Below are 54,474 nucleotides of genomic sequence, written 5' to 3' on the forward strand. Positions count from 1 at the left end.
CCATGGTCGAGGCGCTGCGCCGCCTCGACGACGCCGGGGTGTGCGTGCTCGACGCGACCGTGCACCGGCCCAGCCTCGACGACGTATTCCTGTCCCTCACCGGCAAATCCGCCGAATCCAGAGCCGACCTGCCCGTCCCCGAGTCCGTCCAAGAGGAGATCCTGTCGTGACGACCCTGCCCGCCGACCCGGAAGCGCCCCCGGCCGACGCGACGGCGGCGCCCGCCGCGGTCCAGCAGGGCCGGCAGCCCACCGACGGGCCCGCCATCCTGTTGCCGCGGGTGGTGCGCGACAGCGCCATCGTCGCCTATCGCAACCTGCTCACCATCCTGCGCGTGCCCACCCTGCTGGTGACCGCGACCATCCAGCCGTTGATGTTCGTGTTCCTGTTCGCCTACATCTTCGGCGCGTCCCTGGGCGGCAGTCAGTACCGGGAGTTCCTGCTGGCCGGAATCTTCACCCAGACAGTCGCTTTCAACGCGGCGTTCACCACCGTCGGACTGGCCAACGACCTGCACAAGGGCATCATCGACCGGATGCGCACGCTGCCCATGTCGCGGCTGGCGGTGCTGATGGGCCGCACCCTGTCGGATCTGGTGGTCAACATTCTGGCGTTGGCGGTCATGGTGGCCTGCGGGTACGTGGTCGGCTGGCGGATCAACGGCGCGATCATGGACGCGGTGCTGGCGTTCGGGGTGATCCTGCTGTTCGCGTTCGCCATGTCGTGGGTCGGGGCGATCACCGGGCTGATGTCGCCCAGTGTCGAGGTGGCCCAGAGTGCCGGGCTCATCTGGCTTTTCCCGCTCACGTTCATCTCCTCGGCGTTCATCTCCGGGGAGACGCTGCCGGGGCCGCTGCGCACGGTCGCCGCTTGGAATCCGATCACCGCGGTGTCGGCGGCCGGGCGCAAACTGTTCGGCAACGGGTCGCCGCCCTCGTTCACCCCGGCCACCGGCTGGCCCGCCGACCACTGCGTCGAGTACTCGATCCTGTGTTCGCTGGGCATCCTCGCGATCTCGGTGCCGATGGCGCTGCTGCAGTATCGCAAGGTCGCCAGTCACTGAACAGGCTGGGCCTCCGGTTCCGGCAGCGCGCCCAGCTGGCCCAGCATGCTGAACACGTCGAAAGATCCACGGAATTCGGTGATCCGGCCGTCGCGGACGCGGTAGAACACGACGCCGGGCACCGCCACCGTGCGGCCGGTCGCGGGGATGCCCTGGAACTCGCCGAGCTGGGTGCCGTGCCCGGTCCAGCGTTCGACCACCCGATCGTCCTCGGCCAGCAGCTCTTCCACGGTCGCGTGCCAATCGGGGAAGGCGGTCCGCACGGCGGTGTTGAACTGTTTCAAGCCCTCGATGCCGCCGACCTCGGGGGCGTGGATGACGACGTCGGCGGCCATCAGTTCATCGGCTGCCGCCAGCCGGCCCCCGCTCCAGAATTCGTTGACGAAGTGCTGTACCAGCGCCTTGTTCGATTCGGACATGATCTCTCCTCGACTCGATGTCGCGGCTCGGGATGAGCCCCATGCATCGACTGTGCGCGGCCGCGGCGGCGGAGAACATTCCAGAAAACTGGTATCCCGCGGGTGGTGGCGCGGTCGTAGCCTGAGGTGATGGGACAGCACCGATCGACCGATCGGGCACGGCGAGACATCGTCCGCCTGTGTCATTCCGGCTTGGATGCCGACACCGTCCTGAGCGAATCCCTCACCGCCCTGCGCGCGGCCGTCCCGATCGCCGCCTACTGGGCTGCCACCACCGACCCGGCCACCGTCCTGTTCACCGGTTCGGTCATCGACGCCATCCCCGAATCGGCGACACCGCTGTTCCTGGCCAACGAGTTCCTCGACCCGGACGTGAACCATTTCCGGGTGCTGGCCACCGCGCCCGACCCGGTCCGCTCCCTGTTCGACGCCACCGAGGGCACGCCCGACGCCAGCGCCCGCTACCGCGACATCCTGACCCCGCTCGGCATGGGTGACGAACTGCGGGCGGCGTTGCGGACCGGGGACGCCTGCTGGGGTGTGCTGTGCCTGCACCGGGAACCGTCTCCGGCCGGCTTCCGGCCCGACGAGATCGTGTTCGTGCGGTCGATGACCGCGCATCTGGCCGAGGGCCTGCGCGCGGCGGTGCTGCTGTCGGAGGTGGATTCCGGCGCCGACGGCCATCCGGCCCCCGGCCTGCTGCTGCTCGACGACGCGGGAACCCTGCTCGCGCGCACCCCCGAGGCGAGTGTCCTGCTCGCCGAGGTCGCCGATCACCCGGCCCGCGCCGCGCTGCCGCAGGCCATCGTGGCGGTGGCGATGCGGCTGCGCAGCCTGGAACAGGACCCGAATTCGCCTGCGGTGCCGCGTATTCGACTGCGCACCCGGTCGGGCCGTTGGCTGGTGGCCCACGCCTCCCGGCTGCACACCGATCCCGGCGCGGATGCGGGCGGCCCGATCGCGGTCATCCTGGAACCTGCCCGCGCCCCGGAGATCGCGCCGCTGAAACTCGCGGCCTACCCGCTGACTCCGCGCGAGCAGCAGATCGCGGCGCTGGTGCTGGCGGGCAATTCGACCCGGCAGATCGCCGACGCCCTGGTGGTGTCGCCGCTGACGGTGCAGCAGCATCTGAAGTCGATCTTCGAGAAGTCCGGCGTCCGCAGCCGCCGCGACCTGGTCGCCAATCTGCTTGCCGCCCACTACGGCTCACCGCACTGATCTCGACCGCGCGCTGCCCGGGTCCCGAGCCGGTGGGGACGGGATCGGCCCGTGCGGTGCCGGGCCGCCGCGCGCCCCCGATACACGACGGATCCCCCGCACCGATCGGTGCGGGGGATCCGTGTGGTTCGTCGCTGGGCGGTCAGCCGCGGCGGCGGGACTTGATCAGGTCCATGCGCTCCTGCAGCAGCTCCTCGAGCTCTTCCTTGCTGCGACGCTCGAGCAGCATGTCCCAGTGGGTGCGCGGCGGCTTGACCTTCTTGGGCTCCTGGGTGGTTCCCTCCATGAGGGTGCCTTCCTGGCCGTTGCGGCACAGCCAGGTGGGCGGGATCTCCGCGTCGTCGGCGAACGGGACGTCGAATTCCTCGCCGTTGTCGGTGCGGTACCGCGCCATCCGACGCGGCGCCAGGTCGTGGTCGCGGTCGGTCTCGTAGCTCACCGCTCCGAGCCGAGACCCCCGGAGTACGCGATCTGCCATGAGTGCGGTCCCTTCTCGCCTGTCGGCAATGTTCTACTTCAGTGTTTCTGCAGCTGCGGTACATGGTGTCAACGCAGCCGTGCACGTTTCGGTTCCCGTGGGGAGAACCCTGCCATCCTACCCGTGCGGGTCGCCCGGTTTGCTGCGGCGTGCCCTTCCACCCGGTCGGGGCCCGGAACCGCTAATGTGTCGGACCATGTCTCGACGCGTGCTGTCCTGCTGCCAGTGGTGCGGGCGGGAGATCGCCGAATCGGAGATCGGACGCCGCCGCCGGTACTGCCGGCAATCGTGTCGCCAGCGGGCGTACGAGCATCGAAACAGCGTGAAGGGCACCGGTATTCCCGAGGATTCGGTGGTCCTGAGCGCCCAGGAGGTGTCGGATCTGTCCGACCGCTGGTTCGCTGCCCGCTGCGCCGCCGAGGACGTGGCCACGGCCGTGTCCGAGGGTGCGGAGATGATCGAACTCGCCGATCTCACCGCGACATTGGTGGCGTTGACCCGTGAGGCCGAGCGGCTGCGCTGACCTCGGTGCGCCGGGCGCGCCCGCTCAGCGCGTACACCAGGGCGATGCCCGCGGCGGTGACGGCGGTGACAAGGCCGAGCGCGGTGAGGGTTTCACCGTCGGGCGCGGTCACCGGCTGTCCGCGCAGTGCCTGCCACAGCAGCACCGCCACCAGTCCGGTGTAGCCGAGCGCGAACACCCCGATCACGCGGGCGCGGGTGCGTTCGGCGCGCAGCCATCCCACCGTGGGGGCCAGCCGGGCGAGCACGATGGCGGCGACGATGAGCAGTTGAATGCCGTGCAGCCCCGCGAAATGGGCGATCCGCACATCGCCGCCGGCGGTGCTCCAGTGCGTGACCGGCATGTCGGCGACCCCGTCGCGGAGCGCGGGCTGCCCGTGCTGCACGGTGTGGCCGGCGGCCAGGGTGACCGGGCGGCCGTAGGCGTCGGTGGTCTGCTGTTTGCCGCTGTAGCCCATCAGGTAGCCCAGCGCCATCCCGAACACCGCGATGCCCAGGCCCGCGCGGATGGCCATCGAGGTGGCCCGGTCGGTGACGCGCTGCCACGAAAGGGTCACCGCGATCACCAGATTCGCCAGGAACAGTCCCGGCACGCCGGTCATGAACACCCACTGGCCGATGGTGTTGACCGCGTCGGTCTGGGTGTTGAAGTGGCTGAAGGTGCCGCGCGCGGCCTGCACCACGACGAACCCGACATCCACGACGGCGGTGGCGGCGAACACGACGCCCATCCACCAGGTCAGGCGTTGCCCGCGATGCGGGAACGCCACCAGCCAGGCCAGGGTGCCGCAGTACAGGACCATGGCGATGGCGAATTTGAGCGGTTTGAGCCACACCGTCTCACCCAGCAGCACACGGTCGTCGAAGACCATGGCGCACAGGCAGAACAGGGCCAGGGCGGCCATGGCGGCGGTGGTGGCGAGCAGGGGCCGGTGCAGCCGGCGCCGGGGTGCGGGGGCGGTGAGCGGCGCGAGCGTCGGACGATCGAGCGTGGTCATGGAGGTGACGGTAGGTTCGCGGCCCGCCGCGCCACGTCCCCCGGCGGTGGGGCTGCGACCCCGTACCCGGGTATGAGATCAGCCCCGGCGGTAGGGGCCGGGGCTGTGCTCGGGTGGTGCGAATGGTGTTGTCGCACGGGTCGATCCGTGCACCCCTCATCGGTGCTCGGAGCGGGCCGGTGCCTAGTCGGCGACGCCGAAGTCGACGCCGCGCGCGGCCAGCCAGCCGATCGGGTCGATGGGCGAGCCGGGGGCGGTGTGCACCTCGTAGTGCAGGTGCGGTCCGGTGGAGTAGCCGCGGCTGCCGACGGTGGCGAGCACGTCGCCGGCCCGCAGCGGCTGGCCGACCTGGACCAGGATGTCCTGCATGTGGCCGTAGACGCCGATGGTGCCGTCGTCCTGCTGCACGCGCACCCACAGGCCGAAGCCCGAGGCGGGGCCGGCCTCGATGACGGTACCGTCGGTGACGGCGCGGATCGGGGCGCCGAAGCCCTCGCCGAAGTCGATGCCGGCGTGCATGGCGCCCCAGCGGATGCCGAAGCCGGAGGTGAGCGGCCCGTCGACGGGGCGCACGGTGGCGGGGTGGCCCGGGGTGGGCAGGCCCGGCAGTGGGGGCAGCTGGATGTTGAGGCTGCTCAGGTAGTCCAGCACCGGCTGCGGCACGATCTGAGGCTCCTGGGCCTCGCGCGGGGTGAACGCGGTGAACTGGGTGTCCGCGGAGGCGGAGGCGATGGCCACGGGGTCGTGGGCGTCGGGGCTGGTGGCAGCGAGGGCGGCCATCGAGGCGCCGACGAGGGCGGTGACGGCGGCGGCACGGGTCGCGGCTGCTCGGTATCGGCTGGTTCCCCGGAAGCGGGATAACGAATCGGTTACGGGCATGTCTCGAAGCTACGAGATCTCAGCTTCGGTTAAGAAACCCTGTTGCGACCGTCACGTTGGTACAAAAGCCCAGTTCGCTAGTTACAGTCCGATAACGACACGCGGGTAATTCCGGGATGACGTTGGCCTGTGATGGTTACGCGTGTATTGACGTCGACCTCGACTCGACGGCACTCTAGGTAAGTGGTCACTAACGGAGTGAAGGTGCTCGGTGCGCTCGCGGACGACACCCGGCGCGCGATCTTCGAGACCCTGCCGCAGGGGCCGAAGTCGGTCGGTGAGATCGCCCAGGCGCTGGGCGTCACCAGCTCGGCGGTCTCCCAGCATCTGAAGATCCTGCGCGAGGCCCGCCTGGTCATGATGCGGCCGGAGGGCAACCGCCGCCTCTACTCCCTGGACCCGCGCGGCCTGGCCGACGCCCGCGACTATCTCGAACAGTTCTGGCCGAGTGCTATCGCCGCCTATTCGGCCGCGCTGTCCACCGCGGAGGCCGAGCCGCCACCCGAGCAGTAGCGGGCCCGGGTGCGCGCCGCAATGGGCTGTCAGCCGACGCGGCGGTAGGCCTGCTGGGCTCGGCGGTCGAGGCCCGTGCCGGGCCAGGGGCGTTTGCGCAGTTGTTTGTCGACGGCGTTGACCACTTCCGGGACGCCGATCTTCAGCAGTCCGGGGTCGATGTCCTCGGCGTCGGGGTCGCCCGCCTGGCCGGCCCACAGCACGGCGTGGCGGCCGAGCAGGTGCGGGGGCGGGCCGCTGCGGCTGGGCGGGTTGGGGCCGAACAACAGCACGGTGCGGGTGCCGAAGGCGGTGGCCAGGTGTGCGACGCCGGTGTCGCCGCACACGACGAGGGCGGCTTCGGCGACGGTAGCGGCCAGTTCGATGAGGTTCTGTTGTCCTGCGAGGACTCGCGCCGGTGAGAGTCCCGCGCGGGAGGCGACGCCGAGTGCGGTCTCGCGTTCGGATTCGTCACCGGTCAGCACGACTTCGCGATCCTGGACCAGCAGGTGGCGGACGACCGCGGCGAAGCGGTCCGCGGGCCAGCGCCGGGCGGCCGCGCCCGCGCCGATGTGCACGACCACGGCGTCGCGGTGGCTGGTGGTGGCCACCGGCGGAACCAGGCCGAGGTTGCGGCGGTCGGCGGCGATGCCGTCGGATTCGAGCAGATGGCACCAGCGATCCACGTCGTGCATGTCGGGTTCCCAGGCGGGGCCGGGCAGGTCGGGGAAGGACGGATTGCGGTAGGTCAGGATGCGGTCGGGCGCGGTGCGCGACAGTTCGACGATGCCGTCGGCGCCGGGGCCGTGCAGGTTGACCGCGAGGGCGGGTGCCGGACCGTCCCAGCGCAGGGCGACGGGGTCGCCGACGGGGACCATCTCGTCGACGCAGGCGATGAGGTCGACGATCGATTTGAGGCGGTGGGGGGCGGCGAGTGCGATGTGATCGCCGGGCCGGGCCCGGCGCAACGCACGCAGGGCGGGGACCGCGGTGAGCAGGTCACCGAGTCCGCGTGCCCGCAGCACTAGTACAACCGCCACTGAACCTCTCCTAGCCGCCACGCTGCCCGCGAACCTTGCGGTCCACCACGTGTGGGGACCATCGGGTGAGGACTACCCGGCCTGTCCTGGGGCGAAACCCGCGGACCGGTTCGCACGAATCGTCCGGTGGACGCCGGTGTGGCGGAACGAGAATCGCAGGTACTACCGGCTGTCGTTGAAGGGGGTCGATCGATTACCGTGTGGTCTCATGACCTTCGTCTACAACCTCATGGTGACGGCTCATCTGCTGGGTATGGCGGCCGTGGTCGGCGGGTATGCCGCCGCGCAGCCGCGGGTGTCGGAACTGATGGTGTGGGGCGCGCGCGTGCAGGTCCTCACCGGCGTGATCCTGGTCGGCATGGCCGAGTCGATCGATTCGCTGCACAAGGACCCGAACATGGCGAAGATCATCACCAAACTGGTGGTGGCCGTGGCGGTCGCCGCGTTCGCCGAGATGGGGCGCGCGGATGCCAAGCGCGGCAAGGAGGTGGCGTGGATGACCCACGCGGCCGGTGGCCTGGCGATCCTGAACGTGCTGATCGCGGCCCTGTGGAAGTGACCCTCGGCGAGAGGGCAAGCGCGACAATCGGTTAGCGAACCACCGATGCCGCATCGAGTGCAATCGTGCACTCGATGCGGCATCGGTCGTTTCCGGGTCAGGGCCGGGCGATGAGCTGTGCCGGGAGGTCGCGGGCGGCGTGGCGGGCGAGGGTCTTGGCGAGTTCGGCGGCGACGACGGCGTGCCCGGCCATGGTGAGGTGGATCAGGTCGGCGGAGAGCCAGTCGGGGCGCAGTCGCGCGGGGTGGTCCCAGAATTCGGTGAGCAGGGCGTCGTGGCGGTGCGCGACCCGGCGCACGATGTCGGCGAATTCGGCGAACCGTGGCTGGAACGGGGCCATGCGCCCGATGAAGCGGTCGGCGAGGGTGAACATCATCGGTTGTGCGCCCGTCGCGGTGGCCCGCTCGCACAGCTCGTCGAGGGCGGTCTCCACGTCGGGCATCTCGGCCCCACGCAGGAACAGGTCGTTGCCGCCGCAGCTGATGATCACCAGGTCCGGGCCGAACGCGTCGAGCGCGCCGAGTTGCTGCTCGCGCACCTCGGCGATGACCGCGCCGGGCACCCCGGAGTTGAGGTAGCCCGCGCCGGGGTGGGCGGCTTGCAGCCAGTGGCCCAATCGGTCTGCCCAGGGCCGGGTTTCGTAGCCGGGCCACGGGTCGCCGGTGCCGGCGGCGGTGGAGTCGCCGATGACGGCGAGCCGCCGGAACGGCACGGTCTGCAGCATGGCGGCGGCCGCGGCGTCGGCGAGTGTGTACGGGTCGGTGGTTTCGGTGCGCTCGGTCATGGGGTGGGCTCCTGGGTGCGGATCGGCAGCGCCGCGAGCACGGCCGTGGCGAGGGCGATGGCGGCGCACAGAGCGAACAGGGTGTGGAATGCCGTCAGCGGTTCTCGGGGATGGGCGGCGAAAACCGCTGCCAGCAAGGCGACTCCGAGCGCGCCGCCGGATTGGCGGGCGGTGATGTTCATGCCGACTCCGGCGGCGAACCGTTGCGGCGGCAGCGAGCGCGCGGCGGCGGTGCCCAGCACGGTGACCAGGATGCCGATCCCGCCGCCGCCGAGGATCCCGGCGGGCACCCACGCCGACCACAGTGCGGGGGTGGCGTCGAATGCCGAAGTGCTCATATAGAAGGTGGAGGCGGCGAACATCAACGCGCCCAGTACGCCCAGCCACCGCTGCCAGGGCACGGGTGCGCGTCCGGCGAGTACCGCGGTGATCATGGACGCGACCGCGCCGACGCTCATCGCCGCGGCCGCGCGCAGCACCGAGTACTGCCACACCGCGTCGAGCCACAGTGGTCCGGCCAGCAGCCACGCGAACATGGTGGCGCCGAAGACGAAGGACACAGCGTTGACGAGGGCGTAGCTGCGGCTGCGCCACAGTCCGATGGCGATGGCCGGGCGGGGATGCCGCCGCGAGCGCCACAGTGCCAGGGCCAGCAGGGCGAGTCCGCCCAGTCCGCTGCCCAGGGTACGTACATCGGTCCAACCCCATTGCTGCCCTTGGGTGACGGCCGCGACGACGGTGCCGATGCCCAGGCCGGTGGCCGCCGCCCCGAGCAGGTCGGGCAGTCCGTGCGGTTGCCGGTGTTCGCCGCGGGCCAGTCGCCATCCGGCGGCGATGAGCGCGACCGCGATGGGCACGTTGATCACGAAAACCGAACGCCACCCGAACCAGTCGACGAGCGCGCCTCCGACGGCCGGGCCGACGGTGGCGGCGAATCCGCCGGCCGCGGTCCAGGCGGCCATGGCCATGCCGACGCGTTCGGGCGGGGTGCTGCCCAGGACGAGTGCGAGTCCGGCGGGGATGAGGAACGCGGCGGCGCCGCCTTGCAGGAAGCGTCCGGCGATGAGCCAGTCCGCGCCGGGCGCGAGCGCGCACAGCAGGGAGGTGAGGGCGAATCCGGCCAGGGCGGTGAGGAAGACCCGGCCGCGGCCCAGGGTGTCGGCGAGTTGTCCGGCGGGGGTGAGCAGGGCGGCGAAGGCGACGGCGTAGCCGCTGACCACCCAGGTGAGGGTGGTGGCCGCGGTGCCGGGGTAGTCGCGGGTGATGGCGGGGAAGGCGATGTTGACCACGGACAGGTCGAGGAAGGACATGAAGGCCGCGCCGGAGGCGACGAGCAGGGCGAGTCGGGCGGGCCGGTCGGTGGCGGGGGTCGGGGGTGCGGCGGCGTCCGGGAGAGGCGGCCGTTGGGTGGTGTCGGTCATGACGGGCTCTCTGCGTAAGGGGTCGGACCGGAATCAAAACTGTACGCACGATCGTTCGTATTGTTGAAAAGTACGACCGATCGTGCGTTTATGCAACAGGTGATGCGAGGATGGATAGATGGACGAACCGGTGCAGCCTCCCGACCAGGAGATTTCCGATCAGCGCCGCCTCAAGGGCGACCGCGCCCGCGCGAGCATCGCCCGCCACGCCGCCGACGTGGCCTCGGTCGAGGGCCTGACCGGGCTGAGTCTCGGGCGCCTGGCCGAGGACCTGGGCGTCAGCAAGTCCGGGGTCGCGACGCTGTTCGGCAACAAGGAGAACCTGCAGCTGGCCGCGGTGGCCGCCGCCCGCGAGGTGTTCATCGACCACGTCATCCGCCCGGCGCGCAGCGCGGAGCCGGGCATCGCGCGGCTGCGCGCGCTGATGGACCGCTGGTTCGAGTACGTGAGTGCGCCGGTGATGCCCGGCGGCTGCTTCCGCGCCGCGTGCGTGCCCGAGTTCGACAGCCGCCCGGGCGCGGTGCGCGACGCGTTGGCCGCCGATCGCGCCGGCTGGTTCGCGGTGCTGGCGAAGGAGATTCGCCGCGCCCAGGAGCAGGGCGCGATGCCCGGCGTGGACCCGCAGGCGATGGCCTTCCAGTTCGACGCGGTGATGGCGGCGGCCAATACCGCCGCGCGCCTGGGTGATCCGACGGCGCTGCCGACCGCGCGCACCATCGTGGACACACTGCTGGGCTCAGCCGCCGAGCAGTGATCGCAGGCCTGACCGGCGCGAATCCGTAATCGATTCCAGCGCTGCAATCGTGCACCCGATGCAGCGACGGCCCGACGCGGCCCGGATGCGTGCGATGCGTGAATGCAGTTCCGGCGCAGCCGGTTTCACGTGGAGCAATGCATCGGCGTGTTTGCTATCCGCGTGGCGCGTACATGATGAGCGCGACCCCGAGCAGGCACACCAGCGCCCCGGCCACATCCCACCGGTCGGGCCGGAAGCCGTCGAACACCATGCCCCACAGCAGCGATCCCGCCACGAACACGCCCCCGTAGGCGGCCAGGATCCGCCCGAAGTGGGCGTCGGGTTGCAGGGTGGCCACGAACCCGTAGCAGCCCAGCGCGAGCACCCCGGCCCCCATCCACGCCCAGCCGCGGTGCTCGCGGACCCCCTGCCAGATCAGCCACGCGCCCCCGATTTCGGCGACGGCGGCCAGCCCGAACAGCACGATCGATCGCAACACGGTCATGGGAGCTCACCCTAGAGTCCGTGCCCGGCCACCGGCCGGACCGCCCCGCGTGCGGTCCGACCGGTCGCGATCATGGTTGCGCCGGGGCGTTCTCGAACAACTGCTGACCCAGATAGCCGCCCGGACCGGGCACCCCTGGCGGGATGGCGAACACCGCCGACCCGACCGGCGTGGTCCATTGGTTGAGGGCGTCGAAATCGGCCAGGCGCTGCTGCACCGGCAGATACTGGGCGTCGACGTCCCGCTGGAACGACGCGAACAGCAGCCCCGAGTTCGACACGTGCCCGGGGGCGGGCGCGTCGTCGTAGTTGTAGCCGCGGCGCAGGAACCGCTCCCCGTCGTGGGCGTGGTGGGCGCGCGCCACATGGGAGGACGGCGGGATCTTGGGGATCCCGTAGCGGTCCACGGCCGCGAAGTCGGGTTCATCGAATTCGCGGGTGCCCGACAGCGGGGCGCCGGTCTCGACGGTGCGTCCGACGGTGATCGCCCGGCCGTCGGAGTCGAGTTCGTCCCAGGTGTCGAGGTTCATCGCGATGCGCCGCAACACCATCGAGGTCCCTCCGGCCAGCCACGGCCGCGTCGCGCCGTCGTCCCACACCAGGCGATCGAAATCCGGTGTGTCCGGGGCGATGTTGACCGTTCCGTCGACCGAGCCCATGAGATTGCGCATGGTCTGGCCCTGGGGCGCGTCCCGGAAGCCGCGCTGCACCCACCGCACCGACACCAGCGACTTCACGTGCTTGGACAGCACCCGCACCGCGTGCGCCACCGTCGTCGCCTCCGCGCCGCACACCTGCAACAGCAGATCACCCCCGCACCAGGCCGGATCGAGCCGGTCGATGGTGAACGGCGGCAACGGTTTCAGCCAGTGCGGGGCCTGCGATTGCAATCCCGCCGCGGTGAACACGCCGGGCCCGAACCCGGCGGTCACGGTGAGCCGGGCCGGCCGCGCGGCCAGTTCCGGTTCGGTGTCGGCGAGCGCCGGCTTGCCCTGGGTCAGGCGGGCGGCGTCGTCGGTCCAGATCTTCAACAGCCCGATGACGTCCTCGCGCCCCAGACCCGGTTTCAGGTCGAAGGCGACGAACGCCGCGTGCCGGGGCGGCTCGGTGGCGATCCCCGCCTGGTGCGGGCCGTAGAAGGCGACCGTGTCCAGCCCGGGATCGCGATCGTGCTCGCGGTGGCCGAGAGTGGCCGCGCCCCAGCCGATCCCGGCGGCCCCGGCCGCTCCCGCCGCGACGGCGCCACCGCCGAGCAGCCGTCGCCGCGACAGCCGGGGCGCCCGCGCTGCCGGGTCAGCCACCGTGGGCGGCGTTGTCGCCGGAGGGCTGGTAGTTCTCCTTGCCGCCGGCGAAGTCGCGCACCTGCGCGTTGACGGTCTTGGTGGAGCCGTCGGAGAAGGTGAGGGTCAGCGTGGCTTCCGAACCGGTGCGCAGCGGGGCCTCGAGGTCGATGAACATGAGATGTTCCGCGCCGGGCTTGAGGATCGCGGTGCCGTGTGCGGGAATGACCAGCCCGCCCGCCTTGGGGCGCATCGCCTTGTCGCCGGAGGCGTCGGCCACGACCTCGTGGATCTCGACCCGCGCCGAGGCCGGGCTGCTGGCCGCGACCAGGTTCACCGGCTGATCGGAGGCGTTGGCGAGGGTGCCGAACGCGGCCGACATCCCGCTGTCGGCGGCCTTGATCCACTGATCGGTCAGGCTGATCGCCGACGCCGCGGTGGCGGGCGACGACGAGGAGGTCTGCGAGGACGAGCAGGCGACGGGCAGCAGCGCCAGCGTCGTCACCGCCGCGGCCGCGCCGACCCGGCGCGCGAACCCGCCGGTGCGGAAGCGGAAGCTGTGGCAGAAGGGCATCTGGGACATGTGAGAACTCCGTATGTCGTAGGAAGGGAAGCCACCCCGGCCCGGGATCCGGCGACACCGGGTCTGCGCGGGACGCACTCGGTCAGCGCCAGGCGCTTCGGGCCACCGTGCGGGGCCGTCAGCGCCGGGTCAGCGTCCGGTGTGCGCTCGGCGCATTCGGTTGCAGTACGGCGTATCCGACGGTCACCGCGTTCGGCGCATCTGGTTGCGGCGCGGCGTATCCCTGGGTCACTGTGCTCGGCATGTTCTGCCGCAGTGTGAGCATCCGTCGGCGCCGTGCCAGGTCTCGGCTCGGGGTGTAATCAGCGTGGGGGTGCATCGGTTACCAGGCGCTGCGCATTCGACGATGGCGCAGCACACGATTCGGGCGTCTGTACCGGAGAAGTGGCGTCAGGCCGGAACGAGGTCGGTGTACCGTGCGGCGGTCGCGGGCGGCCCGCGTCGTCCGATGCCCGGGCTCACCAGCAGCCGTCGCGCCACCGCGCGGTCATCGGCCACCCTCGGCCGCATCCGGTTCGACTGCGGCGCCAGGACCGCGCCCAGTGCGAGCAGGAACCTGCGCACACTGGTGACGGCGCGCCGCATGCCCGCCTCGGCGGCGCGAATCACGATCGCGCCCACCGGAATCGCCACCAGGTGGGCGATCAGCATGGCCGGCGAGGACGAATGATGGTGGTGCCCCGGCGACATCGACAGTGCGGCATGCCCGATGGCCTGCCCGGCCGCCAGCATGCCCATGGTCCCGGCGAGTCCGTGGCGTGGCCGCAGCGAGGCCACCACGACCCCGATCACCGTGCACGCGGCCAGCAGTAGTGCCAGTGCCGAGCCGTCGGCGAGGGTCGCGCCGCCGCCGAGTCCGTGCGCGAGGATCGCGACCGCCCCCGAGGATGCGCCGACGGCAGCGCCGCGCAGGCGCGCGGTGTGATCCGTCGGTGAGCGCACCGCGTCATGCTACGACGTCGCGTCGTGGACGGTGTTTCCAGGTGGTATGACCGGCGTCTCCACAACATCTCCACACGCGGCGCGTCCCATCTCCACGCCGGTTGCCTAGTGTCGGCTGCATGGAAACCAGTGCGCGCCGGATCCTGGTGGTCGAGGACGAGCCGACCATCGCCGAATCGATCGCCGCCCGCCTGCGCGCCGAGGGCTACATCGTCGACATCGCCCACGACGGACCCGCCGGGGTGGCGGCCGAGGCGGCCGGGGACCCGGATCTGGTGGTGCTGGATGTGATGCTGCCCGGTTTCGACGGCCTCGAGGTGTGCCGCCGTATCCAGGCGCGCCGCCCGGTGCCGGTGCTCATGCTGACCGCCCGCACCGATGAGACCGACATGCTCATCGGGCTCGGCGTCGGCGCGGACGACTATCTGACCAAACCGTTCTCCATGCGGGTGCTCGCCGCCCGCGTGCACGCCCTGCTGCGCCGGGTGGAGCGCACCGCCGCACCGGTGGCCACCATCCTGGTCGGCGATCTGCGCATCGACACCGATCAGCGGCGAGTGTGGCGCGCCGACAGCGAAACCCAGCTCACACCACTGGAATTCGAGCTGCTCGTGCATCTGGCGCGGCGGCCGCGCACGGTGCTGGCCCGGGAACGACTACTCAGCGAGGTGTGGGGGTGGGCCGACGCGTCGGGCACCCGCGCGGTCGACAGTCACATCAAGGCGTTGCGCCGCAAGCTGGGCGCGGACCTGATCCGCACCGTGCACGGCGTCGGTTACTCCCTGGAAGCGCGATGATCGGCGATACCGAGGCTCCGATGACCGGGGTGCGGGCACTCGCGAACCGGGTGGCGGCCCGCCTGCCGCGGCCCCTGGACCGGGTGCCGTCGATCAAGGCGAAGCTGGCGATCCTCATGGTCGGCTCCGGCGCGGGCGCGTTCGGCTACTTCGCGATCCGCATCGGCGTGCTGCCGCCACGCGCCACCGTCGTCGCCATGGTGTTCGCGCTGCTGATCTCCCAGGTCCTGGCCCACGGGATGACGATGCCGTTGCGGGAGATGACCGCCGCGGCCAAACACATGGCGCAGGGCGACTATTCGCGCCGCGTGCGCGCCACCTCCCGCGACGAGGTCGGCCAGCTGGCGGTGGCGTTCAATCACATGGCCGCCGACCTGGCCGCCGCCGATCAGCAGCGGCGCGAGTTCATCGCCAATGTGTCCCACGAACTGCGCACGCCGATCACCGCCCTGGGCGCGGTGCTCGAGAACCTGGTCGACGGTGTCGCCCAACCGGATCCGGCGACCCTGCGCACGGCCTACGCCCAAACCCAGCGGCTGAGCCTGCTGGTGTCGGAACTGCTGGCCCTGTCGAGCATCGAGGCGGGCGCGGTGCGCCTGGACCGCGAACCGGTGGAGCTCGAGCCGCTGCTGAGCGAAGTGGTCGCCGAGGCGGAGGTGATGGCCGCGGCCGTGGACCGACCCGTCCGCTTCACCGTCGCCGTCGCCCCCGGCCTGACCGTGCACGCCGACCCCGCCCGCCTGCACCAGGTGCTGCTCAACCTGCTCGACAACGCGACCCGGCACGGCCCCGCCCACGGTGAGGTCCGGGTCCACGCCCATACCGCCCACGGCGGCCGCACCGTCATCGAGGTCTCCGACGACGGCCCCGGCATCCCCGCCGCCGAACGCGCCGGCGTCTTCGAACGCTTCACTCGCGGCGGCCGCGCGACCGGCGGCGGCACCGGCCTGGGCCTGGCCATCGCCCGCTGGATCGTCGACCTGCACGGCGGCACCATCGCCGTCGCCGACCCGGGCTCCCGCATCCGCATCACCCTGCCCCCACCCTGACCGACAGTCCCGATCTCACCCATTCCCGACCGTGCCCCGGCGACACACCGTGTCGCCGGACCGGTCCCGCACACCCGATGGAGGAAACCCATGCCCGACACACCCGCACCACCTCCCGATCCGGCCCCGGATTCGGCGAGCACCCCTGCTCCCGAATCCCCGACCCCGGCCGAACAATCCGCCACGGCCGCTCCTGATTCGGCGATATCGACCGATGGTTCTGCCGCGGCCGTCCCCGATCCGGTGACATCGGCCCAGGGAGCTCCCACGCCTGCGGCCGAACCGGCCATGGCCACCGTGAGTTCCGCGGCGGTGCAGGGACCGGCGAGTGCCAGGTCCGTACCCGCCGATCCGACACCGCCTCTCGTCTCGGCGGTTGCGGCGCCGGCGATGACGGGTGCCGCGCCGACGGGATCCGGTGGTCCCGCGCCGTGGGCCGCCGCCTGGCCCGCCCCATGGCCAACTCGTCCCACCGCGGTCACGCCATCTGGCACGGCCTGGCTCTATCAGACTGCGCGGCAACCGATTCCGCAGCCGATTCCGCCGCGGTCCGCGCGGGTTCCGGTGCCGAACGGGTTGCTTGCCGCCACGGCCGCTGCGGGGTGTGCGGCCGCGGTACTGGTGCCCCTGGACCGTCCCGGCATCGGATGGGTGCTCACAGGCCTGGCGATCACGGGCGCTGTGTATGCGGTCGACAGAGCAGCGCGACATGCGGATTGGGACGAATACGAAGACGACGAGCCGGACGATTACGAGGACGACGATTCGGACGATTACGAGGAAGCCGATTCGACCGGGGGACAGAACCCGCCCGCACGCGACGAGGCCGCCGCCCACGATGGCGCTCCGGAACGTGCCGTGCTCGCTGATCGGGAGGGATCAGCGGATCGTGGCGTGACCGGTGATGGGAACGCGACTCCTGATCGTGCGGGGTCCGCTGATGGTGCGATGGCTGCCGATGACGGTGTCGCTGCCGTCGGCGACGGCACTGCCGGGGATCGGCCGCGCACGGACGAGGGACCGGCCGTCGAGGTAGACGCCGAGCGTCCAGGATTGCTGACGCAGGTGCCGTGGGATCGAGTGTGGTGGACGGGGGTCGCGCTGGCGTTGTTGTCCGTCGGTGCGTTCCGGGCTGCGCCTTGGCTTTTCGTGTTGTGCCTGGTGGGTGCGGCGTTGGCGGGGTCGTTGGCGGTGGTGCGGCGCTCTGCGCACGGGTTGCTGTTCGACGTGTTCGCGGTTCCGCTGTCGGCGGCGAATTCGACGCCCTGGTTACAGCGGGCGATGTCCCGGTCCCGGGCGCGCGTGGGTTCGGGTACCCAGCGGGTGTGGTGGTCGATCGGTGTCGCGGCCGTCCTGCTGTTGATCATGGTGCCGTTGCTGGCCGGCGCCGACGCGGTGTTCGCGGGTCTGGTGAACGGGCTGCTGCCCAGCATCGACGTGCCCAAGGTGCTGCGCTGGGGTGCGGTGTTCGTGGTCGCCGGGCTGGGTGTCTCCGGGTCGCTGTTCCTGCTGGCCGGTCCGCCGCCGCCGGCCGATGACGACGCGCCCCGGCGTGCGCGCCGCTTCTCGCCGCTGGAGTGGGGAATCCCGGTGGGCGCGTTGACCGTCGTGTTCGCGGCGTTCGTGGCCACCCAGGTGGCGGTGCTGTTCGGTGGCGACGGCTACGTTCAGCGCACGGCGAGCCTGACCTATGCGGAGTACGCGCGCAGCGGCTTCTGGCAGCTGTCGATCGTGAGCGTGCTGACCCTCGCGGTGATCGGCATCGTGCTGCGGTACGCCGGGCAGGAGACCACCGGCGAACGCCGGCTGCTGCGGATCGCGGTGGCGGTGGTGATCGCGCTGGTGCTGGTGATCGTCGCGTCGGCGTTGCAGCGCATGTGGACCTATCAGCAGGCGTACGGGTTCACCGTGCTGCGCCTGCTGGTGGAGGTGTTCGAAGGCTGGATCGCCCTGGTCTACCTGCTGCTGTTCGCCAGCCTGGTGCGGTTGCGCCGGACCTGGGTGCCGCGCGCGGCTGTCGGCGCGGCCCTGGCGACCCTGCTCGTCCTGGCCGTGTCGAACCCCGAAGGTTTCGTCGCCGACCGCAATATCGACCGCTGGCAGACCGGCAGGCCCCTCGACTCCAAGTACCTGTCGACCCTGTCCCCGGATGCGCTGACCGCCACCGGCCGCCTGCCCGACGCCGAACGCGCCGCCATCGAGGACGTCATCCGCGACCACCTGTCCGACGACTCGTGGCAGGGCTGGAACTATTCGCGCGCGACCGCGTCCCGCTGATCAGTCGAAGGCGACCGGCGTCCAGGTCGCGCCCGCGTCGCGGGTGGTGAGCATCATGGTGGCGAGCTGTGTGCTGCCGGGGCGCGCCAGGATCACGAAACCGTTTGTCTCGGTGACGAACTCACCCGCCAGTTCGCGCCAGTTCCGGTCCGGCGCGGTGTAGCCGACGGTCCAGGTTTCGCCGCCGTCGGTGGACGTCAGCAGGCGTTCGCCGACGGCGGCGACGAGATGGGTGGCATCGGCCGCGATCAAGGCGGCGTCGGCGGTCAGCGTCGGCGACAGCTGCCCGGTCTCGGTGAAGGTGACTCCGCCGTCGGTGGAGGTCATCAAACGGGTCGTGGTGCCCCCGTCGGAGTACGGCCCGGACCGGCCGCACAATGCGACGAGCCGCTTCTCGGACAGGGCATGCCAGTCCGCCGGACCGTTACCGCCGCACGGCAGCTTCCACGGCGCCCAGGTGCCGTCGACCAGGCGAGCGGCTTCCTGGCCGCGGTTGGTGACGACCATCCACGCGCGGCTGCCGGCGACCTCGAGATCGGCCGTCAGATGGGGGCCACCGGCGCCGGGCACCGGGATCTCGGTAGGGCCGGTCCACGCATCGCGGGACAGCGGACTGGTGAACAAGACGGTTCGCTCACCCGGCTGCACGCTCGCCACGTGGACACTGCCGTCGGTCACCGCGAGCGACCAGCCGTTCACCACCGCGTCGAGCTCGATATCGGCCTCGCGCCAGGTCGTTCCGCCGTCGTGGGTGGAGAAGAGCTTGTTGCCGACCCCGATCCAACCATTGCGGGCGTCGGCGAACTTCAGCCATCCGTCGTGGGAACCGGCGTCACGCAGCGGAGCCGGCAACGCCACCTGCTGCCAGGTGTGCCCGCCATCGGTGGTGTGGCGCAGCGACTGGCAGGGACCAGTCGGGCACGGGTAGCTGCGGCCCAACACCCAGCCTTCGGTGGCGGAGACGAAATTGATCGAATCCGGTTGGAAGCCGACCGGTTCCGGGTCCGCGACCGTCGTGGCGACCGGCTTCGCGTCCGGTGTGTTGGTCGCGGCGGCCGTCGTGGGCTTCGCCGACGCGGCCGCGTGCGTCGAATCCGGCCCGCTCCCACCGTCGTCGACGGTGAGTCCTGCGATCACCCCCGCGGCGAGCACCGGCATTCCGACCCCGATGACTCCGGCCACAACGACCGGATTCGCCCGCAACCGCACCGGCCGGGACTCCCTTCGACACGAACCCGGACCGCCGCATCGGGCAGTCACCCGGGCGGCCCTGTGGCACAACGGGGTCGAGTATGCCTGCTGGTCGTGCGATCCGCCCACCCCGGTTTCAGCGGGGTGCGCGTTGCGCCGCCAGCCGGACCGCGACATCGCCGATGAGGTCGTACGGGATCGGTTGGCGCAGCGGGAACTTCAAGGTGCCCTTGCCGGCCAGGTAGGGAGCGATGGCCTGCTGGAAGCCGTCGTCGCCGCTGGGCACCGGATACACCGAGACGAAGTTCTTCCAGCCCGCGAAGTACATGATCGTGGTGCCGTTCACCGCTACCGCGGGAATCTGGTAGCTGATCGTCTCCGATGCGCCGGGCAGTGCGGCGTGGATGGTGGCGCGCACCCGCTCGAGGGCTTCCCGCGCGGGGGCGGGTTGCGCGGCCAGGTATTCGTCGACGGTCTGGGGCTCTGCCATGGCGGCCACCTTCCGTGGCTCGGGGGAGAGAGCTTCGTCCCGTTCGACGGTACCGGCCCGCGCCCGCGCGCCGGGCCGATACCCGCCCGGATCAGCCGCGTAGCCGCGCCAGCAGCCGCAGTGCGGTGTCGAGCATGGTGTCCACGGAGTCGGTGACGTAGAGCAGGTCGACGAAGAAGTCGTCGAATCCGGTGTCGGCCGCGACGGTTTCGATGGTGGCGGCCACCTGGTCGAGGTCGGTGCCCGCGCCCACGTTCACCCGCAACACCGTGTCGATGGCTCCGGGGTCGCGTCCTGCCGCCACGGCCGCGTCGTCGATGATCGCGCGCAGGGCCAGCAGCTGCTTGCCCCACCCGGGCGGACCGGGCACCGGCACCACGGGCAGCCACCCATCGCCGCGCCGCCCCACCCGCGCCAGCGCCGCCGGATTGAACGCGGCCAGGTGGATGGGCGGCCTCCGCACCGGCTGGAGCTCGCGGCGATGTTCGGGAACGGTCACGAACCGGCCCGTGTATCCGGCCGGATCGGAGGCCCACATGGCGTCGAGCGCGTCGAGGGTCTCGTCGAGCCGAGCCCCGCGGTGGGTGAACGGCACGTGCGAGGCCGCGTACTCCTCGGGCGACCAGCCGATCCCGAACCCGGCGATCAGCCGCCCCTGGCTCACCACGTCGATCGTGGTGAGCGAACGCGCCAGCTGCGCCGGCGGATACAGGGGCGCGATCAGGACATTCGCCCCCAACCGCACCCGTTCGGTAACAGCCCCCGCGATACCCAGCAGCACGAAGGGGTCCAGGATCGAATTGAATTCGGCGGGAATGCTGTCCGAGCCCCCGTACCCGACCGTCGGGTTGGTGGCCGCGACCAGCCGGTCACCCACCCAGAGGCTGTCGGCCCCCGCCTGTTCCAGCTCGACAGCGTACTGCGCGATCCGCGCCCCGTCCCGGGCGTGCGATCCGAATTGCGGAAGAGAGAAGCCGATTTTCACCCTTCCGGTGATACCAGACAGGATGAACGCGTGGGAGAACACAAGGACCGCATGCTCGCCGGCCGGCTCTACCGCGACAACGATCCCGAACTGGTCGCCGAACGCCGCCGGTGTCAGCAACTGCTCGACATGTTCAACGCCACCCGCGCCGGACAGGACGCGCAGCGGCGCGTGCTGCTGGAAGAACTGCTGGGCGCGATCGGCGAAGGCTCTTGGATCATGCCGAGATTCCAATGCGACTACGGGCATCTGATCCGGCTGGGCCGCAACAGCTTCCTCAACTACGACGCCATCATCCTCGACTGCGCGCCGGTCACCATCGGTGACGACGTCTCCATCGGGCCCCGTGCCCAGCTGCTCACCGCCCTGCATCCGATGGAGGACCACGAACTGCGCAGGCAGCGCTGGGAGACGGCCGCGCCGATCACTATCGGCGACAACGTGTGGCTCGGCGGCGGAGTGATCGTGTGCCCGGGAGTGACCATCGGGTCGAATGCTGTCGTCGGCGCGGGCAGCGTCGTCATCCGCGACCTGCCGGAGAAAGTGTTCGCCGCGGGCAATCCCGCCCGCGTCATCCGCGAGCTGTAATCCGCGGACCCGGGTATCAGCCTGCGACGTCCTCTCGGTGGCCACGTCTGCCGTGCACCAGAACCCAGCGCCTGCGCCAACGTCATTCACTCGTCGATCTGACCGGCCACGGCCGCGGGCCAGGCCCACGGTCGTGGCCGGGATGGGCGTTTACCCGCGAGGTAATGGATTGCGGTGGTTGATCGTTCCTAGGATCGACGCATGGCGACACCGACCGCGGGCGACCTCCTCCGACAGTGGCGCACCACCCGCCGCCTCAGTCAGCTCGAACTCGCCGGGCGCGCCGACACCTCGACCCGGCACCTCAGCTTCATCGAGACCGGCCGCGCCACGCCCAGCCGCCAGATGCTGCTGCACCTGTCCGACGAACTGGACATCCCGCTGCGGGAACGCAATCGCATGCTGCTGGCCGCCGGGTACGCCCCCGTCTACGCCGAACCCGAACTCGACACCCCCGCCATGCGTCCCGTGCGCGACGCACTCCGGCAGATACTCACCGGTCTGGAACCGCATCCGGCCCTGGCCATCGACGCCGCCTGGACCATGGTCGACGCCAACGCCGGTATCGCCCTGTTCCTCGACGGCGTCGACCCCGCACTGCTGCGGCCGCCGGTGAACGCCCTGCGCCTCACCCTGCACCCCGACGGTCTCGCGGACCGCATCCTCAACCTCGCGCAATGGCGCGGACACCTCTTCGAACGGCTGCAACGCCAGATCGACGTGACCGGGTCACCCGACCTGGCGGCCCTGCTGAGCGAACTGCGCGCCTACCCCGGCGGTGAGGACGCACCCGGCCTGCCCGAACCCGACCAGGCCGTCGTGCCCTTGCGCCTGCGCCTGGACGGGCACGAACTCGCCTTCCTCAGCGTCACCACGGTTTTCGGCACCCCGATGAACGTCACCGTCGCCGAGCTCGCGATCGAAGCCTTCCTGCCCGCCGATACCGCCACCGCGGCCCTGCTTCGCGACCGGCTCACCGGCCCACCGAGCTGATCCGACTAGTCGGTCCGCGCGGGGGCTCCGATACCGCACAATGAGCATTCATGGACGTGCTCGCGCACCTCGCCGCCCTCACCGGCACCCCCGTCGCACGCCTGCGCACCCTCGGTCGCAGCCACGCCTGGACGCTGTACCAGGCCGACCTGGCCGACAGCCGCCGCGTCTTCGTCAAAGCCTTCGATCATGAAGCCGCCAACGGACTCCCGGACCTGGACGGCGTCCTCACCGCCGAAGCCGCCGGACTGCGCTGGCTCGCGGCCGCGCACCCGTCACTCGTCCCACCGGTCCTGGCAGCCGACACCCGCATGCTCGTCCTGCCATGGCTGCCGCCGCAATCCGCCACCGCGCCATCCGCGGAGCAGCTCGGCCGCGACCTCGCCACCCTGCACGCCGCCACCCCGGCCTCGTTCGGCGCACCCTGGGACGGCTACATCGCGACCCTGCCCCTGAGCAACGCCACCGGCTCGGGGGAGTGGGGACCCTGGTACGCCGAACACCGCCTGGCCCCCTACCTGCCCGCCGCCGCACCCGAACTCGGCCGCGACGGCGTGCGCCTGCTGGACCGCGTCATCGACCGCATCACCGACCTGGCCGGCCCACCCGAACCGCCCGCCCGCCTGCACGGCGACCTGTGGTCCGGCAATGTGCTGTGGACCGCCGACCGCGCACTACTCATCGATCCCGCGGCCCACGGCGGGCACCGCGAAACCGACCTGGCCATGCTCGCGCTCTTCGGCGCACCCCACCTCGATCGAATCCTGTCCGCGTATCAGGAAATCGCCCCGCTGAATTCGGGTTGGCGTCAACGGATTCCATTGCACCAACTGCACCCGCTGCTCGTCCACGTCGTGCTGTTCGGCGGATCCTATCGGGGCATGCTGTTATCGGCCGCTGCTTCCGCGCTCGCCGGCTAGTCCCGGCCAAGCTCGATTCCCCAGTGGCACGGCACTTTTCGTGTCATCTATATGCGTGGCCGCTGAATACTCGATTGCCGTGCGGTAGCGTCGGGGGAGTGCAGCTGCAGCGAATCCACCACGCCGCGATCATCGCCACCGACTACGGAAAATCGAAGGCGTTCTATGCCGAAATCCTCGGATTGCGGATCCTCGCCGAGAACTATCGGGCTGAAAGGCACTCGTACAAGCTCGATCTCGCGTTGCCCGACGGCAGCCGGATCGAACTGTTCTCGTTCCCCGAGCCCCCGCCGCGGCCCTCCCGGCCCGAGGCCGCCGGCCTGCGGCACTTGGCCTTCGCTGTGCCCGATGTGGAGCAAGCCCTGGCTGAGCTGCGGGGGAGGGGAGTGGCGGTCGAGGAGGTGCGGGTGGATGAGTACACGGGGAAGCGGTTCGCCTTCTTCGCCGACCCCGACGGACTACCGCTGGAACTGTACGAGGAGTGAGGATCGCGTCTCGGTGTCCCCGAGACATCACTATCGTTCATTAGGAGATGGAACTATGCGCATCTACGCATGTGCCTCTATTTCAAACAAATCCCGGCACGCACGACCGCGCACAACTTCCTGACCACACGCATCACCCTCCAACCTCGAAGAGGGGAGCGGGTATTCGATGCCGCTCGGTCGCTGGATTGGGCGCTCCCATACGATGGTTCGCATGACCAAAGTGCTCCTGAAGACCTCCGCCGGGGACATCACCCTGGAACTGGACGACGCCAAGGCACCCAAGACCGTTGCCAACTTCGTCGACTACGTGAAGGCGGGCCACTACGCGGACACCGTGTTCCACCGCGTCATCCCGAACTTCATGATTCAGGGCGGCGGCCTGACTGCGAACATGCAGCAGAAGCCGGCCCCGAACACGGTCGAGAACGAGGCCGCCAACGGCCTCAAGAACGACAAGTACACCGTCGCCATGGCGCGCACCTCGGCCCCGCATTCGGCCAGCGCGCAGTTCTTCATCAACACCAGCAACAACAACTTCCTGAACTACCCGGGCCAGGACGGCTTCGGGTACGCGGTGTTCGGGAAGGTCGTCGACGGCGAGGCTGTCGTGGACGCCATCGAGGGTGTGCAGACCGGCAACAAGTCCGGTCACCAGGATGTGCCGGTCGAGGCCATCACCATTCTGTCCGCCGAGCTGGTCTGACCTTCTCGCGACAACTGAACGAACGGCCCGGAACCTACTGGTTCCGGGCCGTTGTCGTTGTCGCGGACGAGGGTTCAGGCGTCGAGGACGCGAGGTTTGCGTTCGATCACCGGTGGCTGTACCGACCAGGGGAAGTTGATCCATTTGTCGGTGCGTTTCCACACGTATTCGCAATCCACTTCGGAGTGCGGTTTCTGGTAGATGACCGCGCAGCGGACTTCGGCGACGTGGTCGGAGCAGAAGTCGCGCACCAGTTTGAGGGTTTTGCCGGTGTCGGCGACGTCGTCGGCGACCAGGACGGTGGCGCCGGTGAGGTCGACGGCGCTGGGTACGGGCGGCAGCATGACGGGCAGGTCGAGGCGCTGGTCGATGCCGGTGTAGAACTCGACGTTCATGACGTGGAGGTTCTTGACGTCGAGGGCGTAGCCGAGGGCGCCGGCGACGAAGAGTCCGCCGCGGGCGATGGAGAGGATGAGGTCGGGTTCGAAGCCGTCGTCGGCGATGGTTTGGGCCAGTTCCCGCCCGGCGACTCCGAACAGTTCCCAGCTCAGTTCTTCGCGATCACTCATGCCCGACTCCGTTCTGCCCGCTGCGGTGGTCGTGGTGATCATACGAGCCGGGTCACGGCTGGTGGGTGATCGTGTACCAGAGCAGGCCGAGGGTGGCGAGGGCGAACAGTGGCACCAGCACCATGGTTTCCATCTTGTTGCCGGTGTGGTCGATGATCGGGATGCGGGTGCGCAGCTTCAGTGGCCACAGCAGGCGGCAGCCGCGGTCGGTGAGGCAGTCGCCGATGAGGTGGGCGAGGGCGCCGAGTCCGACGGAGAAGGGCAGCCAGAGCGGTTTGTCGCTGATCCAGTGGTCGATGGCGAAGGTGCCGCAGACCGCGAGGATGACGACGGTGCCCCAGGATTTGAGTCCGTCGCCGGTGGGCGCCAGCCCGAGGGCTTTGACGGCGAGGGCGAGCAGGAAGAACACCAGGGCGAGGGTGAAGTTGCGGCCGAGCAGGTGTTCGCCGGCCCACGTGCCGTAGGTGACGGCGGCGACGAAGGCGAAGGAGTGGGTGCCGTGGCGGTGCCCGCCGGAGATCCACGAGATGAACTTGCACGCGTAGTGCGAGATGGGCCCGAGCACATGGGAAATGGTTCCCGAGGGGTGGTCGGCGTCGGGCAGCAGCGCGGCGCCCGCGGTGAGGAAGGTGCCCATCACCAGATCGACGGAGCCGATGGCCCCGGATTGCACTGCGGGATAGGTCAAGACGGTGAACGGTAGCGCAGCGGCTGCCGCCGACCAGGCGAGCGCGCCGCTGGTCGCATGTGAATGTCCTAGCACCGCTTGAAGGTTAGCGGACGGTTTCGAAATGCTTTTCAGTGCAGCCGGTTTGGTTTTCGGGGTGTGTTCCGGATCGCTTTCGGGTGACCCGCATGCAGGCGGGCAGGGGCCTCCAATAGTCTCGGATCGATTGCGCTTTCCGTTCAGAGAGGAACCGGACATGTCGGTAGCGTCCGCGGTGAAGGATCAGATCCAGCAGATCGGTGGGGGATTCTTCTTCTCCCGGGAAGCGCGAGCCTTTGCGGAGAGCACGGGTGTGCCGGGCTTCCTGCCGGGATATACGCGGGGGCGTGGCGGTGTGCTCGGTGATGTGGATGCCGATGTGGTGACCGCGGCGTTCGGGTTCTTCCCCGCGGATTCGATTCGTGCCGCGTGGGAGGCCACGGCGTCGACTCCGGCCGCGGTGGGCGCGGAGGGGTATTTGAAGGCGTGCCAGGATTTCGGCCGCCGGAAGCTGGCGTCGTTCGAGGATGCCGGTCGGTTGGCCGAGCTGTTGGGGCTGGTGATGGCTGCGGCGAATCCGGCGGGTGTGCCGTTGTTCGCGGGGTGGCGGGCGCTGCCGTTGGCCGATGACGCGCCGGGGCTGGTGTTGCAGTTGATTCACGTGCTGCGGGAGCTGCGGGGCGGGCTGCACCTGGTGGGTGTGCTGGGCAGTGGTTTAACCCCGTTGCAGGCGGTGTTGATCGCGGGTTCGCCGTTGTCGGCGGGTCCGGATCAGGCCCGCAGCTATGGCTGGCCGGAGCCGTTCGAGGAGATCACCGCGGAGCTGAAGGGCCGTTGGATGCAGGCGGAGTCGATCACCGAGGATTTGATCGCGCCGGCGTTCGCGGTGCTCGACGACAAGCAGAGCGAGGAGCTGATCAGTTTGCTGACCGCTTGTCACGCCGCGGTGTTCGGCGGTCGCTGAGTTAGGGGCCGCGCGGGCGCGGTGAGCAGCCAGCGCCAGCGCGGCAGTTCGGCGATGACGGTGATCACGGCCAGGACGCCGACGATGGCGACAGCCCAGCCGGGCATGATCAGGATCGCGCCCCACAGTGCGCCCGCGAGCTGCAGCAGCATGAACCCGATGGTGACCGGGCCGGGAACGGCGACGGTCACCTGCTTCTTGTCGCCGGGGGTGGCGAAGACGCCGGGCGCACCGATGAGCACGATCACCGCCAGGATCGACCAGGCGATCGAGTAGTGGGCCAGCCCCCACGGCAGTGTCACCCAGGCGACGAGTTCGGTCAGCACGCGCAGCACAGCGGGGATGCGGCCGCGGTCGGTGAGGTTGGGTGAGGTGGTGGCGCGTTCGAGCATGCGGTGAGAGTCGCACACGGCGGGTGCGGGCGCACACCGGATGCGTGCGCCCATGGCCGGGAAGTGGTTCAGCGGTGCAGGAATTCGAGGGTGACGCGTTCGAAGGCTTCCTTGGCCTCGTACATGACCCAATGCCCGCATTTAGGGAAGATGTGTAGTTCGGCATTGGGGATCTGGCGCAAGGGGATGAGCGCCATGTCCGTCGGGCACTGGCGGTCGTCGGCGCCCCAGGTCATCAGCACCGGGCTTTTCACCTTGTGCAGCATGGACCAGTAGGGTGGGGTGGGGGAGTTCTCCATGAACTGCTGTTGCAGCGCAAGCGCTTCGGACCCGTACATGGCTTTGAGGCTGGCTTGGGCGGCGGGTTCGGTGGCGGCGTTCCACCGTTCTTCGACGAGGTCGTCGGTGATCATCTTGGGGTCGTAGATCATGCACCGCAGCCAGCGCTGCAGCCCTTCGCGTGAGGGCGCGTCGGCGAACTCCGACAGCAGCCGGGTTCCTTCGCTGGGGTTGACCGCGAGCAGGCTGTGCCCGACCCCGCCGATCGCGATGATCTTCTCCACGCGCTGCGGGTGCTGCATGGCGACATTGACCGCGACCACACCGCCCATGGAGTTGCCGATCATGGCGGCGGAGTCGAGCCCGAGGGCGTCCATGAATCGCACGACGGAGTCGACGGCGGTGAGCACCGGATGCCCAGGCACCGGATCACTGACCCCGAATCCGGGGAATTCGAGGACGTAGCAATGGAAGTGGTCGGCGTAGAACCCGAGGTTGGTCCGAAAGTTCCGCCACCCGTTGACGCCGATCCCGGACCCGTGCAGCAGCAGTAGGGGAGGCCCGTCGCCGGCTTCGTGGTAGCGCAGAACGCCTTTGTCCGTAGTGATTTCGCGTCGGGTGTTCTCGTATGTGACATCCACTCCACCAAGATAGAACAGGTTCTAGTGCTATGTCACCGATATGTCGGCAAAAATTTCCCATGCTCACATGCGGACATGCGCATTCGAACCTTCGAACTCGAAATTGCCCGGCCGCCGCGGCGGCCGAAACCACCACCACCGCATCTAGCCCCGCGGGTTCCCGTCCCGCTGGCATGATCGGGGTCCGATGGCGGAAGGGGAGTTCATGGTTGGGGTGACGATCGGTCGAATCCAGCGGTTGCGCAGTCTCATCGAGCATCCGCGCACCGGGGCTGCCGAACGAGCGGCGGCGCAACGCATGCTGGACCGCCTGTCGAACAAGTCGGGGGCGACTTCCGTTCGGTCGGGTGACCGCGATTACGGTGCGCGCCATGCCCGTCCGGGTAGGCATGCGAGTCCGTCGCGTATCGCGGAGATGATCGCCGACGACATCGCGCTGGTCCGAACGGCCACGCTCGCGGATGGTGATGTGGGTTTGGCGGTGGTCAGTGCGCTGCGTGATGCTCCCGCCCAGCTGACTTACACCGTCGAAGCGCCTGCGGAGGCAGGGATTCTCATCACTGTCGGTGCTGTGCCGGCCGCGTGGGCCACCGACGCTGACGGATTCGACTCGGTGGCGCTGCGGGCGCTCGTGGTGGAGCTGACCGAGCTGATGAACGCCTACAACCATGACGGCGTCGACGTCGCCCGTCGTTTCGTCGGCCGTGTTCGGATTCAGACCGTGGCCTGATCGGTCGGCCCGATACGCGTGGTGCCCCCGAACCGCGAACGGTTCGGGGGCACCACGGTTACCGATGGATCAGACCGGAGCGATCAGACCAGGTCGAAGCGATCCAGTTCCATGACCTTGGTCCAGGCCGCGACGAAGTCCTTGACGAACTTCTCCTTGGAGTCGTCCTCGGCGTACACCTCGGCCAGCGCACGCAGCTGCGAGTTGGAGCCGATCGCCAGGTCGACGCGAGACGCGGTCCACACGGTCTTGCCGGTGGCGCGGTCCTTGCCCTCGTAGGTGCCGTCGTCGGCCGAGGACGGACCCCACTTGGTGGACATGTCGAGCAGATTGACGAAGAAGTCGGTCGTCAGCACACCCGGCTTGTCGGTGAACACACCCAGCTGCGAGCCGCCGTGGTTGGCGCCGAGCACGCGCAGGCCGCCGACGAGGACGGTCATCTCCGGCGCGGACAGGGTCAGCAGGTTGGCCTTGTCGAGCAGCAGGTACTCCGCGGGGATGCGGGTGCCCTTGCCGACCCAGTTGCGGAAGCCGTCGGCGACCGGCTCGAGCGCCGCGAAGGACTCGACGTCGGTCTGCTCCTGGGTGGCGTCGGTGCGGCCCGCCCGGAACGGCACCTCGATGGCGAAACCGGCTGCCTGCGCGGCCTTCTCGACACCGGCGTTACCGGCCAGCACGACCAGGTCGGCGAAGGAGACCGGCTTGCCGAACCCGGCCTGGATGCCCTCGAGCACCCGGATCACCTGGGCCAGCTCGTCGGGCTGGTTGACCTCCCAGCCGGCTTGGGGCTGCAGGCGGATGCGGCCGCCGTTGACACCGCCGCGCATGTCGGAGCCACGGTGCGAGGACGCCGCGGCCCACGCGGTGGACACCAGCTGCGCGACGCTCAGACCCGAGTCGAGGATCTGGGCCTTGAGAGCCTTGGCGTCGGCGTCGGAAATGAGCTCGTGGTCCACGGCCGGGATCGGGTCCTGCCACAGCAGGGTCTCGGCGGGCACCTCGGGGCCGAGGTAGCGGACCTTGGGGCCCATGTCGCGGTGGATGAGCTTGTACCAGGCCTTGGCGAAGGCGTCGGCCAGCTCCTCGGGGTGGTCGAGCCAGCGGCGGGTGATCTGCTCGTAGACCGGGTCGATGCGCAGCGACAGGTCGGTGGTGAGCATGGTCGGCAGCTTGGCCGGGCCGTCGAAGGCGTCGGGGATGATCGCCTCGGCGTTCTTGGCGACCCACTGGTGGGCGCCGGCGGGGGAGGAGGACAGTTCCCACTCGTAGCCGTAGAGGGTTTCGAGGAAGGTGTTGTCCCACTTGGTCGGGGTGGGGGTCCAGGTGACCTCGATGCCGGAGGTGATGGCGTCCTTGCCGACGCCGGTGCCGTAGCTCGACACCCAGCCCAGGCCCTGCTCCTCGAGCGGCGCGGCCTCGGGCTCGGGGCCGACGCTGTCGGCGGGGCCCGCACCGTGGGTCTTGCCGAAGGTGTGGCCGCCGACGATGAGCGCGGCGGTCTCCTCGTCGTTCATGGCCATGCGGGCGAAGGTCTCGCGGATGTCGACCGCGGCCAGCTGCGGGTCGGGGTTGGCGTTGGGGCCTTCGGGGTTGACGTAGATCAGACCCATCTGGACCGCCGCGAGCGGGTTCTCGAGGTCACGCTTGCCGGTGTAGCGGGCGTCGCCGAGCCATTCGGTCTCCGGACCCCAGTACACGTCCTCTTCGGGCTCCCACTGGTCGACGCGGCCGCCGCCGAAGCCGAAGGTCTGGAAGCCCATGTCCTCGAGGGCGACGTTGCCGGCGTAGACGATGAGGTCGGCCCACGACAGCTTCTTGCCGTACTTCTTCTTGACCGGCCACAGCAGGCGGCGGGCCTTGTCGAGGGAGGCGTTGTCGGGCCAGGAGTTCAGGGGCGCGAAGCGCTGCATGCCGGCGCCCGCGCCGCCGCGGCCGTCGCGGATGCGGTAGGTGCCCGCGGCGTGCCACGACATGCGGATGAAGAAGGGACCGTAGTGGCCGAAGTCGGCGGGCCACCAGTCCTGGGAGGTGCGCATGACCTCGACGATGTCGGCCTTGACGGCGGCCAGGTCGAGGGTCTGGAACTCGGCGCGGTAGTCGTAGCCCTCGTCCATGGGGTTGGCGACGGCCGGGTTCTTCTGCAGGATCTTCAGGTTCAGCTGGTTGGGCCACCACTGACGGTTGGCGTTGCCGCCCTCGGCCGGATCGGACATCCGGTCGTGCAAGACGGGGCAGCCACCGGCGGCGGGTTCGGTATTGGCTTCACCGATGGGCGGGGTTTCAGGCACGGTGTGTCGTCCTTCCGGTAGGTGTGATCTTGTTGTCGACCACGAGTGTGGCCGCTACTTGTTTTGTGTGGCAGCGGTTTTCGAGCAGTCGGGGCACAGGCCCCAGTAGATGACCTCGGCTTCGTCGAGCGCGAAGCCGTTGGTGTCGGAGGCGGTGAGGCAGGGTGCGTCACCGACGGCGCAGTCGACGTCGGCGATGACTCCGCAGGTGCGGCACACGACGTGGTGGTGGTTGTCGCCGACGCGGGTCTCGTAGAGGGCGACCGATCCCATCGGCTGGATTCGGCGGATCAGCCCCGCGGTGGTCAGAGCTTTGAGAACGTCGTACACGGCCTGGTGTGACACTCCGCCGAGGGTCTCGCGGACGAATCCGAGGATCGAGTCGGTGTCGGAGTGGGGATGCTCGTGCACCGCGGTCAGTACCGCGAGCCGCGGTGCGGTCACACGCAGAGCGGCCCCGCGCAACATGCGCTCGAAATCTGTAGGCGTGGGCACAGCCCGAAGTCTGCCCCTTTTTCTGGAATCAATCAAGTATTGATTCGGCGTGTGGGGAAGATTTTCGCGGCGGGATCCGATACGCCGCCCCGCCCCATCTTTTGGGGGCACAGGTCGTGCCGGTGGCTGTTAACGCTTTTGCGCCGCCCACCCGGATCAGGGGTTTCCGCGGAAGCCTACGACGAACTGCGCTGAACCACAGGCGATTCCGCGAATCCGATGCCCTCGAGGGTCGTAACAGGCGCTCCGACCCCGCTGATGTGCAGCATGCATGTCATTGGTCGGGTTTCGCATCTGGAGGTTCTCATGGGAATCAAGTCACTGGTTGTCGCCGCACTCGCCGCGGGAGTCGCCCTCACCGCCACGGGTTGCGACCCGAGCGACACCCCCAAGCCCCTGCCCACCACCGCCCCCGCCGGCCAGACCACACCGGCCACGGCGCAACCCACCCAACCGGGCCAGGACACCCAACCCGGCGGCAACAGCCCCGGCACCACCGACGCCCCGGCCCCCACGACCGGAGCCCCCGCCGGCGACCCGGCCACTCCGGCCCCCGGCGGCCCCGCAAAATGCACAACCTCCCAGCTGATCCTGGACAAGGGCTACGGCGGCCAGATCGGCGGCACCTGGTTCCTGAAGTTCATCAACAAGAGCTCCACCAGCTGTGTCCTGGAAGGCTTCCCGGGCGTCTCGCAAACCAACGGCCCCCAGGGCGACCCGGTCGGCGAACCCGCCGACCGCGACAAGGGACCCCAAGCCCCGCAGGTCACCCCCGTCACCCTGACCGCCAACGGTGGTGCCGCCAAGTTCGAATTCATCAGCTACCCCAAACAGGTCAACGCCTGCGACGCCCTGCGCACCAACACCCTGCGCGTCTACCCGCCCGACAACACCGAATCCCTGACCCTGCCCTGGGACAACCTGATCTGCCCGAGCCCCCAGCGCATGCTGCTGGTCCGCGCGATCACCCCCGCCTGAACCTTGGCGACTGCGGAGCGGCGACTGCTCGGACCGTCTGGAAACGGTCAGGGGTCCGGGCCGGTCCGCCGCTGACCGCCGGATCGGGTCAGGAGACCGGCTGCCACACCAGTGTCGCGGTCGCGCCGGCGGGCAGCGTGTAGGCGGCTCGGCGTCCGGACTCGGTGGGGTGAAGGTGTGGTCGGCGCCGTCATGTGCGGTGACCACGAGAGCCCGGCCGTGGTCGGGGTTCTCGAAGGCGACCGCCTCGAGGCCACACCGCGAGCCCGAGCACGGCGTGGTGGGCAGGCGCTGGGGGAGGTCGAGGCAATCTGCTGGGCGCCGGGGTGAATGAACTTTTGGTCTGCCAGCTCTGGTTTCGTTCGCATTCGCTGAACTACTAGGGGAGTGCTGACCGGCAAGGGGGTGCTTACCGCTTCACAGGTGCGAACAGCCACCGCGCCGGGCCCGGATCCCGAACCGTAGGACTTGCGTCGCGGTGGGTCCCGATCGATGAGACTGTGCCCGCTCACCGGGGCTCGGCCGCACCATTGTCGGTGGTGCCGATCACACTCGACTCAGGAGGCACCGCTTGCGTTTCCACTTCGCCGAAGCCGCCGGTGACCCGGCACATTGGCTGCCGCTGGCCCGCGCCGTCGAGGACGCCGGCTTCACCGGAATCTGCCTGGCCGACAGCCTCGCCTACCCCTCCGAATCCGACGCCGCCTACCCGTACACCGACGACGGCAACCGAGAATTCCTGCGCGGCAAAGCCTTCATCGAACCACTGGTCCTGGCCGCCGCCCTCACCGCGGCCACCACCCGCCTGCACTTGACACCGTTCGTGCTGAAACTGCCCGTGCGGCCCCCGGTCCTGGTCGCCAAACAAGCCGCCTCCATCGCCGCACTCAGCGGCAACCGCCTCTCGCTCGGCGTCGGGATCAGCCCCTGGCCGCAAGACTTCACCATGATGGGCGTGCCGTTCCCGCACCGCGGCCGCCGCCTCGACGAATGCATCGACATCGTGCGCGGACTGTGCGGGGGAGGACCCTTCCACCATCTCGGCGAGTTCTACGACATCCCCGAGATCGAAATCAACCCTGTCCCCACCCAGCCCCTGCCGATCCTGCTCGGCGGCCATAGCGACGCGGCCCTGCGCCGCTCGGTCATCCGCGGTGACGGCTGGATGAGCGCCGGCGCCGCACCCGCCGACCTCGACACCATGCTCGCCAAATTGTCGACCCTGCGCCGAGAACTGGCCCCGGACAAGACTTTCCGCACCTTTGCAGTCTCCCGCGACGCCTTCACCCCCGCCGGCATCGCCCGCCTCGCAAAGTCCGGCGTCACCGACGCCATCATCGGCTTCCGCGGCCTGCACGAACCCGGCTCCGACCGCCGCACCCTCGACGAGCGCATCGAACAGATCCAGAAGTTCGCCGCCACCGTGATCGCCGAAACCGGCAGCGCCGCCTGACATCACCACCCGCGACAAGACAGGGGACACCCATGGACGCCATCGAAGCCATCCGCCGACTCAAGTACCGATACCTGCGTGCACTCGACCTCAAGGACTGGGCGCTGTTCGCCGGCACCCTGACCGAGGACGTCACCGCCGACTACGGGGACCGGCTCTCGTTCACCAACCGCACGGACCTGGTCGCCAAGATGAGCGAAAGCCTGCCCGCGTCGATCATCACCGTCCACCAATGCCATCACCCCGAGATCGACATCGACGGCGACACCGCGACCGGCATCTGGTACCTGTCCGACACCGTCATCTTCACCGAAACCCGCCAGATCCTCACCGGCGCAGCGTTCTACGAGGACCGCTACCGCCGCGATGCCGACGGGGAGTGGCGCATCAGCCGCACCGGATACACCCGCACCTACGAAGCGATGCAATCACTCGACGACACACCGACCTGGCAGCTGCTCGCACACCGCTGATCAGATAACCGTGCAGTTTGGGGGACGCCCACATCAGCACTACTTAACATAATGTTGATTATCGGCGCGGTTACGGCACTGGTGTTGATCTTGAAACATGCTGCGTGCGTTGGGTATTCACGCCGTGCGTTACAGCGAGCCCGGCCCGGCTGGCGTCACCGCGCGTGCGTCTTCCCCCGCGTGTGTTTGTGTCGCACGCTGGGTCAGATCAGCCCACATGAATATTTCAGGCCATTTGGCCCCCTGGAGGAAAATTTCCTGTTTCGTCCAAATGGGCTAATTGTGGCCGGGTTTCGGGCCGTCGGAGCTCCCTCCGCTACTCCCCTTCAACCGGCTCGCCCACCTCAATATGTCACAGTGACGTATGTTGCTGTTGTGACTGGAGTCGATGTACCGCGCGCGTGGCGGCGGCGAGAAGAACGATCGGCGGAATCCAGTCACGAATGCCTGGACGAGCCACCCATCCGTCGTCCGGCCCGAATGCGAGCAGGTCGTAGTGGATGTCGGCGGCGTATCCCTGGAGATACGCAACCGCAGACGGTGCTCTGTTGGCACCGACTGTGAGGTGAATGATCCGGTCGCCTGCCCCGGGAACAACTAGTTGCGGACCACTCAATCTATTCATTTCCAGATAACGAGCAACAGCTGTGGCGACCTCGCCGCGAAACTCTACGCCGGCGATATCGACGATCGCCGGCGCCGGCTGATTCTTGCGGGATGCAGGATTGCTGTACAACTCGAAACAATCCGTTTTCGTCTCAGCGCCTTCGATGAGCATGGACCTTGGATCGCTACCGCGAGTTGCGGTGTTAGCGGTTCGGGAAAACAGAGGTCGGATGGCACGAAAGCGACTAATTGGACGAGATGGACTTCAAAATCGAACAAAAGGTGCAAATGTCCATCCGAATTCGACTCAATATATGGCTATATGACGCTTTTCTCTCAAAATGGACTCAAGATTTTTTAGGAGAATCGCTGCGGCAAAACGCGCATAGGGGCAACCTCTCCGCTATATCCTCGCCCTATGAGTCACCTGGAGATTAGTCCTCGAGCCGGGTGTGATCGGTTCGCTAGGGAATTGCGACCAAGTGAAAGGTTGCAGCTGTCAAGAGCGTCTTTCGAAGTCGCAGTCGGCATGGCTGAACGCCTCAGCGGCGGACCTGGGACAGGGGATCGGTCCGACAGCGGCCTGCTGGACTCGGTCGCTGTCAGAGAGTTTCAATTGAGCCTCCTGCACGTCTTCAGTGTGTTGTCAGGAGAAATTCAAGGGTGGATCGCAGCCGCAGTCGAATGCGCACTGGACCACTCGGCGGACCTCGGTGATATCGCATCGGTGACGGGAGTCAGCCGAGCCGAGACGTACGAACGGTGGCGTCGCGACGAAACCACCAGGGCATCGCTCATCGTCCTTTCACAACCGTGGACAGATGCCTTGTGCCCCGACAGCGATCGATATGAGAATGACCGCGGATGGTGGCGTGTGGGGACGAGTGTCCGACACGACGCACGGTATGCGATCGTCGTGGTCGACCGGAGGGTCAGCCGCGTCTACCTGATAGACCCGACAGGATGGGAACCCGATGGTTCGGGTGGTAAGTGGCGGTTTCAAGCATTCGGCGCGACCCCTCTCACCGACAAACAGGTCGCGTCCGCGGTCGCGCGCGGTCATTTGCCGGCGCGGATCGGTGACTACTTTCCCGCTCCTGCTGATAGGGGCTGCACGCCCTGGAGGTTTGCGAATTCTTCGATCATATGGAACGGCCCATTATGACGGCGCCATCGGTGGAGATGCGCTCTGACCTGTGTCTGGCGGGTACCGCGAGGGAAGCCGCGGAGCAGTTCCTGTGCTCGATCGACTCGTTCAACACCTTCCGCGCCTACCGTATCGCAATACTCCGGACGGTCGAGTGGGTCGAAAACAACGGTTCGGCCGACACCGAGGGAGCGAATCGGCTCCTGGCGTCGGTTACCCCCGAGGAAATCGGTCAGGCCATGGTCTCGTTATGGTCGGCGGCGAGGAGTAGTACCTGGAATGCGCGTCGCGCGGCAGTGCTCTGCTGGTTGAGTTGGTGCCGCGAGCGGGGCTGGACGGCACCTACGATGCCGGCAGACCTGTCCAGAGTGAAACCTGCGCCCGAGCCGGTGACTGTGCTTTCGCGAGTGGCGATCGAAAGCCTCACCGCCCGTGAGGCAATCCACCTGCGTGAGAAGACGCTGTGGTGGATGATCTTCGAGACGTGCGCTCGCCCCCGCGAACTGCTGCAGGCCGATATCGAACACCTCGACCTGGTGGAGCGTAGTTGCCGAGTGCGGTCACGCCGGTCGGGTAACGGCAGTGGCCGCCCCGTGGAGGCGACACTGCAGTGGGGGCCGATGACTGACCAGCTTCTTCCTCGGTTACTGCGGGACCGGACGCAGGGCCCGGTATTCGTCACGCACCGTCGGCCCCGCGCGGGCAAGTTCGTGGGCTGCGGTGATCTGTGTCCCCAGACCGGTCTGGCGCGGCTGTCGTACGACCAGGCCAGATACCTGCTCGACAGCGTGACCGCGGTGGACGGACTCGGTACCGGATGGAGACTGCATCACCTTCGTGACTCGGGTTTGGCCCATCTTGCTGCCTCGGGCATCGACGTGGGTGAACTCATGAGCAAGGCCCGCCACCGCAGACCGGGCCAGCTCCGCCGTTACGTGATGCCGTCCGAATCGAAGCTCATGGAACTGTAGTCGTGCGCATTCGTATTCAGGAGAAGACATTCGGACTCGGCAGAAGGGTCGGTCAACCGCGGGCGCCACCACCGACATGATGTCGGCGCTCGAGCGGGATCAGGGCACGGCGGATCGGCGCAGGCGGTTCTGGAGTATCCGGACGGCGTGTCGGTTCGAGTCTGTTACGCAATTCATCACAAGTCGAAAGAGAGGTCATTCATGGCAGGACGGCATGTGGGTTGTTCGACCAGGCGATTAGGGTCTGCTGGATCGTTCGTCGCCCTCGCGGCGGTTCCGTTGTCGATGACGCTGTTCGAGGTCTCCCCGGCCTTGGCGGACGCGAGCAATCCGCCCACGGTGACCAGCCGCAACGATACGAGTGGCAAGCGGCCTGTGCCTGATGGCAGCCTCGCGCCGGTCGACCCGTCCAGTCTGCACCTGCCCACTGCCCTCGCCCCGCCCGTCGCACCGATCCAGGCGCAAGACGGGACCATTCGTATCGGCTCGGCTTCGATCGGACGGCCGGATTGGGTCGACCCTGGGCTGACCGCAGGAATCAACGACTCCTACGGGCAGACGGAGGCCATGCTGGCCCAGGGATTCGACTCGCTCGGGTTCGCGCCGACGCGGTCGGACCGCATGGCCGCCAACGCGCTTGCCGGTGCACTCGTGGGCAATGTGGTGGCGGCCGCCGTGATCAGCCCGTTGACTTCCACCGGTGCAATGGTCGGTGCCGCCGCCGGTTTCATTTCCGGCATCCCCTTCCTCCCAGTGGGTTTGGTGGTCGTACCGGTAATCGGCGCTGCCATCGGTGCCGCAGTGTTCGCGATCCCTGCGGCCGTGGTCGGTTCGGCGATCGGGGCGGGTGTGGGTGCCCTTGTCGGTGCGTTGGAACCCGCGGTGCCGACCCTGCCCGTCGATCGGACGCCGCTGGACCTATAGCCGAGCCACTATCGCGCTCCCCCGGTTCGCCGCCCAACCCACCCTGATACGTCACAGTGACGTATCAGGGTGGGTTGACTGGATGGTGGATGCTGTTGCTACCCGGCCGGATTGGGCGATCTCCGTGCCCGGTAGCAACAACTCGGAGCCACTATCAGCGGATCGTACCGAGCCCCGGGATCAACGGAAGATCCAGCGGCGTAACCCAACCCGGCGGCAGCGCATTGACGGCCGCGACGGCGTTGAGGGCCCGCATGCCGGTGGACAGGCAGCCCGCTACCGCCGGGGTGCGCCCGGAGCCGTCGGTGAAGCGGAACGAGGTTTCCTGGGAAATCGAAGGGCTGCCGAGGATGTCGACGCGGTACACGTCGTCCTTGGTGCCGGCGGGCCAGTCGGGGGCGGCGTCGAGACCGATGCGGTTGACGTGTTCGAGAGTGATCACCTCACGGCCTTGGTAGACGCCGTTGATGGTGAAACGGATGGCAGCGACGGTACCCGCTTTCACGCCGCCCTTGGCAGAAGGACGGTCGGTCGGGGTGACCCATTTGTCCCAGGTGGTGGTGATGGCGTCGAGCTCGATCCCGGCGGCCGCGGCGATCATGGGAACGGTTGCGCCCCACGCCATGATGAGCATGTCGGGGTGTTCGAGCAGGGCTTGGAATTCGGGCGGGTGCCCGATGCCCATCTCGAATTCGTAGTCGCCTTCGTAGTCGGTGTAGTCGAGCAGTTCGGAGGCGCGCACGGACTGCACTTCGCCGCACAGGCCCATCAGGGTGAGCGGGAACAGGTCGTTGGCGAAGCCGGGGTCGATGCCGGTGGTGAAGCACGACGCTCCCCCGGCCTCACACGCCTCGGTAATGGGGTCGCGCCACACGGCGGGCAGTTGTTTCATCTGCGGCCACACCCACGGGGTCATGGCGGTCGAGCAGACGTCGATGCCCGCGCGCAGGAAGGCGCCGATGACGCGCATGTTCTCGTCGGCGAACGCGGCGGTGGGCCCGTAGTGGACGACGGCGTCGGGGCGCAGCGCGATGAGTTCGTCGACCGAATCGGTGGCCAGGACACCGGTTTTCGCCGCCCCGCACAGGTCTCCGGCGTCACGGCCGACCTTGTCGGGGTTGCTGACGCCGACGCCGACCAGTTCGAAGTTGGGGTGGCGCAGGATTTCGCTGAGCACCATGGAGCCGACGACGCCGGTCCCCCACAGCACGATGCGCTTGTTCACGGTGTCTCCCTTGTTCATCGGTGGAACTCGCCGCAGTCGACGGTGAGCATCTGGCCGGTGACGGCGGTGGCGAGGTCGCTGGCCAGGAACAGGGCGGCGCGCGCGACCTCTTCGGGTGCGGCCAGGCGGCCCAGGTCGGTGGGTGCGGCCTTCTGGGCGTAGATGTCGTCGTGGGTGACGCCGGCTTGGCTGGCCAGCCAGTCGAAATACGCCTTGTTGATGTCCTCGTACACGTACGAGGGTGCGACGGAGTTGACGCGGATACCGCGCGGCCCGAGTTCGGTGGCCAGCGAGGAAGCCAGGTGGGCGAGTGCGCCTTTGGACAGTTTGTAGCCGGAGTATTCGGGCTGGGAACTGTAGGACACGCACGAGTTGAGCATGATGATGGAGCCACCGGTGGCGGCGAGAGCATCAGCGAACAGGGCGGAAAGCCGCAGCGGCGCGAAGACGTTGGTCTCGTTGGCGTTGCGCAGCGCCTCGACCTCGATCTGGGTGATCGGGTACATGGGCGGGATCGCGAAGGCGTTGTTGATGAGGCAGTCCACGCGGCCCAGTTCGGCGACGACGGTCTCGGCCAGGTTCCGGCGTTGGGTTTCGTCGGTGATGTCGGCGCGCACGACCAGCGCGGTGCCGCCGAGGGCGCTGATCTCGTCGGCGTATTCGTGCAGGCGTTTCTCGGTGCGTCCGGCCAGGGCGAGGGTGGCGCCCATGTGGGCGGCCTCGATGGCCAGGGAATGGCCCAGTCCGGGGCCGACGCCGGAGATCACGACCACCTTGCCGGCCAGCAGCGGCACGGGGCGATAGGCGGGGGTGGGGACAGCTGACACGACTCCTCCTCGAGTCCTCAGCGGTTACATAATGTAACGACTTTGATGTGACAGACTGTAACGACTCCTTCCCGCAGCGACAAGGACCGATTTCCGTGACCACACGCCACCGGCTGGGCCCGCACCGCGACCCCGCGGTGGACACCGCGGTCCTCGACGCCGCCCGCGCCCTGCTCGTCGAACAGGGCTACACCGCCACCTCCATCGACGCCATCGCCGCCCGCGCCGGGGTCAGCCGCCCGGCCATCTACCGGCGCTGGCCCTCCAAAGCCCACCTCATTGCCCAAGCGGTATTCCCCGACGTGGGTTCGGCGGTCGTCGCCCCGGATCTGCCCGGTGAGATCGCCAAGGTCATCCGCGGAACCATCCAACTGTTCGGTTCGGCCGAAACCCGTGCCGCCATGCCCGGATTGATGGCCGAGATGCGTCAGGACTCGGGCCTGTACGAGAAACTCTCGGCGCGCCTGGACTCCCCCACCCGCGACGAGCTACGCGACTACCTGCCCGGTGCGTCCACCCGCCCGGGCCTGGACCCGAACACCGTCCTCGACACCATCGCCGGGGCGGCCTTGTTCGCCATGGTCATCCGCGATATCGACGATCTCGACGGTTTCGCGGCCTCGCTCGAGGATCTGCTGCTCTACGGCATCCTCGGACAGCGCCCCACACCCGAATAGGGTCCCGCCGCACCGCTGATCGAGCGAAAATCGGTGGGCCGAAAGGTCTTTCGGCGGTAGCGTGCGCGCCATGGCGGCGAAGAGCAACAGTTATCTAGATCAGGTCGTGGCCCAGCAGGCCGAACTCGAAGAGGATCTGCGGCCCTCGTTCATGCGGTCGGATTCCGGGTCCGCCCCGGCGGCCCCGAGCGCCCCGCGGCAGCGCAGCGCACTGGCCAAACGGGCCGGACGCTCAGGTCCGGTGCGCGAGCACGCCCCCCAGTGCCCGGTGGAGGTCCGCACGAGCGGCTGGTGGCGGTGGCAAACGGTGCTGGTGCCGCCGAACGCGTTCGTGGTGCACACCCGCCGTGGCGCGCCCGAGCCCCTGCACATCGGGCTGGGCGTTTCCTTCCGCTTCGACCCGACCACCGACTCGTTCCTGGTGGTGCCCGGCGCGATCCAGACCATCCTGATCAACGCCTACTGCATCTGCCGTGAACTGCAAGGCGTGCTGGTGCAGGGGTACGTGCAGTGGATCATCGACGATTTCGCCACCGCCTACCGCAAACTCGACTTCTCCGACCCCGAGGACCCGATGCGGCTGGTCAACGTGCAACTCCGCGAACAGGCCGAGGCCGCGATCAAGGACAAGGTGTCCACGATGGCAGTGCGCGACGTGCTCTCCGACAAGCAGCCCATCATCGAGGAGCTCACCGCGCGACTGCGCACCGTCGCCGAGGGCGCCGGTGACGGTGGCGCGCGCGGGCTGGGTCTGTCGATCGTGACCGTGCAGATCAAGGAGGCGGTCGTCTCCTCGAACACCTTGTGGGAGAACCTGCAGAAGCCCTACCGCAGCGAACAGAACCGGGTTGCGCGCCTGGCCGAACTCGACGCCCAGGAAGCGGTGTCCACCCGCGAAGCCGTCGCCGCGCGCGCCGCCGAACAGCGCCGCATCGAGGACGAGCGGGAACTGGCCGAACTGCGGGCCCGCAACGACGCCACCCGCTTCGACCGCGACACCGCCGAACGATTGCGGCGCACCGCGGCCGAACACGACGTCGACCGCGAGGTCGCCGACCTCGCCCAGCAGACCGCCCTGCACGCGCTGCGCCTGGAACGCGACCAGCACGCCGAGCAACTCGAGAACGCGCGCCTGCAGGGCGAGCTGGCCCGGCTGCGCCAGGAAGCGGAACTGGCGTTGGCGCAAGCAAAGACGCGTGCCGCGCACGAGGCGTCGCTGCTGGCGTTGGATCGTGAACGGGTCGGCATCGACAACGCCAACAGTCGTAGCGCGGCCACGGTGCAGGCGCAACTGATCGAGACACTGCCCGCGATCGTGGACAACCTGCCCGCGCCCACCGAGTTGCGGTCGGTGCAGATCGGCGGCGACACCCTGGGCCTGGCCGGATTGGTCGCGCAACTGTCGGAAATCATGACCGCCATCCGCGCCACCGGTCCATCCTGACCGTTACGGGTGGGTGCATTCGCCCCCGCCGCACCCGCCCGGAGCCTTACCGTCTGAGAAGGCTTCGTTGGCGAGTGGATCGAGATATGTGATGAGCGAACCGAATACGACCCCCGCCGTGTTCCAGGCGACCGCCGCGATCGACCCCGACGCGGTCGCGGTCCGCTCCATCGGCGGCGCCACCAGCTTGACGTGGCGCGACTACGCCGCCCAGGTGCGCCGGATCGCGGCGGGCCTGGCGGCGCTGGGGGTGGGGCGCGGGGACACGGTGGCGTTCATGATGGCCAACCGGGTCGAGTTCTATCCCCTCGAGGTCGGCGCCCAGCACACCGGCGCCACCTCGTTCTCGGTGTACAACACGCTCTCGGCCGAGCAACTGCAATACGTGTTCAGCAATGCCGGTAACCGGGTGGTGGTGTGCGAGGCCCAGTATGTGGAGCGCATCCGCGCGTGCGGGGTGCCCATGCAGACGATCGTGTGCGTCGACTCCCCGGTCCCGGGCACGCTCAGTGTCGCGCAGCTGAAGCAGCTCGGGCGCAGCGATTTCGACTTCGACGCCACCTGGCAGTCGGTCACCGCCGAGGACATCGTGACCCTGTGCTACACCTCCGGCACCACCGGCAACCCCAAGGGCGTGGAGATCTCCCACGCGAGTCTGGCTTTCGAATGCCGCGCCTACGCCTCGGTGATGCCCGTCGAATTCGGTGACCGCATCACCTCGTTCCTGCCGACCGCGCACATGGCCGACCGGGTCACCGGGCTGTATCTGCACGAATACTTCGGCACCCAGATCACCGTGGTCCCCGACCGCACCCAACTCGGTGCCGCGCTCGCCGACGTGCACCCCACCATCTGGGGAGCGGTGCCGCGGGTGTGGGAGAAACTCAAAGCGGCCGTGGAATATTCGGTCGCCGCCGAAACCGACCCGACCCGCGCCGCAGCGCTGCGCTGGGCATTGGAGGTGGCCGGGCGTAAGGCTGCCGCGCAGCTGGCGGGCACACCCGTCGACGACGGCCTGGCCGCGGAATGGGCGCGCGCCGACGCCGCGGTGCTGGGCGCGTTGCGCGCCAAACTCGGCCTGGATCAACTCAAATGGGCGCTCTCGGGTGCCGCCCCGATCCCGCCGGAAACCCTGGGCTTCTTCTTCGGCCTCGGCATCCCCATCTCCGAGGTGTGGGGCATGTCGGAACTGACCTGCATCGTCAGCGTCGCCCCACCCGAGGACGCGCGACTGGGCACCGTCGGACGCTTGCTGCCGGGGCTGGAATCCAAGATCGCCGAGGATGGTGAGTTCCTGGTGCGCGGGCCGCTGGTGATGCGCGAATACCGCAAGGAACCGCAGAGGACCGCCGCTGCCCTCGACACCGACGGCTGGCTGGCCACCGGCGACATCATCACCAGCGACGCCGACGGCTATCTGCGGGTGGTGGACCGCAAGAAGGAGTTGATCATCAACTCCGCCGGAAAGAACATGTCCCCGGCCAATATCGAGAACACCATCAAAGCCGCCGCCCCGCTCATCGGCGCGCTGGCCACCATCGGCGACAACCGCGCCTACAACACCGCCCTGATCGTCCTCGACGCCGAATCCGCGCCGCCCTACGCCGCCCAGCACGAGCTACCCGACGCCTCGGCCGCCGCCCTGGCCGCCGACAAGACGGTGATCGCCGAGATCGCGCGCGGCATCGCGGCCGGCAACGCCAAACTCTCGCGCGTCGAACAGATCAAACGCTTCACCATCCTGCCCACCTTCTGGGAACCCGGCGGCGACGAAATCACCCTGACGATGAAGCTGCGCCGCAAACCCATCGCCGAGAAATACGCCGCCGACATCGACCGCATGTACGCCACGGAACTCGCCGACGGCGTGCACGAACCCGGTTCCGCCTGACCCCCACTCTGATACGGTAGCGGGTTGAACGGGCGCCTGGGTTGACCTGGAGTGTGCTCCAGAATCTAGGGTCGGGGCATGAGCAGAATTCTGGTTACAGGGGCCAACAAAGGGATTGGCTTCGAAGCTGCGCGGCGCCTGGTGGCGGCGGGGCACACCGTGTATGTCGGGAGCCGGGATGTTGAGCGGGGCCGGCGTGCGGCGGAGGCGATCCGCGCGGTGGCTGTTCAGCTCGATATCACCGACGACGGGTCGGTGAATGCCGCAGTGGCAGCGATCGAGGCTGACGGTGGGTTGGACGTTCTGGTCAACAATGCGGGCATTCAGACGGAGATGGGTGCGGACGGGACTGTGCTGGGGGCCGCCGAGCTGACGGCGGACATGATGCGGGAAACCTTCGAGACCAACGTGTTCGGGACCGTGCGGGTGCTGCATGCGTTTCTGCCGCTGCTCGAGAAGTCCGATGCGCCGGTGGTTGTCAACGTCAGTAGCGGGCTGGCTTCGTTGCGTCGGATCACCACCGAAGGAGATACGGCGTACCAGTATCCGGGTGTCGCGTATCCGGCGTCGAAGACCGCGGTCAATGCGCTGACGATTCAGTACGCCAAGGCTTTTCCCGGCATCCGGATCAACTCCGTCGAACCCGGGTACACGAGCACCGATCTGAACAACAACCTCGGTCGCCAAACCGTTCAGGAGGCGGCGGAGATCATCGTGCGGATGGCGCAGATCGGTGTGGACGGTCCCACCGGTGGATATTTCGACATCAACGGCGAACTGCCCTGGTGACCGCGGGGATCGGGCACTCAGATCGCGATGCCGACCAGATGCCCGATCGCGTAGGTGGTCATCATCGCCAGCGCGCCGCCGGCCAGGACCCGGATGGTGGCGCGGGCGACGGGGGCCTGCCCGAGATAGGCGCCCACGGCGCCGGTCAGCGCCAATGCGGCCAGCACCGCACCCATGGTGAGGGGAACCCGGATCGCTTGCGGCGTCATAATTGCCAATAGAGGCAATAGCGCGCCGAGGGTGAACGACAGCGCTGAGGACAGCGCGGCGTGGACGGGGTTGGTCAGGTCGTCGGGGTCGATGCCCAGTTCGGCTTCGGCGTGGGCGGCGAACGCGTCCGCGGCGGTCAGTTCTTCGGCGACCGCCTGGGCCGTGCTCGCGGACAAGCCTTTCGCGCGGTAGATGGCCGCCAGTTCGGCGAGTTCGGCTTCCGGTTGTTCGGCGAGTTCGCGGCGCTCGGTGTCGAGGAGGGCGCGCTCGCTGTCGCGTTGGGTGCTGACCGAAACGTATTCGCCGAGCGCCATGGAGACCGCACCGGCGGCCAAGCCCGCGACCCCGGCGGTCAGGATCGCGGTGCTGTTGCTGGTGGCGGCCGCCACGCCGATGACGATGCCCGCGACGGACACGATGCCGTCATTGGCGCCCAATACGCCTGCGCGCAACCAGTTCAGGCGGGTGCCCGAGCGCGCCGTGTGTGGTTCGGCCGGATGGGCGAGTGCCACCGAACCGTTCGTATCGTCCCGCACTCGGGGAACGGTAATGGTTCACACCGCTTCCCGCCAGCAAAGAAAGGCTCACCGAAATAAGGTAATGCATTGCATATCAAGCGTTTTCGAGTCGCGGAAGCGCTGTGGCCTGCGCGACACGACGATCGCGACACGTTTGCGACAAGCAGATTCTCGATCGATCCGGTCCTGCGTGGAGCGGGTTGGCCGTAGCGTTTACCTCGGCGCCAAACGGATCGGGCATAGAGAGCGACAGGATGCGGCCACAACCATCAGCGATCGGATACCTCCGCCACGATGTGTCGGGGGCGCAGCAGCAGTGGGACGAGGCGCAGATCCAGCATCTGGCTCGTCGGCTCGGCTACGACCTGTGCAAGACGCTGGTCTTCGGCCCCGAAACCGATCGGCCACTCATCCGGGTCCGCACCCTGGTCTCGCACATGGAGGCCGACGCGGTCATCATCCCCAGCCTCGCGCACTTCGACGGCCACATCCCCGACGACATCGTGCAGGTCGCCGACATCATCACCGTGAACCCCGAAAACACCTACGCGCGCTGGGCGATTCCACCGGTGGAGTAACTCCGCGTTCGCAGCCGCGCGGCCCTCTGGGTCAAATGCCCGCCGCGCGTACGAGGTTGTCGGCCAGCCGCGGAGACACCGTCGACAGCAGCCGCAAGACCGCCGCATAGGTCGGATACAGCTCGACTGGCCGGTCGCGCAGCGCCGTGAGCACCCAGCCGGCGGCTTGCTCCGGGGTCAGCGCGGCCTGGGTGTCGTAGTCACTGGTGGGGCTGATCATCGGGGTGCGCACGAGCGGGAATCCGATGGTGGTGACCGTGATTCCGGTGCCATGGCATTCGGCGCCGAGGTCGCGCCCGAAGGCGGCGAGGGCGGCCTTAGAGGCGTGATAGGCACCGAATTTGGGCATGACACCGGCGGTCGTGCCCCAGGTGCCGACATTGATGATGTGGCCGTCGCCGGCCTCGCGCAGCGCGGGCAGCAGGGCCAGGATGAGGCGGACCGGGCCGAAGTAGTTGACCGCCATGGTGCGTTCGTAGTCGTGGGCCCGGTCGACGGCGTCGAAGGCGGTGCGGCGGATGGAACGCCCGGCATTGTTGATCACGATGTCGGGAGTGCCGAACTGCTCGAGCACGCCGGCGGCCAGCTTGCTGACCTGGTCGGGGTCGGTCAGATCGCAAGGCATCGGGTGCGCACAGCCGCCATCGGCGACGATCGCCGCGCAGGTCTGCTCGAGCCGTTCGTGGTCGCGCGCCACCGCGAGGATCCGGGCGCCGCGCGCGGCCAGCAGGTGCGCGGTGGCCTCGCCGATCCCGGAGGAGGCCCCGGTCAGGATGGCGGTGCGACCGTGCAGATCCGGTGCGCTGTTGCCGCCCACGAGGGTGCGGATCGAGGGCGCGGGATTGAGCAACGCGGAGGTCAGAAGATTCTTCATGGCGGTACCCGTCGGTGGCAGGGTCGGCGGATGCGGGTGGCTGAACGGTAACCCACACGAATTGACTGATTGGTAAATTACGTTGGGGGTAGATTGCTGTCAATTGCGCTCTCGGAAGGCGGGAACTCATGGCGGGCAAGGCGGCGACCATCGCCAACACGGCGGGCACCAAGGGCGTACCGCGCGCCGAACGTGAGGCGCAGATCCTCGATGTCGCCGCCGCCGAGATCGCGCGCGTGGGGTACGCGGGGTTGTCCCTGGCCGTCGTGGCCGCCGCGGCCGGGGTGTCGAAACCGTTGGTGTACAGCTACTTCGGCACCAAGGACGGTCTGTATCTGGCCTGCCTGCAGCGTGCGGCCTCGGTGCTCGGTGACGCGATCGACGAGTCCATGGACGGCGCGCCCTCGTCCCTCCAGGCCGCCGAGCGCACCCTGGCCGCGATCTTCACCGTGCTGGAACCGCGCCCGCACGACTGGAAGGTCGTCTTCGATCTGTCCCATCCCGGTGAGGGCTCGGTCTACGAGGCCGCGTGGGCCGCGCGCGGTCGTATCGCCGAGCAGGCCTCGCGGGGCGTGGAGATGTTTCTCGCCGACCGCGGCCTGTCCGACCCTCGGGATCAGTCCGCGTTGACCGCGGTGTGGACCGGAGTGGTTGCCGCGCTGGTCGATTGGTGGCTGGATCATCCCGAGGAGACCGCCGCGGCCATGACCGCCCGCAGTCGACGCCTCATCGCGGCCCTGGCCTGACCTGGCCCGATCTCAGGCGGGATCGGACCATTGACCTCGAATTGACCGATTGGTAACTTACGAAGTGGTCAATTTAGGAGGTTGGGATGCTGTCGACCCTGTGGCATCAAGTCAATACGCCACTGCTCTACGCGCTACCGGTGTTCGTCCTGTCGGTTGCCGCCGAGGCCCTGGCGCTGCGGGACCGCGACCACGAGCAGGGCACCGGCTATCTGGCCGTCGATACCCGCACCAGCATCAGCATGGGCGCCGGATCACTGGTGTCCTCGCTGGTCTTCAAACTGGCCACCCTGGTCCTGTTCGTGTTCCTGTGGGAGTACATCGCCCCCTGGCACATTCCCTCCGGCGCCTGGTGGAGCTGGCTGCTGCTGATGGTGGCCCTGGACCTGTCCTTCTACCTGAATCACCGGTTCGTGCACCGGGTCCGCATCGGGTGGGCGGCCCATCAAGCGCACCACTCGAGTGAGTACTTCAACTTCGGGACCGCGCTGCGGCAGAAGTGGAATCCCTGGTTCGAGGTCGTCTTCTGGGCGCCCCTGCCGCTGCTGGGGTTCGCGCCGTGGACGATCTACATCGCGTTCACGGTCAACCTGATCTACCAGTTCTTCACCCACACCGAGACCATCGGAAAGCTGCCGCGCCCGATCGAATTCATCATGAACACCCCGTCGCACCACCGCGTCCACCACGGCAGCGACCCGGAGTACCTGGACAAGAACTACGCGGGCATCCTCATCATCTGGGACCGCATGTTCGGTACCTTCCAGCCTGAATTGCACCGTCCCACTTACGGGCTCACCAAGCCGGTCGGCACCTACAACCTGCTCACACTGCAGTACGGCGAGTTCGCCACCATGATCCGCGACGTGCGTGGGGCGCGCGGACTGCGCAACAAACTCGGCTATGTCTTCGCCCCGCCCGGATGGCAACCCGAGGAACTGCGCGGGCAGCTCGCCGCGGGGTGATGACCGGCTAGTGCGCCTCGATGACCTCACGCACGCGCTCGGCGAACGCGTCGGGCTGTTCCATGAAGCCCGCGTGGCCGCCCGGGAACAGGGTCGGTTCGATGCCCAGCTCGGCTCCCAGCGCACGAGAGGTGCGGTCGCAGAACAGGTCCGCGGACTGGTCGCCGATTCCGATGACGATCGTCGCCGGGGTGGCGCGCAGCGCGTCGAGGGACGGCCGCCACCCGGAGGTGGGGTGCAGTTCGTGCCGGTAGAAGAAGTCGTCGGAGGCGATGGCCCGCGGGTCACGCTCGCCGCCGAAGATCTGCTCCAGCATCTCCTCGGGCATGGACAGACCGGTCATCTCACCGAACTTGCGCATCGCGCCGATCGGATCGCCGCTGTTGTAGACCGCGATCATCTCGTCGGTCAGTGCCGTCAATTCGGCACGGTTGTCGAGGAGTTCGCGCAGCGGCGGCTCGTGCGCGATGAGGGTGGAGACGAGTTCGGGGCGGGCGATGGCCAGCGCGAGTCCGGTGATCGCACCGCCGCTCGACCCGAGCACCACGGCCGGCCCCTGCCCGATGTGGGTGATCACCCGGGCCAGGTCGTCGGCGCGCAATTCCGGTGTCGAGTCCTGCTCGGCGTCGATGACGGTGCTGCGGCCGTGGCCGCGCGGGTCGGGACACACGACGGTGTAGCCGGTGGCGAGCAGTTCGGCCAGCGCGCCGAAGGGACCCGAATCCATCGGGGCGCCGACCAGCGCGACGAGCGGGCCGCTGCCGCGGACTTCGTAGTAGAGGGTGCCGTCGGGCACCGCGACGGTTCCGGAGGTGACAGGTGCGGTCGTGGTCATGGTTGCTCCAGGTCGTTCGGTACATGGACACCTGTCATGACGGTACGACCGCGCCGAATTCATCGCGGCCCGAAGGGAAAAGCCTCACACGGCGCGGCGAGACTCGGGCAGCGCGCAGGCCACGCCGTCGGCCGAGCCGAGCGGGCGCACACCCAGGCCCTGGTTCACCCGGGCCCGCTGGTTCTCCCAGGCGATGGCGGCGGCCAGCTCGGTCAGCTGGGACTTGTTCATCCGGGTCAGCAGCTGGGCGCGGATGTGGTCGAGGTCCAGTGAGGTCGGGGTGAGGGTCATGGCCTCGGCGAAGGCGAGCACCAGCTTCTCGGTGTCGCTGTAGGCGCCGCTGTCCTGATACGTCGGCAGGTCGGTGACCTGGGCTTCGGTGAGCCCGCCGTAGTGGGCCAGCGTCGACCCGATGTCCAGGCAGAACTGGCAGTTGACCAGCGCGGCCGTCTTCAGTTCGGCCAGATCCTTCAGCTTCGGGTCGACCTTGTTGGTGAACAGCAGCATGGTCTCGTAGATCATGGTGCTGATCAGCACCTGTGGTCGCCGCAGCAGCCAGCCGAACAGGTCTGTCCGATTGCGCTGGGCCCGGCGGATCGTCTTGAAGTAGCTCATGATTCGACTGATGGCGCGCATGTGATGCCTCCCCTGTGGCGGTTCACTGTTCGTTCCCGAGATCAATCCTAGGCCTCCGAAACGACGATGCGTAGTAGCAAGCCCGGTCCGATATCAGTGATCCGCGTCTATCGACCCCGGCCGCCGCGCCGGCGATTCGGCGTTCCACGCCAGAATGTCGGTCCCCGGCAACGATCGAACCGGCCGGAGTGGGGCGTCGCCGATGAATTCTGGATGGCCGCGTCGTCGATAGGTTTGGATACACCGAAAGTGGTGTGTCAGAGCAGAACCAATCGAGCCGGGCAGGGAACCGGCCGGGTGAGCGGGAGGCGCAGTGAGCGGTAACAGGGTTTTGGTGGCGGGGGCCAGTATCGCGGGGCCCGCGCTGGCCCACTGGCTGCAGCGGCGGGGAGCGCAGGTGACCGTGGTGGAGCGGGCTCCGGAACTGCGGCCCGGCGGGCAGGCGGTGGACGCGCGCGGAGTGGCCAAGGAGGTCATCCGGCGCATGGGGCTCGATGCGGCGGTGCGCGCGGCACGGACCGAGACCGCCGGCGCGCACACCGTGGACGCGGACGGCACAGTGCTCGAGACCTTTCGCGCCGAGGACGACGGCGGAGACGGGTACATCTCGGAGATCGAGATTCTGCGCGGGGATCTGTCCCAGGTGCTCTACGACGACACCCGCGACGGTGTCGAATACATTTTCGGCGACCGGATCGCCGAGCTCACCCAGGACGCGGACGGCGTCGACGTCGTCTTCGCGAGCGGCGACCGGCGGCGCTTCGAGCTGGTGATCGGGGCCGACGGGCTGCACTCGGCCTTGCGGGAGATGGTGTTCGGGCCGCGGGAGCGTTTCGTCCGTCATCTCGGGTTGGTGCTGGCCTTCTACACCGTGCCCAACGAATTCGAGCTGGAGCGCTGGCTGCTCGACTACCAGGAGTCCGGGCGTTCCGCCGGACTGCGACCCATCCGGGACGCCGGGCACGCGATGGCCGTATTCTCCTTCCCCGCAGCCGATTTCGACGTCGACTATCGCGACGTCACCGCCCAGAAGCGCCTGCTGCGCGAGCGGATGGCCGGCATGGGCTGGCTGGCCCCGCGCATCCTCGCGCACCTCGACGACACCCCGGACTTCTACCTCGACCAGGTCGCCCAGGTGGTCATGGACCGCTGGTCGAGCGGGCGCGTGGGTCTGCTCGGCGACGCCGCGTTCAGTTCGTCGCCGATGTCCGGTCAGGGCACCGGTCTGGCCTTGGTCGGCGCCTACCTGCTGGCCGGAGAGCTGGCCGCCTCCGGATGGGACCCGGAGGCCGGGTTCGCCGCTTACGAGGCACGGATGCGTTCGTTCGTCGAGGCGAACCAGGAGATCGGCCGGTTGCACGCGCACAGCCTCGCTTTCCCGGATCCGGATGCCCAGCCCGAGTGGGACATGGCGCTGATCGAGCGTGCGATCAACGGCCTCGAGCTGCCCGACTACGCGGACCTACTCGACCTCGGAACACCTGCCGAAGTGTCGAGCACCTCCACAGCCAGACCGTGAGGGCGAGTGTGGTCGGTCGGGTCTGTTAGCTTGCGCGCCATGACTGATGAGCGCCGGCACGGGGTCGGGTTGACGCGGCGGGTTATCGAGGCGGTGCGGCGGCAGCCCGGGCGGGCGATGTTCGAGCCCGTCGAATGGGTCGGCCACACCCCGTGGGTGGACGGCGAGGCTCGGCCGATGGCAGCGGAAGCGGTGGGCGCGCCGGTGTTTCCGTCGGGGCGTGCCGTGTCGCCGAGCTTGCGGGAGTGGTTGGCGTTCGATGTGAGCATGTTCGAGCGGTGCGGATGGTTCGACGCGGACGGTGGATTCGCGCCGCGGCCGTTGGATCAGTTGGTCGACGACGAGCTGGGGCAGCCGTGGGGCGAGACGTACAAGGATCTGGCAGGGCGGTTTCCGGAGTGTTTTCTGCTGCCGGGTGGGTCGGACTCGCGGCGGGTGCTGGCCGTGGGCGAGGCCGACTCGCACGGTGAGTATCCGGTGCTCGCGCTCGACGTCGATGACATGCCGTATGCGGGCCTGATGTTCCCGGGCTTCGATGTCTATGTCGCCGAGGCAGCGGGGTTGGTCGACTGCAAGTTCCAGACGTATACGGACCTGGCCCGAGACCCGGTGTACGGGCCGCGGATGCGGGAACATGCCGCGCACTGTTTCGACGGGCAGTTGTCCGCGGAGTACCCCTTCTGACTTGCGCGGCGAGCTGCTCCCGGTCCACACGAACGAAGACCGGGCCGACTCATAGCCAATTTGCATGGCCCGTACTGTGTTGCGTACCTACGTGTGTTTCTCGGCACGAGCACCACGGCTTGTGAGAAGGTGACGTTCCACTCGATGAACTCGGCGCTGCCCGCGCCGAGGCGAAGGGGGATGGAATCCGGATGGAGGAGAGCTTGGTGGAAGCGACGTTCGATGTGGCTGGACTGGTGGGGCATCGCTATCGCGTGGACGACTACTACGAGGTGGGCCGGGAGAAGATCCGCGAGTACGCAAGAGCCGTACAGGACTTCCATCCGGCCCACTGGAGTGAGGCCGCCGCCGGCGAGTTCGGATACCCCGGTCTGATCGCGCCGACCACGTTCATCTCCACCGCGGCGATGCTGGCCAACCGGCGGCTGCTGCAGACCGTGCTCGAAGGCTACGACGTGATCGTGCAGACCGATCAGGTCTTCGAGATGTACAAGCCGGTGCTCACCGGCGACCGACTCGTCAGCGACGTCGAGCTGACCACGGTGCGCCGCATCGGCGGCAAGGACCTGCTCACCATCACCAACACGTTCCTCGACCAGAGCGGCGACATCGTGCAGATCATGCACACCACCGTCGTCGGCCTCACCAGCGAGGACGTCAACGCCGACATCAGCGACACCATCGAGCGCGTCATGATGACCGGGATCGACACGGCGCCCCGGACCACCGCCGACATGAGCGGGCTGCCCGGCGCGGATTCCGATGCCGCCGCGAGCCTTTCGCCGATCTCGCGCACCCGCACCCCAGGCAGCGCTTTCCGGTTCGAGGACGTCGCCGTCGGTGACGAACTGCCGCCCCGCACCGTCACCCTGACGCGCGGCGACCTGGTCAACTACGCCGGCGTCTCCGGCGACGTGAACCCGATCCATTGGCACGCCGAGGTCGCCACCCTCGCCGGTCTGCCCGACGTGATCGCCCACGGCATGCTCACCATGGGCCTGGGCGCGGGATTCGTCACCGGCTGGCTCGGCGACCCGGGCGCGATGCTCCGCTACAGCGTCCGGCTGTCGAATTACACGGTCATCGAGGCCGACTCGGCCGGCATCGTGGAATTCAGCGGCCGCATCAAGTCCCTCGATCCCGAAACCAGGACCGCCGTCGTCGTCATCGTCGCCAAGGCGGCCGGTCGCAAGGTCTTCGGCCTCGCCACCGCGGAAGTCCGCCTCGCCTAACCCTCCCCCGCAGTAGTTCCGGCCGTTGTCAGGGCAGTCTCACCTCGCGTCCGTCGCCGTTCCAGGCGGTGCCATCCCCGGCCACGACACCGCCTGGTTCCCGGCGCCGAGCCCGAATCTGATTCCCATGACAACGCTTTCCCTCGACACCGCCGCCCCCTGAGCGGAATCAGTTGCCGCTGTTCACGAACCCCGCCACGAGCAGGGTGTTGTAGTCGGGCAACTGAATCGATCGATCGACCTTGCCCTGATCCTTGGCCCAGGTCGCGAGCTTGCCGAGGGTGCCGGCGAGCTCGGGCCGCAACTGCAGGACGTAGTCGAACTCCGGCAGGATCTTCGTGATCAGCGCCGGAGTCAGCTGGGTGGCGGCGGCCACGGCGGAGATCGCGTCGCCGGATCGTGCGGTGAGCAGGGCTCCGGCGTCACCCAGGGCCGCGAAGAAGCTGGTCAGGGCAGCGGACTTCGATGCGATCGCCGTGTCTGTCGCGAGGTAGAGGCTGTGCTGGTTGTAGGTGCTGCCGGTGAGTTCGACGGCGTCGCCTCCCAGGGATTCGACTACCTGGGCCTGGTAGGGCTGGAAGATCGAGACCGCGTCGACGTTGTGCTGGGTCGCGGCGGTCAGGATCGCCGACGGCGCGACCTGGACGAGATTCGCCGAAATATTGTTGTGCGAGAGCACATTCGAGGCGAAGTAGGCCGCGCTGGTGCCCAGCGGCGTGCCGATCGAGTGCCCCGCCAGATCACCGACCGAGGTGATGCCGGCGCTGCGCCGGGCGACGATACGCGAACCCTGCCACCGGGACCCGTCC

General features: G+C 68.5%; 60 protein-coding genes (2 of these 60 only partly in view). 32 read left to right on the plus strand and 28 right to left on the minus strand.

Going from position 1 to position 54,474, the window contains the following annotated elements; all coding sequences use genetic code 11:
- Positions 1-170 carry the end of an ATP-binding cassette domain-containing protein gene (locus ACYVKL_RS28885; protein ID WP_379166281.1) on the plus strand. It extends 823 nt beyond the left edge of the window, so the window shows 170 of its 993 coding nt (coding positions 824-993); its start codon lies off the left edge, out of view; its stop codon occupies positions 168-170.
- Positions 171-265: 95 nt separating this feature from the next.
- A complete protein-coding gene (locus ACYVKL_RS28890; RefSeq protein ID WP_379166711.1) occupies positions 266-1,063 on the plus strand; it encodes an ABC transporter permease in 798 nt (265 codons plus the stop codon).
- Here ACYVKL_RS28890 and ACYVKL_RS28895 read toward each other — a convergent pair.
- Complete coding sequence (locus ACYVKL_RS28895) at positions 1,057-1,482, minus strand: ester cyclase (protein ID WP_379166282.1); 426 nt, start codon at positions 1,480-1,482, stop codon at positions 1,057-1,059. The genes ACYVKL_RS28890 and ACYVKL_RS28895 overlap by 7 nt on opposite strands.
- Before the next feature lie 129 nt (positions 1,483-1,611).
- Between ACYVKL_RS28895 and ACYVKL_RS28900 the strand changes: the two genes are divergently transcribed.
- Entirely contained in the window at positions 1,612-2,700 is a 1,089-nt protein-coding gene (locus ACYVKL_RS28900; protein WP_379166283.1) for a LuxR C-terminal-related transcriptional regulator, read from the plus strand.
- 142 nt (positions 2,701-2,842) lie between these two features.
- Here the strand turns inward: ACYVKL_RS28900 and ACYVKL_RS28905 are convergent, their stop codons facing one another.
- Positions 2,843-3,178: an RNA polymerase-binding protein RbpA gene (locus tag ACYVKL_RS28905; RefSeq protein ID WP_213555785.1), complete on the minus strand. Its 336-nt coding sequence runs from the start codon at positions 3,176-3,178 to the stop codon at positions 2,843-2,845.
- A 196-nt stretch (positions 3,179-3,374) separates the two neighbouring features.
- Between ACYVKL_RS28905 and ACYVKL_RS28910 the strand changes: the two genes are divergently transcribed.
- The gene (locus ACYVKL_RS28910) at positions 3,375-3,701 is read left to right on the plus strand and encodes a hypothetical protein (RefSeq protein ID WP_033086730.1); all 327 of its coding nucleotides are present in this window, start codon (positions 3,375-3,377) and stop codon (positions 3,699-3,701) included.
- Here ACYVKL_RS28910 and ACYVKL_RS28915 read toward each other — a convergent pair.
- Together ACYVKL_RS28915 and ACYVKL_RS28920 are read right to left on the minus strand one after the other, a co-directional pair.
- Entirely contained in the window at positions 3,652-4,698 is a 1,047-nt protein-coding gene (locus tag ACYVKL_RS28915) for a hypothetical protein (protein WP_379166284.1), read from the minus strand. The genes ACYVKL_RS28910 and ACYVKL_RS28915 overlap by 50 nt on opposite strands.
- 183 nt (positions 4,699-4,881) lie before the next feature.
- Positions 4,882-5,577: a M23 family metallopeptidase gene (locus ACYVKL_RS28920; RefSeq protein ID WP_379166285.1), complete on the minus strand. Its 696-nt coding sequence runs from the start codon at positions 5,575-5,577 to the stop codon at positions 4,882-4,884.
- A gap of 183 nt (positions 5,578-5,760) precedes the next feature.
- Between ACYVKL_RS28920 and ACYVKL_RS28925 the strand changes: the two genes are divergently transcribed.
- The gene (locus ACYVKL_RS28925) at positions 5,761-6,090 is read left to right on the plus strand and encodes an ArsR/SmtB family transcription factor (protein ID WP_379166286.1); all 330 of its coding nucleotides are present in this window, start codon (positions 5,761-5,763) and stop codon (positions 6,088-6,090) included.
- A 29-nt stretch (positions 6,091-6,119) separates the two neighbouring features.
- Here ACYVKL_RS28925 and ACYVKL_RS28930 read toward each other — a convergent pair whose 3' ends face one another.
- Entirely contained in the window at positions 6,120-7,109 is a 990-nt protein-coding gene (locus ACYVKL_RS28930; RefSeq protein ID WP_379166287.1) for a glycosyltransferase family 9 protein, read from the minus strand.
- A 208-nt stretch (positions 7,110-7,317) separates the two neighbouring features.
- Between ACYVKL_RS28930 and ACYVKL_RS28935 the strand changes: the two genes are divergently transcribed.
- Positions 7,318-7,668, plus strand: coding sequence for a hypothetical protein (locus ACYVKL_RS28935; RefSeq protein ID WP_213555781.1), 351 nt, complete (start codon positions 7,318-7,320; stop codon positions 7,666-7,668).
- Between the two features lie 97 nt (positions 7,669-7,765).
- On the opposite strand, the gene ACYVKL_RS28940 is transcribed toward ACYVKL_RS28935, so the two are convergent.
- Positions 7,766-8,452 carry an SGNH/GDSL hydrolase family protein gene (locus ACYVKL_RS28940; protein WP_379166288.1) on the minus strand — a complete coding sequence of 229 codons (687 nt, stop codon included), beginning with the start codon at positions 8,450-8,452 and terminating at the stop codon, positions 7,766-7,768.
- Positions 8,449-9,873, minus strand: coding sequence for an MFS transporter (locus ACYVKL_RS28945; RefSeq protein ID WP_379166289.1), 1,425 nt, complete (start codon positions 9,871-9,873; stop codon positions 8,449-8,451). The genes ACYVKL_RS28940 and ACYVKL_RS28945 overlap by 4 nt, the downstream gene beginning before the upstream one ends.
- Before the next feature lie 118 nt (positions 9,874-9,991).
- On the opposite strand from ACYVKL_RS28945, the gene ACYVKL_RS28950 reads away from it, so the two are divergent.
- The gene (locus tag ACYVKL_RS28950; RefSeq protein ID WP_379166291.1) at positions 9,992-10,627 is read left to right on the plus strand and encodes a TetR/AcrR family transcriptional regulator; all 636 of its coding nucleotides are present in this window, start codon (positions 9,992-9,994) and stop codon (positions 10,625-10,627) included.
- 154 nt (positions 10,628-10,781) lie between these two features.
- On the opposite strand, the gene ACYVKL_RS28955 is transcribed toward ACYVKL_RS28950, so the two are convergent.
- The 4 genes from ACYVKL_RS28955 to ACYVKL_RS28970 all read right to left on the minus strand — a co-directional run bounded on the left by ACYVKL_RS28955 (position 10,782) and on the right by ACYVKL_RS28970 (position 13,918).
- Positions 10,782-11,114, minus strand: coding sequence for a YnfA family protein (locus tag ACYVKL_RS28955; protein WP_213555779.1), 333 nt, complete (start codon positions 11,112-11,114; stop codon positions 10,782-10,784).
- A gap of 70 nt (positions 11,115-11,184) precedes the next feature.
- Positions 11,185-12,414: a Dyp-type peroxidase gene (locus tag ACYVKL_RS28960; protein ID WP_379166293.1), complete on the minus strand. Its 1,230-nt coding sequence runs from the start codon at positions 12,412-12,414 to the stop codon at positions 11,185-11,187.
- A complete protein-coding gene (locus tag ACYVKL_RS28965; RefSeq protein WP_379166294.1) occupies positions 12,407-12,976 on the minus strand; it encodes a copper chaperone PCu(A)C in 570 nt (189 codons plus the stop codon). Before ACYVKL_RS28965 ends, ACYVKL_RS28960 begins: the two co-directional genes overlap by 8 nt.
- 390 nt (positions 12,977-13,366) lie before the next feature.
- Complete coding sequence (locus tag ACYVKL_RS28970; RefSeq protein ID WP_379166295.1) at positions 13,367-13,918, minus strand: hypothetical protein; 552 nt, start codon at positions 13,916-13,918, stop codon at positions 13,367-13,369.
- Between the two features lie 119 nt (positions 13,919-14,037).
- Here ACYVKL_RS28970 and ACYVKL_RS28975 point away from each other — a divergent pair, with 119 nt between their 5' ends.
- The 3 genes from ACYVKL_RS28975 to ACYVKL_RS28985 all read left to right on the plus strand — a co-directional run bounded on the left by ACYVKL_RS28975 (position 14,038) and on the right by ACYVKL_RS28985 (position 18,041).
- A complete protein-coding gene (locus tag ACYVKL_RS28975; protein WP_357197054.1) occupies positions 14,038-14,715 on the plus strand; it encodes a response regulator in 678 nt (225 codons plus the stop codon).
- Positions 14,712-15,764: a HAMP domain-containing sensor histidine kinase gene (locus ACYVKL_RS28980; protein ID WP_379166297.1), complete on the plus strand. Its 1,053-nt coding sequence runs from the start codon at positions 14,712-14,714 to the stop codon at positions 15,762-15,764. The genes ACYVKL_RS28975 and ACYVKL_RS28980 overlap by 4 nt, the downstream gene beginning before the upstream one ends.
- 564 nt (positions 15,765-16,328) lie before the next feature.
- Positions 16,329-18,041 (plus strand): DUF4153 domain-containing protein, encoded by a 1,713-nt coding sequence (locus tag ACYVKL_RS28985; protein WP_379166298.1) that lies wholly within the window; start codon positions 16,329-16,331, stop codon positions 18,039-18,041.
- On the opposite strand, the gene ACYVKL_RS28990 is transcribed toward ACYVKL_RS28985, so the two are convergent.
- The 3 genes from ACYVKL_RS28990 to ACYVKL_RS29000 all read right to left on the minus strand — a co-directional run bounded on the left by ACYVKL_RS28990 (position 18,042) and on the right by ACYVKL_RS29000 (position 20,707).
- Positions 18,042-19,250 carry a beta propeller repeat protein gene (locus ACYVKL_RS28990; RefSeq protein WP_379166299.1) on the minus strand — a complete coding sequence of 403 codons (1,209 nt, stop codon included), beginning with the start codon at positions 19,248-19,250 and terminating at the stop codon, positions 18,042-18,044. It lies immediately after the preceding gene.
- A gap of 118 nt (positions 19,251-19,368) precedes the next feature.
- Positions 19,369-19,722 (minus strand): iron chaperone, encoded by a 354-nt coding sequence (locus ACYVKL_RS28995; RefSeq protein WP_379166300.1) that lies wholly within the window; start codon positions 19,720-19,722, stop codon positions 19,369-19,371.
- 91 nt (positions 19,723-19,813) lie between these two features.
- Positions 19,814-20,707 (minus strand): TIGR03619 family F420-dependent LLM class oxidoreductase, encoded by an 894-nt coding sequence (locus tag ACYVKL_RS29000; protein WP_379166301.1) that lies wholly within the window; start codon positions 20,705-20,707, stop codon positions 19,814-19,816.
- A 30-nt stretch (positions 20,708-20,737) separates the two neighbouring features.
- Between ACYVKL_RS29000 and ACYVKL_RS29005 the strand changes: the two genes are divergently transcribed.
- From ACYVKL_RS29005 to ACYVKL_RS29025, 5 genes are all read left to right on the plus strand, one after another.
- Complete coding sequence (locus ACYVKL_RS29005) at positions 20,738-21,295, plus strand: sugar O-acetyltransferase (RefSeq protein WP_379166302.1); 558 nt, start codon at positions 20,738-20,740, stop codon at positions 21,293-21,295.
- A 201-nt stretch (positions 21,296-21,496) separates the two neighbouring features.
- A complete protein-coding gene (locus tag ACYVKL_RS29010) occupies positions 21,497-22,288 on the plus strand; it encodes a helix-turn-helix domain-containing protein (protein WP_379166303.1) in 792 nt (263 codons plus the stop codon).
- 50 nt (positions 22,289-22,338) lie between these two features.
- A complete protein-coding gene (locus tag ACYVKL_RS29015) occupies positions 22,339-23,208 on the plus strand; it encodes a fructosamine kinase family protein (RefSeq protein ID WP_379166304.1) in 870 nt (289 codons plus the stop codon).
- A gap of 98 nt (positions 23,209-23,306) precedes the next feature.
- Positions 23,307-23,693, plus strand: coding sequence for an SMU1112c/YaeR family gloxylase I-like metalloprotein (gene gloA2, locus ACYVKL_RS29020; protein WP_379166305.1), 387 nt, complete (start codon positions 23,307-23,309; stop codon positions 23,691-23,693).
- Between the two features lie 214 nt (positions 23,694-23,907).
- Positions 23,908-24,399, plus strand: coding sequence for a peptidylprolyl isomerase (locus ACYVKL_RS29025; protein ID WP_213555772.1), 492 nt, complete (start codon positions 23,908-23,910; stop codon positions 24,397-24,399).
- Between the two features lie 74 nt (positions 24,400-24,473).
- On the opposite strand, the gene ACYVKL_RS29030 is transcribed toward ACYVKL_RS29025, so the two are convergent.
- Together ACYVKL_RS29030 and ACYVKL_RS29035 are read right to left on the minus strand one after the other, a co-directional pair.
- Positions 24,474-24,968, minus strand: coding sequence for a phosphoribosyltransferase (locus ACYVKL_RS29030; protein WP_379166306.1), 495 nt, complete (start codon positions 24,966-24,968; stop codon positions 24,474-24,476).
- Between the two features lie 52 nt (positions 24,969-25,020).
- Positions 25,021-25,731 carry a metal-dependent hydrolase gene (locus ACYVKL_RS29035; protein ID WP_357197089.1) on the minus strand — a complete coding sequence of 237 codons (711 nt, stop codon included), beginning with the start codon at positions 25,729-25,731 and terminating at the stop codon, positions 25,021-25,023.
- Between the two features lie 160 nt (positions 25,732-25,891).
- On the opposite strand from ACYVKL_RS29035, the gene ACYVKL_RS29040 reads away from it, so the two are divergent.
- A complete protein-coding gene (locus ACYVKL_RS29040; protein WP_379166307.1) occupies positions 25,892-26,638 on the plus strand; it encodes an SCO6745 family protein in 747 nt (248 codons plus the stop codon).
- On the opposite strand, the gene ACYVKL_RS29045 is transcribed toward ACYVKL_RS29040, so the two are convergent.
- Complete coding sequence (locus ACYVKL_RS29045; protein ID WP_379166309.1) at positions 26,611-27,030, minus strand: hypothetical protein; 420 nt, start codon at positions 27,028-27,030, stop codon at positions 26,611-26,613. The two genes, ACYVKL_RS29040 and ACYVKL_RS29045, sit on opposite strands and share 28 nt — an antisense overlap.
- A 68-nt stretch (positions 27,031-27,098) precedes the next feature.
- A complete protein-coding gene (locus tag ACYVKL_RS29050; RefSeq protein ID WP_379166310.1) occupies positions 27,099-27,950 on the minus strand; it encodes an alpha/beta fold hydrolase in 852 nt (283 codons plus the stop codon).
- A 205-nt stretch (positions 27,951-28,155) separates the two neighbouring features.
- Here ACYVKL_RS29050 and ACYVKL_RS29055 point away from each other — a divergent pair, with 205 nt between their 5' ends.
- Positions 28,156-28,680, plus strand: a complete 525-nt coding sequence (locus ACYVKL_RS29055) for a hypothetical protein (protein ID WP_379166311.1) — start codon at positions 28,156-28,158, stop codon at positions 28,678-28,680.
- Positions 28,681-28,763: 83 nt separating this feature from the next.
- On the opposite strand, the gene katG is transcribed toward ACYVKL_RS29055, so the two are convergent.
- Positions 28,764-30,968 carry a catalase/peroxidase HPI gene (katG, locus tag ACYVKL_RS29060; RefSeq protein ID WP_379166312.1) on the minus strand — a complete coding sequence of 735 codons (2,205 nt, stop codon included), beginning with the start codon at positions 30,966-30,968 and terminating at the stop codon, positions 28,764-28,766.
- Between the two features lie 54 nt (positions 30,969-31,022).
- A complete protein-coding gene (locus tag ACYVKL_RS29065) occupies positions 31,023-31,436 on the minus strand; it encodes a Fur family transcriptional regulator (RefSeq protein WP_379166713.1) in 414 nt (137 codons plus the stop codon).
- Between the two features lie 333 nt (positions 31,437-31,769).
- On the opposite strand from ACYVKL_RS29065, the gene ACYVKL_RS29070 reads away from it, so the two are divergent.
- From ACYVKL_RS29070 to ACYVKL_RS29080, 3 genes are all read left to right on the plus strand, one after another.
- Positions 31,770-32,441, plus strand: a complete 672-nt coding sequence (locus ACYVKL_RS29070; RefSeq protein ID WP_379166314.1) for a DUF4232 domain-containing protein — start codon at positions 31,770-31,772, stop codon at positions 32,439-32,441.
- Between the two features lie 571 nt (positions 32,442-33,012).
- Entirely contained in the window at positions 33,013-33,894 is an 882-nt protein-coding gene (locus tag ACYVKL_RS29075) for a TIGR03619 family F420-dependent LLM class oxidoreductase (protein ID WP_379166315.1), read from the plus strand.
- 32 nt (positions 33,895-33,926) lie between these two features.
- Positions 33,927-34,367 carry a nuclear transport factor 2 family protein gene (locus ACYVKL_RS29080; protein ID WP_379166316.1) on the plus strand — a complete coding sequence of 147 codons (441 nt, stop codon included), beginning with the start codon at positions 33,927-33,929 and terminating at the stop codon, positions 34,365-34,367.
- A 352-nt stretch (positions 34,368-34,719) separates the two neighbouring features.
- On the opposite strand, the gene ACYVKL_RS29085 is transcribed toward ACYVKL_RS29080, so the two are convergent.
- Positions 34,720-35,145: a hypothetical protein gene (locus tag ACYVKL_RS29085; protein ID WP_379166317.1), complete on the minus strand. Its 426-nt coding sequence runs from the start codon at positions 35,143-35,145 to the stop codon at positions 34,720-34,722.
- A 974-nt stretch (positions 35,146-36,119) separates the two neighbouring features.
- On the opposite strand from ACYVKL_RS29085, the gene ACYVKL_RS29090 reads away from it, so the two are divergent.
- Complete coding sequence (locus ACYVKL_RS29090) at positions 36,120-37,091, plus strand: tyrosine-type recombinase/integrase (protein ID WP_379166318.1); 972 nt, start codon at positions 36,120-36,122, stop codon at positions 37,089-37,091.
- Between the two features lie 285 nt (positions 37,092-37,376).
- Positions 37,377-38,015 carry a hypothetical protein gene (locus ACYVKL_RS29095; RefSeq protein ID WP_379166319.1) on the plus strand — a complete coding sequence of 213 codons (639 nt, stop codon included), beginning with the start codon at positions 37,377-37,379 and terminating at the stop codon, positions 38,013-38,015.
- Positions 38,016-38,169: 154 nt separating this feature from the next.
- Here ACYVKL_RS29095 and ACYVKL_RS29100 read toward each other — a convergent pair whose 3' ends face one another.
- Positions 38,170-39,258, minus strand: coding sequence for an NAD(P)H-dependent amine dehydrogenase family protein (locus ACYVKL_RS29100; RefSeq protein ID WP_379166320.1), 1,089 nt, complete (start codon positions 39,256-39,258; stop codon positions 38,170-38,172).
- Complete coding sequence (locus ACYVKL_RS29105) at positions 39,255-40,067, minus strand: SDR family oxidoreductase (RefSeq protein WP_213555757.1); 813 nt, start codon at positions 40,065-40,067, stop codon at positions 39,255-39,257. Before ACYVKL_RS29105 ends, ACYVKL_RS29100 begins: the two co-directional genes overlap by 4 nt.
- A 95-nt stretch (positions 40,068-40,162) precedes the next feature.
- On the opposite strand from ACYVKL_RS29105, the gene ACYVKL_RS29110 reads away from it, so the two are divergent.
- The 4 genes from ACYVKL_RS29110 to ACYVKL_RS29125 all read left to right on the plus strand — a co-directional run bounded on the left by ACYVKL_RS29110 (position 40,163) and on the right by ACYVKL_RS29125 (position 44,868).
- The gene (locus ACYVKL_RS29110; protein WP_379166321.1) at positions 40,163-40,744 is read left to right on the plus strand and encodes a TetR/AcrR family transcriptional regulator; all 582 of its coding nucleotides are present in this window, start codon (positions 40,163-40,165) and stop codon (positions 40,742-40,744) included.
- A 70-nt stretch (positions 40,745-40,814) separates the two neighbouring features.
- Entirely contained in the window at positions 40,815-42,188 is a 1,374-nt protein-coding gene (locus ACYVKL_RS29115; RefSeq protein ID WP_379166322.1) for an SPFH domain-containing protein, read from the plus strand.
- Positions 42,189-42,279: 91 nt separating this feature from the next.
- Positions 42,280-44,079, plus strand: coding sequence for a fatty acid--CoA ligase FadD11 (gene fadD11, locus ACYVKL_RS29120; RefSeq protein WP_379166323.1), 1,800 nt, complete (start codon positions 42,280-42,282; stop codon positions 44,077-44,079).
- Between the two features lie 78 nt (positions 44,080-44,157).
- Positions 44,158-44,868 (plus strand): SDR family NAD(P)-dependent oxidoreductase, encoded by a 711-nt coding sequence (locus ACYVKL_RS29125; protein WP_379166324.1) that lies wholly within the window; start codon positions 44,158-44,160, stop codon positions 44,866-44,868.
- A 17-nt stretch (positions 44,869-44,885) separates the two neighbouring features.
- Here ACYVKL_RS29125 and ACYVKL_RS29130 read toward each other — a convergent pair whose 3' ends face one another.
- Entirely contained in the window at positions 44,886-45,614 is a 729-nt protein-coding gene (locus ACYVKL_RS29130) for a VIT1/CCC1 transporter family protein (protein ID WP_379166325.1), read from the minus strand.
- Between the two features lie 236 nt (positions 45,615-45,850).
- On the opposite strand from ACYVKL_RS29130, the gene ACYVKL_RS29135 reads away from it, so the two are divergent.
- A complete protein-coding gene (locus tag ACYVKL_RS29135) occupies positions 45,851-46,174 on the plus strand; it encodes a hypothetical protein (protein WP_379166326.1) in 324 nt (107 codons plus the stop codon).
- Between the two features lie 31 nt (positions 46,175-46,205).
- Here the strand turns inward: ACYVKL_RS29135 and ACYVKL_RS29140 are convergent, their stop codons facing one another.
- Complete coding sequence (locus ACYVKL_RS29140; RefSeq protein ID WP_379166327.1) at positions 46,206-47,048, minus strand: SDR family NAD(P)-dependent oxidoreductase; 843 nt, start codon at positions 47,046-47,048, stop codon at positions 46,206-46,208.
- Positions 47,049-47,176: 128 nt separating this feature from the next.
- Between ACYVKL_RS29140 and ACYVKL_RS29145 the strand changes: the two genes are divergently transcribed.
- Together ACYVKL_RS29145 and ACYVKL_RS29150 are read left to right on the plus strand one after the other, a co-directional pair.
- Positions 47,177-47,794: a TetR/AcrR family transcriptional regulator gene (locus ACYVKL_RS29145; protein WP_379166328.1), complete on the plus strand. Its 618-nt coding sequence runs from the start codon at positions 47,177-47,179 to the stop codon at positions 47,792-47,794.
- An 86-nt stretch (positions 47,795-47,880) separates the two neighbouring features.
- A complete protein-coding gene (locus ACYVKL_RS29150; protein ID WP_379166329.1) occupies positions 47,881-48,759 on the plus strand; it encodes a sterol desaturase family protein in 879 nt (292 codons plus the stop codon).
- A 7-nt stretch (positions 48,760-48,766) separates the two neighbouring features.
- Here the strand turns inward: ACYVKL_RS29150 and ACYVKL_RS29155 are convergent, their stop codons facing one another.
- A complete protein-coding gene (locus ACYVKL_RS29155; RefSeq protein WP_379166330.1) occupies positions 48,767-49,594 on the minus strand; it encodes an alpha/beta fold hydrolase in 828 nt (275 codons plus the stop codon).
- 84 nt (positions 49,595-49,678) lie between these two features.
- Positions 49,679-50,230, minus strand: coding sequence for a carboxymuconolactone decarboxylase family protein (locus tag ACYVKL_RS29160; protein WP_379166331.1), 552 nt, complete (start codon positions 50,228-50,230; stop codon positions 49,679-49,681).
- A 313-nt stretch (positions 50,231-50,543) separates the two neighbouring features.
- On the opposite strand from ACYVKL_RS29160, the gene ACYVKL_RS29165 reads away from it, so the two are divergent.
- From ACYVKL_RS29165 to ACYVKL_RS29175, 3 genes are all read left to right on the plus strand, one after another.
- Positions 50,544-51,749 carry an FAD-dependent monooxygenase gene (locus ACYVKL_RS29165; protein WP_379166332.1) on the plus strand — a complete coding sequence of 402 codons (1,206 nt, stop codon included), beginning with the start codon at positions 50,544-50,546 and terminating at the stop codon, positions 51,747-51,749.
- A 39-nt stretch (positions 51,750-51,788) separates the two neighbouring features.
- Entirely contained in the window at positions 51,789-52,433 is a 645-nt protein-coding gene (locus tag ACYVKL_RS29170) for a hypothetical protein (RefSeq protein ID WP_379166333.1), read from the plus strand.
- 191 nt (positions 52,434-52,624) lie between these two features.
- Positions 52,625-53,665 carry a fused (3R)-hydroxyacyl-ACP dehydratase subunits HadA/HadB gene (locus ACYVKL_RS29175; protein ID WP_379166334.1) on the plus strand — a complete coding sequence of 347 codons (1,041 nt, stop codon included), beginning with the start codon at positions 52,625-52,627 and terminating at the stop codon, positions 53,663-53,665.
- 169 nt (positions 53,666-53,834) lie between these two features.
- Here ACYVKL_RS29175 and ACYVKL_RS29180 read toward each other — a convergent pair whose 3' ends face one another.
- Positions 53,835-54,474: the 3' portion of an ABC transporter substrate-binding protein gene (locus ACYVKL_RS29180; protein ID WP_379166335.1), read on the minus strand. It continues 323 nt past the right edge of the window; only the last 640 of its 963 coding nucleotides appear in the window; the start codon falls outside the window, past its right edge; the stop codon is at positions 53,835-53,837.

This window comes from Nocardia tengchongensis, assembly GCF_054781395.1.

Excerpts from the sequence above, each read along its gene's own strand:
- ACYVKL_RS29010 (WP_379166303.1), top strand. The coding sequence starts at position 21,497 with ATGGCGACACCGACCGCGGGCGACCTCCTCCGACAGTGGCGCACCACC.
- ACYVKL_RS28940 (WP_379166288.1), bottom strand. The coding sequence starts at position 8,452 with ATGACCGAGCGCACCGAAACCACCGACCCGTACACACTCGCCGACGCC.
- ACYVKL_RS29125 (WP_379166324.1), top strand. The coding sequence starts at position 44,158 with ATGAGCAGAATTCTGGTTACAGGGGCCAACAAAGGGATTGGCTTCGAA.
- ACYVKL_RS29100 (WP_379166320.1), bottom strand. The coding sequence starts at position 39,258 with ATGAACAAGGGAGACACCGTGAACAAGCGCATCGTGCTGTGGGGGACC.
- ACYVKL_RS29150 (WP_379166329.1), top strand. The coding sequence starts at position 47,881 with ATGCTGTCGACCCTGTGGCATCAAGTCAATACGCCACTGCTCTACGCG.
- ACYVKL_RS29065 (WP_379166713.1), bottom strand. The coding sequence starts at position 31,436 with ATGTTGCGCGGGGCCGCTCTGCGTGTGACCGCACCGCGGCTCGCGGTA.
- ACYVKL_RS29080 (WP_379166316.1), top strand. The coding sequence starts at position 33,927 with ATGGACGCCATCGAAGCCATCCGCCGACTCAAGTACCGATACCTGCGT.
- ACYVKL_RS28955 (WP_213555779.1), bottom strand. The coding sequence starts at position 11,114 with ATGACCGTGTTGCGATCGATCGTGCTGTTCGGGCTGGCCGCCGTCGCC.
- ACYVKL_RS28900 (WP_379166283.1), top strand. The coding sequence starts at position 1,612 with ATGGGACAGCACCGATCGACCGATCGGGCACGGCGAGACATCGTCCGC.
- ACYVKL_RS29015 (WP_379166304.1), top strand. The coding sequence starts at position 22,339 with ATGGACGTGCTCGCGCACCTCGCCGCCCTCACCGGCACCCCCGTCGCA.
- ACYVKL_RS29115 (WP_379166322.1), top strand. The coding sequence starts at position 40,815 with ATGGCGGCGAAGAGCAACAGTTATCTAGATCAGGTCGTGGCCCAGCAG.
- ACYVKL_RS29160 (WP_379166331.1), bottom strand. The coding sequence starts at position 50,230 with ATGCGCGCCATCAGTCGAATCATGAGCTACTTCAAGACGATCCGCCGG.
- ACYVKL_RS28980 (WP_379166297.1), top strand. The coding sequence starts at position 14,712 with ATGATCGGCGATACCGAGGCTCCGATGACCGGGGTGCGGGCACTCGCG.
- ACYVKL_RS29040 (WP_379166307.1), top strand. The coding sequence starts at position 25,892 with ATGTCGGTAGCGTCCGCGGTGAAGGATCAGATCCAGCAGATCGGTGGG.
- ACYVKL_RS29025 (WP_213555772.1), top strand. The coding sequence starts at position 23,908 with ATGACCAAAGTGCTCCTGAAGACCTCCGCCGGGGACATCACCCTGGAA.
- ACYVKL_RS29070 (WP_379166314.1), top strand. The coding sequence starts at position 31,770 with ATGGGAATCAAGTCACTGGTTGTCGCCGCACTCGCCGCGGGAGTCGCC.
- ACYVKL_RS28950 (WP_379166291.1), top strand. The coding sequence starts at position 9,992 with ATGGACGAACCGGTGCAGCCTCCCGACCAGGAGATTTCCGATCAGCGC.
- ACYVKL_RS28920 (WP_379166285.1), bottom strand. The coding sequence starts at position 5,577 with ATGCCCGTAACCGATTCGTTATCCCGCTTCCGGGGAACCAGCCGATAC.
- ACYVKL_RS29085 (WP_379166317.1), bottom strand. The coding sequence starts at position 35,145 with ATGCTCATCGAAGGCGCTGAGACGAAAACGGATTGTTTCGAGTTGTAC.
- ACYVKL_RS29145 (WP_379166328.1), top strand. The coding sequence starts at position 47,177 with ATGGCGGGCAAGGCGGCGACCATCGCCAACACGGCGGGCACCAAGGGC.
- ACYVKL_RS29140 (WP_379166327.1), bottom strand. The coding sequence starts at position 47,048 with ATGAAGAATCTTCTGACCTCCGCGTTGCTCAATCCCGCGCCCTCGATC.
- ACYVKL_RS29155 (WP_379166330.1), bottom strand. The coding sequence starts at position 49,594 with ATGACCACGACCGCACCTGTCACCTCCGGAACCGTCGCGGTGCCCGAC.
- ACYVKL_RS29030 (WP_379166306.1), bottom strand. The coding sequence starts at position 24,968 with ATGAGTGATCGCGAAGAACTGAGCTGGGAACTGTTCGGAGTCGCCGGG.
- ACYVKL_RS29095 (WP_379166319.1), top strand. The coding sequence starts at position 37,377 with ATGACGCTGTTCGAGGTCTCCCCGGCCTTGGCGGACGCGAGCAATCCG.
- ACYVKL_RS28945 (WP_379166289.1), bottom strand. The coding sequence starts at position 9,873 with ATGACCGACACCACCCAACGGCCGCCTCTCCCGGACGCCGCCGCACCC.
- ACYVKL_RS29135 (WP_379166326.1), top strand. The coding sequence starts at position 45,851 with ATGCGGCCACAACCATCAGCGATCGGATACCTCCGCCACGATGTGTCG.
- ACYVKL_RS29045 (WP_379166309.1), bottom strand. The coding sequence starts at position 27,030 with ATGCTCGAACGCGCCACCACCTCACCCAACCTCACCGACCGCGGCCGC.
- ACYVKL_RS28895 (WP_379166282.1), bottom strand. The coding sequence starts at position 1,482 with ATGTCCGAATCGAACAAGGCGCTGGTACAGCACTTCGTCAACGAATTC.
- ACYVKL_RS29090 (WP_379166318.1), top strand. The coding sequence starts at position 36,120 with ATGGAACGGCCCATTATGACGGCGCCATCGGTGGAGATGCGCTCTGAC.
- ACYVKL_RS29175 (WP_379166334.1), top strand. The coding sequence starts at position 52,625 with ATGGAGGAGAGCTTGGTGGAAGCGACGTTCGATGTGGCTGGACTGGTG.
- ACYVKL_RS29055 (WP_379166311.1), top strand. The coding sequence starts at position 28,156 with ATGGTTGGGGTGACGATCGGTCGAATCCAGCGGTTGCGCAGTCTCATC.
- ACYVKL_RS28975 (WP_357197054.1), top strand. The coding sequence starts at position 14,038 with ATGGAAACCAGTGCGCGCCGGATCCTGGTGGTCGAGGACGAGCCGACC.
- ACYVKL_RS28915 (WP_379166284.1), bottom strand. The coding sequence starts at position 4,698 with ATGACCACGCTCGATCGTCCGACGCTCGCGCCGCTCACCGCCCCCGCA.
- fadD11 (WP_379166323.1), top strand. The coding sequence starts at position 42,280 with ATGAGCGAACCGAATACGACCCCCGCCGTGTTCCAGGCGACCGCCGCG.
- ACYVKL_RS29170 (WP_379166333.1), top strand. The coding sequence starts at position 51,789 with ATGACTGATGAGCGCCGGCACGGGGTCGGGTTGACGCGGCGGGTTATC.
- ACYVKL_RS28905 (WP_213555785.1), bottom strand. The coding sequence starts at position 3,178 with ATGGCAGATCGCGTACTCCGGGGGTCTCGGCTCGGAGCGGTGAGCTAC.
- ACYVKL_RS28910 (WP_033086730.1), top strand. The coding sequence starts at position 3,375 with ATGTCTCGACGCGTGCTGTCCTGCTGCCAGTGGTGCGGGCGGGAGATC.
- ACYVKL_RS28935 (WP_213555781.1), top strand. The coding sequence starts at position 7,318 with ATGACCTTCGTCTACAACCTCATGGTGACGGCTCATCTGCTGGGTATG.
- ACYVKL_RS28965 (WP_379166294.1), bottom strand. The coding sequence starts at position 12,976 with ATGTCCCAGATGCCCTTCTGCCACAGCTTCCGCTTCCGCACCGGCGGG.
- ACYVKL_RS28995 (WP_379166300.1), bottom strand. The coding sequence starts at position 19,722 with ATGGCAGAGCCCCAGACCGTCGACGAATACCTGGCCGCGCAACCCGCC.